The sequence below is a fragment of the Nocardioides marmorisolisilvae genome, from assembly GCF_003725775.1.
GTDB classification, from domain to species: Bacteria; Actinomycetota; Actinomycetes; order Propionibacteriales; family Nocardioidaceae; genus Marmoricola; species Marmoricola marmorisolisilvae.
The window spans coordinates 1,459,301-1,515,659 of sequence record NZ_RJSG01000002.1 but is presented as its reverse complement, the minus strand read 5'-3'; the positions used below and the strand labels follow the sequence as shown (position 1 = coordinate 1,515,659).

General features: G+C 68.7%; 54 protein-coding genes (1 of these 54 only partly in view). 42 read left to right on the top strand and 12 right to left on the bottom strand.

Annotation, left to right across the window (positions count from 1 at the left end; genetic code table 11):
* Nucleotides 1-727, top strand: partial view of an acyl-CoA thioesterase gene (locus EFL95_RS11445; RefSeq protein WP_123234084.1) — the 3' portion only. 134 nt of this gene lie to the left of the window's left edge; 727 of the gene's 861 nt are visible here — the last part of the coding sequence; the start codon falls outside the window, past its left edge; the stop codon is at nt 725-727.
* A 48-nt stretch (nt 728-775) separates the two neighbouring features.
* Here the strand turns inward: EFL95_RS11445 and EFL95_RS11440 are convergent, their stop codons facing one another.
* Both EFL95_RS11440 and EFL95_RS11435 read right to left on the bottom strand, forming a co-directional pair.
* Nucleotides 776-1,657 (bottom strand): MaoC family dehydratase, encoded by an 882-nt coding sequence (locus EFL95_RS11440; protein ID WP_221176370.1) that lies wholly within the window; start codon nt 1,655-1,657, stop codon nt 776-778.
* Nucleotides 1,657-2,988 carry a 3-oxoacyl-ACP reductase gene (locus EFL95_RS11435; protein ID WP_123234083.1) on the bottom strand — a complete coding sequence of 444 codons (1,332 nt, stop codon included), beginning with the start codon at nt 2,986-2,988 and terminating at the stop codon, nt 1,657-1,659. Before EFL95_RS11435 ends, EFL95_RS11440 begins: the two co-directional genes overlap by 1 nt.
* 214 nt (nt 2,989-3,202) lie before the next feature.
* Here EFL95_RS11435 and EFL95_RS11430 point away from each other — a divergent pair, with 214 nt between their 5' ends.
* Nucleotides 3,203-4,483 carry an acetyl-CoA C-acetyltransferase gene (locus EFL95_RS11430; RefSeq protein WP_183407131.1) on the top strand — a complete coding sequence of 427 codons (1,281 nt, stop codon included), beginning with the start codon at nt 3,203-3,205 and terminating at the stop codon, nt 4,481-4,483.
* Nucleotides 4,484-4,615: 132 nt separating this feature from the next.
* The gene (locus tag EFL95_RS11425) at nt 4,616-5,026 is read left to right on the top strand and encodes a VOC family protein (RefSeq protein ID WP_123234081.1); all 411 of its coding nucleotides are present in this window, start codon (nt 4,616-4,618) and stop codon (nt 5,024-5,026) included.
* Nucleotides 5,027-5,055: 29 nt separating this feature from the next.
* Here EFL95_RS11425 and EFL95_RS11420 read toward each other — a convergent pair whose 3' ends face one another.
* Nucleotides 5,056-5,730, bottom strand: coding sequence for a TetR/AcrR family transcriptional regulator (locus EFL95_RS11420; protein ID WP_123234080.1), 675 nt, complete (start codon nt 5,728-5,730; stop codon nt 5,056-5,058).
* Nucleotides 5,731-5,808: 78 nt separating this feature from the next.
* On the opposite strand from EFL95_RS11420, the gene EFL95_RS11415 reads away from it, so the two are divergent.
* The 3 genes from EFL95_RS11415 to EFL95_RS11405 all read left to right on the top strand — a co-directional run bounded on the left by EFL95_RS11415 (nt 5,809) and on the right by EFL95_RS11405 (nt 9,841).
* A complete protein-coding gene (locus tag EFL95_RS11415) occupies nt 5,809-6,306 on the top strand; it encodes a CYTH domain-containing protein (RefSeq protein WP_148045030.1) in 498 nt (165 codons plus the stop codon).
* Between the two features lie 122 nt (nt 6,307-6,428).
* Nucleotides 6,429-8,834, top strand: coding sequence for a cytochrome P450/oxidoreductase (locus EFL95_RS19915; RefSeq protein WP_123234078.1), 2,406 nt, complete (start codon nt 6,429-6,431; stop codon nt 8,832-8,834).
* On the top strand, nt 8,831-9,841 hold the full coding sequence (locus tag EFL95_RS11405; protein WP_123234077.1) for an aromatic ring-hydroxylating oxygenase subunit alpha: 1,011 nt from the start codon (nt 8,831-8,833) through the stop codon (nt 9,839-9,841). The genes EFL95_RS19915 and EFL95_RS11405 overlap by 4 nt, the downstream gene beginning before the upstream one ends.
* 13 nt (nt 9,842-9,854) lie before the next feature.
* Here the strand turns inward: EFL95_RS11405 and EFL95_RS11400 are convergent, their stop codons facing one another.
* Both EFL95_RS11400 and EFL95_RS11395 read right to left on the bottom strand, forming a co-directional pair.
* The gene (locus tag EFL95_RS11400; protein ID WP_123234076.1) at nt 9,855-10,415 is read right to left on the bottom strand and encodes a TetR/AcrR family transcriptional regulator; all 561 of its coding nucleotides are present in this window, start codon (nt 10,413-10,415) and stop codon (nt 9,855-9,857) included.
* Between the two features lie 65 nt (nt 10,416-10,480).
* The gene (locus EFL95_RS11395; protein ID WP_123234075.1) at nt 10,481-11,983 is read right to left on the bottom strand and encodes an ATP-dependent DNA ligase; all 1,503 of its coding nucleotides are present in this window, start codon (nt 11,981-11,983) and stop codon (nt 10,481-10,483) included.
* A gap of 69 nt (nt 11,984-12,052) precedes the next feature.
* Between EFL95_RS11395 and EFL95_RS11390 the strand changes: the two genes are divergently transcribed.
* Both EFL95_RS11390 and EFL95_RS11385 read left to right on the top strand, forming a co-directional pair.
* On the top strand, nt 12,053-12,754 hold the full coding sequence (locus EFL95_RS11390; RefSeq protein WP_123234074.1) for a L,D-transpeptidase family protein: 702 nt from the start codon (nt 12,053-12,055) through the stop codon (nt 12,752-12,754).
* A gap of 34 nt (nt 12,755-12,788) precedes the next feature.
* On the top strand, nt 12,789-13,718 hold the full coding sequence (locus EFL95_RS11385; protein WP_246004911.1) for a DNA-3-methyladenine glycosylase family protein: 930 nt from the start codon (nt 12,789-12,791) through the stop codon (nt 13,716-13,718).
* Between the two features lie 10 nt (nt 13,719-13,728).
* Here EFL95_RS11385 and EFL95_RS11380 read toward each other — a convergent pair whose 3' ends face one another.
* Nucleotides 13,729-15,027 (bottom strand): choice-of-anchor P family protein, encoded by a 1,299-nt coding sequence (locus EFL95_RS11380; protein WP_123234073.1) that lies wholly within the window; start codon nt 15,025-15,027, stop codon nt 13,729-13,731.
* A 225-nt stretch (nt 15,028-15,252) separates the two neighbouring features.
* Between EFL95_RS11380 and EFL95_RS11375 the strand changes: the two genes are divergently transcribed.
* From EFL95_RS11375 to EFL95_RS11320, 12 genes are all read left to right on the top strand, one after another.
* The gene (locus tag EFL95_RS11375) at nt 15,253-16,131 is read left to right on the top strand and encodes an SCP2 sterol-binding domain-containing protein (RefSeq protein WP_123234072.1); all 879 of its coding nucleotides are present in this window, start codon (nt 15,253-15,255) and stop codon (nt 16,129-16,131) included.
* 116 nt (nt 16,132-16,247) lie between these two features.
* The gene (locus EFL95_RS11370; protein WP_123234932.1) at nt 16,248-17,075 is read left to right on the top strand and encodes an MlaE family ABC transporter permease; all 828 of its coding nucleotides are present in this window, start codon (nt 16,248-16,250) and stop codon (nt 17,073-17,075) included.
* On the top strand, nt 17,072-17,938 hold the full coding sequence (locus EFL95_RS11365) for an MlaE family ABC transporter permease (protein WP_246004910.1): 867 nt from the start codon (nt 17,072-17,074) through the stop codon (nt 17,936-17,938). Before EFL95_RS11370 ends, EFL95_RS11365 begins: the two co-directional genes overlap by 4 nt.
* 5 nt (nt 17,939-17,943) lie before the next feature.
* Nucleotides 17,944-19,044 (top strand): MCE family protein, encoded by a 1,101-nt coding sequence (locus EFL95_RS11360; protein ID WP_123234071.1) that lies wholly within the window; start codon nt 17,944-17,946, stop codon nt 19,042-19,044.
* Complete coding sequence (locus tag EFL95_RS11355) at nt 19,041-20,057, top strand: MCE family protein (RefSeq protein WP_123234070.1); 1,017 nt, start codon at nt 19,041-19,043, stop codon at nt 20,055-20,057. The genes EFL95_RS11360 and EFL95_RS11355 overlap by 4 nt, the downstream gene beginning before the upstream one ends.
* Nucleotides 20,054-21,025 (top strand): MCE family protein, encoded by a 972-nt coding sequence (locus EFL95_RS11350; RefSeq protein ID WP_183407130.1) that lies wholly within the window; start codon nt 20,054-20,056, stop codon nt 21,023-21,025. The genes EFL95_RS11355 and EFL95_RS11350 overlap by 4 nt, the downstream gene beginning before the upstream one ends.
* Nucleotides 21,025-22,083 (top strand): MCE family protein, encoded by a 1,059-nt coding sequence (locus EFL95_RS11345; RefSeq protein ID WP_123234068.1) that lies wholly within the window; start codon nt 21,025-21,027, stop codon nt 22,081-22,083. The genes EFL95_RS11350 and EFL95_RS11345 overlap by 1 nt, the downstream gene beginning before the upstream one ends.
* On the top strand, nt 22,080-23,204 hold the full coding sequence (locus EFL95_RS11340; RefSeq protein ID WP_123234067.1) for an MCE family protein: 1,125 nt from the start codon (nt 22,080-22,082) through the stop codon (nt 23,202-23,204). The genes EFL95_RS11345 and EFL95_RS11340 overlap by 4 nt, the downstream gene beginning before the upstream one ends.
* On the top strand, nt 23,201-24,340 hold the full coding sequence (locus EFL95_RS11335; RefSeq protein WP_123234066.1) for an MlaD family protein: 1,140 nt from the start codon (nt 23,201-23,203) through the stop codon (nt 24,338-24,340). The genes EFL95_RS11340 and EFL95_RS11335 overlap by 4 nt, the downstream gene beginning before the upstream one ends.
* Nucleotides 24,333-24,884 (top strand): hypothetical protein, encoded by a 552-nt coding sequence (locus EFL95_RS11330; protein WP_123234065.1) that lies wholly within the window; start codon nt 24,333-24,335, stop codon nt 24,882-24,884. Before EFL95_RS11335 ends, EFL95_RS11330 begins: the two co-directional genes overlap by 8 nt.
* Before the next feature lie 20 nt (nt 24,885-24,904).
* Complete coding sequence (locus EFL95_RS11325) at nt 24,905-26,659, top strand: CocE/NonD family hydrolase (protein WP_123234064.1); 1,755 nt, start codon at nt 24,905-24,907, stop codon at nt 26,657-26,659.
* 40 nt (nt 26,660-26,699) lie between these two features.
* Entirely contained in the window at nt 26,700-27,668 is a 969-nt protein-coding gene (locus EFL95_RS11320; protein WP_123234063.1) for an aldo/keto reductase, read from the top strand.
* 28 nt (nt 27,669-27,696) lie between these two features.
* Here EFL95_RS11320 and EFL95_RS11315 read toward each other — a convergent pair whose 3' ends face one another.
* Genes EFL95_RS11315 through EFL95_RS11305 form a run of 3 tightly spaced genes read right to left on the bottom strand, consistent with a single transcriptional unit; the run spans nt 27,697 to nt 30,348 of the window.
* Complete coding sequence (locus tag EFL95_RS11315) at nt 27,697-28,233, bottom strand: carboxymuconolactone decarboxylase family protein (protein WP_123234062.1); 537 nt, start codon at nt 28,231-28,233, stop codon at nt 27,697-27,699.
* A complete protein-coding gene (locus EFL95_RS11310) occupies nt 28,230-29,123 on the bottom strand; it encodes an SDR family oxidoreductase (protein ID WP_123234061.1) in 894 nt (297 codons plus the stop codon). Before EFL95_RS11310 ends, EFL95_RS11315 begins: the two co-directional genes overlap by 4 nt.
* Nucleotides 29,124-29,163: 40 nt before the next feature.
* Nucleotides 29,164-30,348: a phospholipase D-like domain-containing protein gene (locus tag EFL95_RS11305; protein WP_221176448.1), complete on the bottom strand. Its 1,185-nt coding sequence runs from the start codon at nt 30,346-30,348 to the stop codon at nt 29,164-29,166.
* Nucleotides 30,349-30,471: 123 nt separating this feature from the next.
* Here EFL95_RS11305 and uvrB point away from each other — a divergent pair, with 123 nt between their 5' ends.
* The 17 genes from uvrB (at nt 30,472) to EFL95_RS11220 (ending at nt 46,711) form a co-directional block, all read left to right on the top strand.
* The gene (gene uvrB / locus EFL95_RS11300; RefSeq protein ID WP_123234060.1) at nt 30,472-32,580 is read left to right on the top strand and encodes an excinuclease ABC subunit UvrB; all 2,109 of its coding nucleotides are present in this window, start codon (nt 30,472-30,474) and stop codon (nt 32,578-32,580) included.
* A 180-nt stretch (nt 32,581-32,760) separates the two neighbouring features.
* A complete protein-coding gene (locus EFL95_RS11295; RefSeq protein ID WP_123234059.1) occupies nt 32,761-33,285 on the top strand; it encodes a DivIVA domain-containing protein in 525 nt (174 codons plus the stop codon).
* Between the two features lie 131 nt (nt 33,286-33,416).
* Entirely contained in the window at nt 33,417-34,190 is a 774-nt protein-coding gene (locus EFL95_RS11290) for an MlaE family ABC transporter permease (protein WP_123234058.1), read from the top strand.
* 3 nt (nt 34,191-34,193) lie between these two features.
* Nucleotides 34,194-35,033: an ABC transporter permease gene (locus EFL95_RS11285; protein ID WP_123234057.1), complete on the top strand. Its 840-nt coding sequence runs from the start codon at nt 34,194-34,196 to the stop codon at nt 35,031-35,033.
* Between the two features lie 6 nt (nt 35,034-35,039).
* The gene (locus EFL95_RS11280) at nt 35,040-36,161 is read left to right on the top strand and encodes an MCE family protein (RefSeq protein ID WP_123234056.1); all 1,122 of its coding nucleotides are present in this window, start codon (nt 35,040-35,042) and stop codon (nt 36,159-36,161) included.
* On the top strand, nt 36,158-37,255 hold the full coding sequence (locus tag EFL95_RS11275) for an MCE family protein (RefSeq protein WP_123234055.1): 1,098 nt from the start codon (nt 36,158-36,160) through the stop codon (nt 37,253-37,255). The genes EFL95_RS11280 and EFL95_RS11275 overlap by 4 nt, the downstream gene beginning before the upstream one ends.
* On the top strand, nt 37,255-38,253 hold the full coding sequence (locus EFL95_RS11270; RefSeq protein WP_123234054.1) for an MCE family protein: 999 nt from the start codon (nt 37,255-37,257) through the stop codon (nt 38,251-38,253). The genes EFL95_RS11275 and EFL95_RS11270 overlap by 1 nt, the downstream gene beginning before the upstream one ends.
* Nucleotides 38,250-39,425: an MCE family protein gene (locus tag EFL95_RS11265; protein ID WP_123234053.1), complete on the top strand. Its 1,176-nt coding sequence runs from the start codon at nt 38,250-38,252 to the stop codon at nt 39,423-39,425. Before EFL95_RS11270 ends, EFL95_RS11265 begins: the two co-directional genes overlap by 4 nt.
* Entirely contained in the window at nt 39,422-40,720 is a 1,299-nt protein-coding gene (locus EFL95_RS11260; RefSeq protein WP_123234052.1) for an MCE family protein, read from the top strand. The genes EFL95_RS11265 and EFL95_RS11260 overlap by 4 nt, the downstream gene beginning before the upstream one ends.
* A complete protein-coding gene (locus EFL95_RS11255; RefSeq protein ID WP_123234051.1) occupies nt 40,717-41,952 on the top strand; it encodes an MCE family protein in 1,236 nt (411 codons plus the stop codon). Before EFL95_RS11260 ends, EFL95_RS11255 begins: the two co-directional genes overlap by 4 nt.
* Nucleotides 41,949-42,536: a hypothetical protein gene (locus tag EFL95_RS11250; protein WP_123234050.1), complete on the top strand. Its 588-nt coding sequence runs from the start codon at nt 41,949-41,951 to the stop codon at nt 42,534-42,536. Before EFL95_RS11255 ends, EFL95_RS11250 begins: the two co-directional genes overlap by 4 nt.
* Nucleotides 42,533-43,288, top strand: coding sequence for a hypothetical protein (locus EFL95_RS11245; RefSeq protein ID WP_123234049.1), 756 nt, complete (start codon nt 42,533-42,535; stop codon nt 43,286-43,288). Before EFL95_RS11250 ends, EFL95_RS11245 begins: the two co-directional genes overlap by 4 nt.
* A gap of 40 nt (nt 43,289-43,328) precedes the next feature.
* Nucleotides 43,329-44,306 (top strand): NAD(P)/FAD-dependent oxidoreductase, encoded by a 978-nt coding sequence (locus tag EFL95_RS11240; protein ID WP_123234048.1) that lies wholly within the window; start codon nt 43,329-43,331, stop codon nt 44,304-44,306.
* A complete protein-coding gene (locus EFL95_RS11235; RefSeq protein ID WP_123234047.1) occupies nt 44,306-44,782 on the top strand; it encodes a pyridoxamine 5'-phosphate oxidase family protein in 477 nt (158 codons plus the stop codon). Before EFL95_RS11240 ends, EFL95_RS11235 begins: the two co-directional genes overlap by 1 nt.
* Before the next feature lie 2 nt (nt 44,783-44,784).
* Entirely contained in the window at nt 44,785-44,979 is a 195-nt protein-coding gene (locus EFL95_RS11230) for a ferredoxin (protein ID WP_123234046.1), read from the top strand.
* Nucleotides 44,980-45,033: 54 nt separating this feature from the next.
* Nucleotides 45,034-45,942: a 3-oxoacyl-ACP reductase gene (locus tag EFL95_RS11225; protein WP_123234045.1), complete on the top strand. Its 909-nt coding sequence runs from the start codon at nt 45,034-45,036 to the stop codon at nt 45,940-45,942.
* Between the two features lie 10 nt (nt 45,943-45,952).
* The gene (locus EFL95_RS11220; RefSeq protein ID WP_123234044.1) at nt 45,953-46,711 is read left to right on the top strand and encodes a glucose 1-dehydrogenase; all 759 of its coding nucleotides are present in this window, start codon (nt 45,953-45,955) and stop codon (nt 46,709-46,711) included.
* Nucleotides 46,712-46,714: 3 nt separating this feature from the next.
* Here the strand turns inward: EFL95_RS11220 and EFL95_RS11215 are convergent, their stop codons facing one another.
* A complete protein-coding gene (locus EFL95_RS11215; protein WP_246004909.1) occupies nt 46,715-47,326 on the bottom strand; it encodes a TetR family transcriptional regulator in 612 nt (203 codons plus the stop codon).
* Between the two features lie 167 nt (nt 47,327-47,493).
* Between EFL95_RS11215 and EFL95_RS11210 the strand changes: the two genes are divergently transcribed.
* From EFL95_RS11210 to EFL95_RS11200, 3 genes are read left to right on the top strand one after another with little or no spacing between them, the layout of a single operon-like run.
* Complete coding sequence (locus EFL95_RS11210; protein ID WP_123234042.1) at nt 47,494-48,768, top strand: glycosyltransferase family 4 protein; 1,275 nt, start codon at nt 47,494-47,496, stop codon at nt 48,766-48,768.
* Between the two features lie 11 nt (nt 48,769-48,779).
* On the top strand, nt 48,780-49,532 hold the full coding sequence (locus EFL95_RS11205) for a class I SAM-dependent methyltransferase (protein WP_123234041.1): 753 nt from the start codon (nt 48,780-48,782) through the stop codon (nt 49,530-49,532).
* A gap of 7 nt (nt 49,533-49,539) precedes the next feature.
* Nucleotides 49,540-50,664, top strand: coding sequence for a glucosidase family protein (locus EFL95_RS11200; RefSeq protein WP_123234040.1), 1,125 nt, complete (start codon nt 49,540-49,542; stop codon nt 50,662-50,664).
* Here the strand turns inward: EFL95_RS11200 and EFL95_RS11195 are convergent.
* Complete coding sequence (locus EFL95_RS11195) at nt 50,635-51,291, bottom strand: class I SAM-dependent methyltransferase (protein WP_246004908.1); 657 nt, start codon at nt 51,289-51,291, stop codon at nt 50,635-50,637. The genes EFL95_RS11200 and EFL95_RS11195 overlap by 30 nt on opposite strands.
* Before the next feature lie 57 nt (nt 51,292-51,348).
* Between EFL95_RS11195 and EFL95_RS11190 the strand changes: the two genes are divergently transcribed.
* Nucleotides 51,349-53,421 carry an acyl-CoA dehydrogenase family protein gene (locus EFL95_RS11190; protein WP_123234038.1) on the top strand — a complete coding sequence of 691 codons (2,073 nt, stop codon included), beginning with the start codon at nt 51,349-51,351 and terminating at the stop codon, nt 53,419-53,421.
* Between the two features lie 6 nt (nt 53,422-53,427).
* On the opposite strand, the gene EFL95_RS11185 is transcribed toward EFL95_RS11190, so the two are convergent.
* The gene (locus EFL95_RS11185) at nt 53,428-54,678 is read right to left on the bottom strand and encodes an alpha/beta hydrolase (RefSeq protein WP_123234037.1); all 1,251 of its coding nucleotides are present in this window, start codon (nt 54,676-54,678) and stop codon (nt 53,428-53,430) included.
* Nucleotides 54,679-54,771: 93 nt separating this feature from the next.
* On the opposite strand from EFL95_RS11185, the gene EFL95_RS11180 reads away from it, so the two are divergent.
* Complete coding sequence (locus tag EFL95_RS11180; RefSeq protein WP_123234036.1) at nt 54,772-56,169, top strand: WS/DGAT/MGAT family O-acyltransferase; 1,398 nt, start codon at nt 54,772-54,774, stop codon at nt 56,167-56,169.
* The last annotated feature ends 190 nt before the right edge of the window (nt 56,170-56,359 follow it).

The following is a 56,359-nucleotide window of genomic DNA, read 5'->3' as shown; positions in this document are numbered from 1 at the left end:
GGCCGCGACCCGCACCGTCGACCCGACGTACGAGGTGCACTCGCTGCACTCCTACTTCCTGCGGCCCGGCGACACCCAGGTCCCGATCGTGTACGACGTCGAGGACGTGCGTGACGGACGGTCCTTCGCGACCCGCCGCGTGCTCGCCCGGCAGCACGGTCGCCCGATCTTCGCGATGACCCTGAACTTCCAGGTGCCCGAGGACGGGCTCGAGCACCAGGACACCATGCCCGACGTCCCGGCACCCGAGGACTGCGTCGACCTGGCCGAGATCTTCCGCTCGCGCACCGGCAACGAGGACGACTGGCCCAAGGAGTGGGGTGCCCTCGAGGTCCGCTTCGCCGGCAACTCCCGTCCCGGCGGCGAGCTGAACGACCCGACCAGGCCCGCCGAGGCGCGGCTGTGGATCCGGGTCGCGGGCGACATGCCTGATGACCGGCTCGCGCACGTCGCGGCCTTCACCTACGCCAGCGACATGACCCTGCTGGGCTCGACGCTGATCCCGCACCAGGTCTTCATCGCCTCGCCGGGCATGCAGGCGGCGTCCCTGGACCACAGCATCTGGTTCCACCGGCCGTTCCGGGCCGACGAGTGGTGGCTCTACGACCAGCACAGCCCGTCCGCCTCCGGTGGGCGTGGCCTGGCGATCGCACGGATCTGGACCCAGGACGGCCGCCTCGTCGCGAGCGTCGCCCAGGAGGGCCTGATCCGCTACCACGCCCCGTAAACGGAAACGGGCCTGCCGAGAGATCTCGACAGGCCCGGAGTCCGCGGGTCAGCGGGTGCGACCCACCACGTGCGGCTTGCCGTTCTTCGGGTTGGTCATCGAGAAGTCGATGCCCTGGTTCGGGCCGTCGTCGACGATCCGGGACCCGAAAGCGACCTTGGTCGGCAGGATCACCGGCTTGCGGAACTCGACCTCGATCGTGACCGCGTCGGGCAGTCGGCTCTCCATCGCGGCCACGCAGCGGGCCTTGGTCCAGATGCCGTGGGCGATCTGGCTCGGGAACCCGAAGGCCTTGGCGGTCAGCGGGTAGAGGTGGATCGGGTTGTAGTCACCCGAGACCGCGGCGAAGCGACGGCCCAGGTCGGCGCCCAGCTTCCACTCGGTGCCGTTGCCGGCGATGACCTCGAACGGCGCACCCTCGGGCTTCGCGTCCTTGTCGCCGCGGCCGGGGCGCAGGTAGGTCGAGGTCGACTCCCACACCAGCTCACCGTCGCTGGTGACCGTGGTCAGGAAGTCGAACATCGTGCCCTTGGCGTGCATCCGCTTGTTGGTCGCCGTGGCCGAGACGTCGAGACGCTCGGTCGGGGCGATCGCGCGGTGCTGGGTGACCGAGTTGCGCAGGTGCACGCTGCCGATGGCGGCATACGGGAACGAGCTGTCGGTCATGATCCCCATGTGCAGCCGGAAGGCGAGCATGTGCGGATAGGTGACCGGCAGGGTCTGGCCGGGCTCGAACCCGCAGACGTCCCGGTACTGCGCGACGTGCGCTGGGTCGATCGCCACGTCCTTGCGGGTCAGCCGCAGGTCGGGCAGGTCGCCGCCCTTCTTGGCCACGCCCGGGATCAGGTTGACCCCGGGCACGACCGGCAGCGCAGCCTTCAGCATGCTCGGCAGGGCCGAAGCGCTGCCCTCCACGATGCGCTCGGTCATCAGGCGCCCAGCATCATCTGGCCGCAGACCCGCACGACGTTGCCGTTGACGGCGGACGAACCGGGGGAGGAGTACCAGGCGATCGCCTCGGCGACGTCGACCGGCAGGCCGCCCTGGGCCATCGCGTTCATCCGCTGGCCGACCTCGCGGGTGGCGAACGGCACGGCGGCGGTCATCGCGGTGATGATGAAGCCCGGCGCCACCGCGTTGATGGTGATGTCGTTCTTCAACGTCGGGGCGATCGCGTCGACGAAGCCGATCACGCCGGCCTTCGAGGCGGCGTAGTTGGTCTGACCGACGTTGCCCGCGATGCCGGCGATCGAGGAGACGCCGATGATCCGGCCGTTCTTGTTGATCAGGCCCTGCTCGAGCAGCTCGGCGGTGATCCGCTCCGGCGCCGACAGGTTCACGGCGATGACCGAGTTCCAGCGGTCCTCGGCCATGTTCGCGAGCTTCTTGTCGCGGGTGATGCCGGCGTTGTGGACGACGATGTCGACGCCGCCGAACTTCTCGCTCACGTGGTGGGCGATCCGCTGGGCCGCGTCCTTGGCGGTGATGTCGAGGGTCAGGAAGTCGCCGTCGAGCTCCTTGACGACCGCCTGCAGCTCGCTCGCCGCCTGCGGCACGTCGATGCCGAGGATGGTGGCACCGTCACGGTGCAGCACCCGAGCGATCTGCTCGCCGATGCCGCGTGAGGCGCCGGTGACGATCGCGACCTTGCCGGCCAGCGGCTTGGCGGCGTCGGCGACCTTGCCGGCCTTCTTGGTGCCGGTCAGGCCCAGGCGGGCGACCTGGCCGGAGACGTAGGCCGACTTGGGGGAGAGGAAGAACGCCAGCGTCGAGTCCAGGGTGCTCTCGGCGCCCGGGGCGACGTAGACGAGGTTGACGGTGCTGCCCTTGCCGATCTCCTTGCCGAGCGAGCGGGTGAAGCCCTCGAGCGCGCGCTGGGCGATCCGCTCGTCGGTCGACTCGGTCTGGGTCGGGTTGGTACCGATGACGACGACCCGGGCGCAACCCTTGAGGCTGCGCAGCAGCGGGGTGAAGAACTCCTGGAGCGCGACCAGCGACTCCGGGGTGGTCAGGCCGGTGGCGTCGAAGACCAGGCCCTTGTACTTCTCGCCCTCGGCGGCCTTGGTGGTGCTGGCGATGCCGAGGCCGTCCAGGACGCTGACCACGTCGACGCGGCCGGTGCCGCCCACGACGACGGTGCCGTCGACCAGCGGGGCGCCCTCGTGCCAGCGGTCGAGCTTCTCCGGGCTCGGCAGGCCGAGGTTCTTGACGAACATCTGGCCGATCGGGCTCGAGCTGAAGGACTGGTAACGGTCGTTCATCGGGATTCCTTGCTGATCTGGGGGCTGGATCCCACGCTGGGGGCGGGGGTCCGACGGGATGTTTTCAGGGGGTCCGAGCGTTGTACCGTCACGAAATGTAACTTCAGCTGTAACTCAGTGTCCAAGTTTCGTGACGTGGCACTCACTCCGTTCCAATCCCCGATGTTACGCGCCAGTATTGTTTCCACCTTCCGCAGATCAGGAGAGACCTCTCATGCAGGACAAGACTCGCCGCGTGGCGATCCTCGGTGGCAACCGGATCCCCTTCGCGCGCTCCAACTCTGTCTACGCCACGGCGTCCAACCAGGAGATGCTGACCGCGGCCCTCGACGGCCTGGTGGCCCGCTTCAACCTCGAGGGTGAGCGCCTCGGTGAGGTCGCCGCCGGCGCGGTGCTCAAGCACTCCCGCGACTTCAACCTCACCCGTGAGGCCGTGCTCTCCACCCGCCTCGCGGCCGAGACCCCGGCCGTCGACATCCAGCAGGCCTGTGGCACCGGTCTCCAGGCGATCATCTACGTCGCCAACAAGATCGCGCTGGGCCAGATCGATTCCGGCGTCGGCGGTGGCACCGACACCACCTCGGACGCCCCGATCGCGATCGGCGAGAAGCTCCGCAAGAAGCTGATCAAGCTGAACAACGCCAAGACCAACGCGGACCGGGTCAAGATCCTGGCCTCGATCCGCCCGGGCGACATCTCGCTGGCGATCCCGTCCAACGGCGAGCCGCGCACCGGCCTGTCGATGGGCGAGCACCAGGCGCTGACCGCCCTGGAGTGGCAGATCACCCGCGAGGCGCAGGACGAGCTCGCGGTGAACTCGCACCACAACCTGGCTGCCTCCTACGAGGCCGGCTGGCAGGACGACCTGATCACCCCGTTCAACGGGATCGACCGGGACAACAACCTGCGTGCCGACTCCAACATCGAGAAGCTCGCGACCCTGAAGCCGGTCTTCGGCAAGGGCGAAGCCGCCACCATGACGGCCGCCAACTCGACCCCGCTGACCGACGGCGCCTCGGTGGTGCTGCTCGGCTCGGAGGAGTGGGCCAAGGAGCACGGCCTCAAGCCGCTGGCCTACCTGGCCGACTACGAGACCGCGGCGGTCGACTTCGTGCACGGTGGCGAGGGCCTGCTGATGGCCCCCGCGTACGCCGTCCCGCGGATGCTCGCCCGTGCCGGCCTGACGCTGCAGGACTTCGACTTCTACGAGATCCACGAGGCCTTCGCCTCGCAGGTGCTCTCGACGCTGAAGGCCTGGGAGGACCCGATCTTCTGCAAGGAGCGCCTGGGTCTGGACGCGCCGCTCGGCTCGATCGACCGCAGCAAGCTCAACGTCAAGGGCTCCTCGCTGGCGGCCGGTCACCCGTTCGCCGCGACCGGCGGGCGCATCGTGGCCAACGCCGCGAAGCTGCTCGACGAGAAGGGCTCCGGCCGCGCGCTGATCTCGGTGTGTGCTGCTGGTGGCCAGGGCGTCGTCGCCATCCTGGAGCGCTGATACCGAGCGTGTGGAATGTGTGACGGGCGCGGGTGGGCAACCACCCGCGCCTTTCGCTTGAGTGGCTCTTCCCGGATGAGGGCGTAGCCTCTGGGCCCGTCGGCGCTGGAATGAGCCCTCTATCGTCGGTCCATGACCACTCGACTGAACCCCTACCTCAGCTTCGCGGGTGATGCCTCGGCCGCTCTGGCGTTCTACCAGGACGTCTTCGGTGGCGACCTCACGATCAACCACTTCGGCGACTTCGGCACCGACGACCACGGCGTGGGCGACCAGGTCATGCACGGCCGGCTGGAAACAGCGTCCGGCCTCACGCTGATGGCGGCCGACATGCTGCCGGGCGAGACGTTGCGGCCCGGGAACAATCTCGCGGTCAGCCTCGGCGGGGACGACACCGAGGAACTGCGTGGCTACTGGCAGGCGCTGTCGGACGGAGGGACCGTGACGGTCGAGCTGGCCCTTCAGCCGTGGGGCGACGAGTTCGGGATGTGCGTCGACCGGTTCGGGACCTCGTGGCTGGTCAACATCGCCGGGGGCGGCTGACCTACCCGCTCCGCGCTGCCCCCGGTCGGTTAGTGGCCGGCAGCGAGGGCGACCGCGGTGGTCGTCAGGAAGTCCCGGACCTGGTCGCCGGAGATGCGCGAGATCGTCGGGATGCCCGGCGAGCTCTCCTTGACCAGCATCCCGATCCGGGCGAGCTGGAGCGCTCCCAGCCCGGAGGCGTACATGTAGTTGGCGACCAGCACGCTGTCGCCGACTTTGAAGTCGCCGGACTCGGCACCCTCCTCGAGGGTCTCCTTCAGCGTGCGCAGGCAGGCGGAGATCGCACGGCCGAGGCGGAACAGCGCGCCCTCGCTGACCTGCTCGAGGAGCTCGGGCCCCGGGCGTCGCATCAGGGTCTGCGCGCACTCGACGAACGCCGGGTACTCCAGGCCGTAGTCGACGAACGCGCCGACCACGGCGCGCAGCTTGTCGGTGGGGGAGCCGGACGCATCAGCGGCCGCCTTCTCCAGGCGATCCTTCAGCTCCTCGAGGTAGCCCTCGACGGCGAGCGCGAACAGCTCTTCCTTGCCGCTGAAGTGCCGGTAGATGATCGCCCGGTTGATGCCGACGGCCTTGGCGATGTCGTCGATCTGGGCGTCACGGACGCCGTTCTCGTCGAAGAGCGCCCGCGTGGCAGCCAGGATCTGCTGCTCGCGCGCCTTGCGCCGGGCAGCAGCCGCGGACTGCCGGCTGGGGGTGCTCATGTCCGGAACTGTAGTGCAACTCCGGTTTACACACTTGTCGCACGAGGAACTCGTCCCGCGACGTGCATCATGGTCGCCGTGGGAACGGAGACGTGGCGCCGTACGCCGGGGCAGGGGAAGTACGCCAAGCCGGAGCGCGAGCGGCGCTTCCTGGTCACCGGTACGCCGGAGCCGCTCGAGCAGTCGCGCCTGATCGAGGACCGCTACCTGGACGGCGGCACGCTGCGGGTGCGGGCCGTCCGCGGCGAGGGGGAGCCGGTCTTCAAGCTCACCCAGAAGGTGAGGCCGGACGTGGACGATCCGTCGATCGTCGCGATCACCAACCTCTACCTGTCCGAGGACGAGTACCGGATGCTGGTGGCGCTGCCGGGCGCCGACCTGGTGAAGACCAGATCGCTCTGCGCCGGGTTCGCGGTGGACGTCTTCCACGGCCCGCTCGCAGGCCTGGTGCTCGCCGAGGTCGAGGTCGAGGACCTGGAGGCGGATCTCGTGCTGCCGGCCTGGCTCGGGGCGGAGGTCACCCGCGACGACCGCTACTCCGGGGGAGCGCTGGCCGCGGGTCGGGCGGTTATCTGACGAGCACACCGGCTGAGCACACAATCCAGGGGCTGCGACAAAAAACTAGATATTGTCATCACCCGCGACTTGTGGTTTAGTTTTGTCAGGAGACAGGAACTCACCCCAAGGCGGCTGAAGGCATGAGCGTTCTCGACCAAGTCATCACCAAGGCGCAGGCGACGATCCCGATGCAGCGCCAGGTCCAAGGGCTGCACCTGTTCCAGAAGGCCAAGAGGCTGGTGCTCGGCAGCAACCAGCCGGTCTTCGTCGAGGAGCAGATCCCTGACGTCGACCAGGTCGAGCTGACCGACATCGACCTGAGCAACCCGTTCCTCTACGGCCAAGGTCAGTGGCACTCCTACTTCAAACGGCTGCGGGACGAAGCGCCGGTGCACTTCCAGGCCAACAGTGCCTTCGGCCCGTTCTGGTCGGTCACCCGGTACGACGACATCATCACCGTCGACAAGGACTTCGAGCGGTTCTCCGCGGAGCCGCAGATCGTGATCGGCAGCCCGCCGGAGGGTCTGGACGTCGAGATGTTCATCGCCATGGACCCGCCGCGCCACGACCAGCAGCGCGCCTCGGTCCAGGGTGTCGTCGCTCCGCAGAACCTCGAGGAGATGGAGGGGCTGATCCGCTCCCGCGTGCAGGAGGTGCTGGACGACCTTCCGGTGCACGAGCCGTTCGACTGGGTCGACCACGTCAGCGTCGAGCTGACCTCGCGGATGCTCGCCACCCTGCTCGACTTCCCGTACGAGGAGCGCCGCAAGCTCGTCTACTGGACCGACCTCGCAGCCGGCAGCGCATCGGGCACCGGCGGCTCGAACGACCTGGACGAGATGTACCGGGGCATCGGCGACATGGCGAAGAGCTTCAGTGACCTGTGGCACGACAAGGCAGCCCGCCGCGCTGCAGGCGAGAAGCCCGGCTACGACCTGATCACCCTGATGCAGATGTCCGAGGACACCAAGGACCTGATCAACCGCCCGATGGAGTTCCTCGGCAACCTGATCCTGCTCGTCGTCGGCGGCAACGACACCACCCGCAACTCGATGTCGGGCGGCGTGTACGCGCTCAACCAGTTCCCGGACCAGTTCGACCGGCTCAAGGCGGACCACGGGCTCGTGACGAAGATGGTCCACGAGATCATCCGCTGGCAGACGCCCCTGGCCCACATGCGCCGCATCGCCACGCAGGACACGGTGCTGAACGGCCAGTTCATCCGCAAGGGCGACAAGGTCGTGATGTGGTACGCCTCGGCCAACCGAGACGAGCGCACCTTCGAGAACCCCGACGACTTCATCATCGACCGCCAGAACGCGCGCCACCACCTGTCGTTCGGCATCGGAACCCACCGCTGCATGGGCAGCCGCCTGGCCGAGATGCAGCTGCGGATCCTGTGGGAGGAGCTGCTGGCGCGGTTCGACGACATCGAGGTCGTCGAGGAGCCGGAGTACCTGCAGTCGAACTTCGTCCGCGGCTACACCAAGATGATGGTCACGCTCACGCCGATCGGCGAGGAGCGACGGTCCGGTCCTCGCAAGGCGGCCGCGCCGAAGACCGCGCGCATCCCGTCCCGCGAAGGCTGGGTCACGAGCACCGCCGAGAGCGAGGTCGACCTGCGGATCGAGGCCCGCCGCGAGGTCGCCGAGGGCATCGTCGAGCTCACCCTCGCCGACCCGACCGGCGGACAGCTCCCGTCCTGGACTGCCGGCGCCCACATCGACCTCGTCCTGAGCTCCTCGCTGACGCGGCAGTACTCGCTGTGCGGCAGCACGGCAGACGAGAGGTCGTGGAAGGTCGGGGTCCTCCGCGACCCGAACAGCCGCGGCGGGTCGGCGCACGTCCACGACAAGCTCGTCGAGGGTTCGACCATCCGCGTGCGGGGACCGCGCAACCACTTCCCGCTCGTTGCCTCACCGCGCTACCAGTTCATCGCCGGCGGCATCGGCATCACCCCGATCATCGCGATGATCGAGGCGGCCGAGGCGCGCGGTGCCGAGTGGAGCCTGCTGTACGGCGGTCGGACCCGGGCATCGATGGCGTTTCTCGATCGGCTCGAGGGTGACGACCGCGTGACGGTCTGGCCCCAGGACGAGAAGGGTCTGCTCGACCTCCCGGCGGTCCTCGGGACTCCGCGGTCGGACACGCTGGTCTACTGCTGCGGACCGGGCGTGCTGCTGGACGCGGTCGAGGAGAACTGCGAGGCCTGGCCCGAGGGCAGCCTGCACCTGGAGCGGTTCGCGGCCAAGAAGGTCGAGGCCTCCGCGGACGCGCTGGACACGTTCGAGGTGGAGTGCTCGCGCTCGGGCGTGACCGTGTCCGTGCCTGAGGGCATGTCGATCTTCGACGCCGTCGAGAAGGCGGGCGTCGACGTGATGGGCTCCTGCATGGAGGGCATCTGCGGCACCTGCGAGGCCGACGTGCTCGACGGCAAACCCGACCATCGCGACTCGGTGCTGTCCAAGTCCGAGCGTGAGCGTGGGGACACCGTCATGACCTGCGTCTCTCGCTCGCTGTCGAAGAAGCTGGTGCTGGACCTATGAGCTACCCCCAGGACTGCTGGTACGTCGCCGCGACCTCCGACGAGGTCGGCGACGGGTTCACTCCGCGACGCATCGTCGACACCTCCGTCGTGCTGTTCCGCCTCTCCGACGGTTCGGTGGCGGCGCTCGAGGACCGGTGCGCTCACCGCCCCTACCCGTTGTCGGCCGGCCACCGCGAGGGTGACCTGGTCGTCTGCGGGTACCACGGCTGCACCTACGACGCAGCGGGCCGCTGCGTGCGCGTGCCGTCCCAGGACAACCCGCCGTCGGGCGCCCAGGTGCGTTCCTTCCCGGTCGTCGAGCGCGGTCCCTTCATCTGGGTCTGGACCGGAACCCCGGGTGGCGAACGGCTTCGTCCTCCACCGTCGACGCCTTGGCTCCAGGGAGACGGATGGGGCAGCGTCGGGGAGCTGCGCACGGTGGCCGCCAACCTGCTGCTGCTGCACGAGCACTACCTCGACCTGACCAACGTCTTCGAGATGCACCCGGAGATGGTGCCGCCGGGCATCGAGGCGCTCCCTCCGATGGAGGAGGTCGAGATGTCCGAGGTCTCGGTGTCCTACACGCGTGAGCTGCCGAAGGCTCCGCTCGCGCCGTGGGAGGCGCAGGTCTCCGGGCTCACCAGTGCAGAGTCGTTCGGCCGCAAGGAGACCGGCACGTTCGTGACGCCGGGCCTGCACAAGCAGACCTACACGATCACCGGTTCCGACGGTCCCGAGCTCGAGCTGGTCCGGACCCACGGCTTCACCCCCGAGTCGGCAGGCACCACGCACGTGTTCGTCCAGATCTCCTGGCGCGGCGACGCGGTCTCGCCCGACGTGGGCACGCAGCTGGCCGACGTCTTCGCTGAGATGGCCGACCGCGACATCTCGGTGCTCGAGACCATGCAGCGCTGTCTCGACGAGGACACCGCGCCGCGCCGCTACGTCAACGTCAAGGCTGACCGCGCCGCCCTGCGGGCGCGCCGGATCATGCAGTCGATGATCGAGGAAGAGCGCGGTCGCTAGGGTTTCGACAAGCTCAACCAGCGATGAAGCCGTGGATCGTGCGCTTGATCCGGTCCACGGCCTCGTCGATGCCGACGGTCGGTTGCAGCACGTGGCTCATGGTCAACCGGACCATGGTGTCGACCATGGCCTCCGATGCGTCGCCGAGGGCTTCGCCGATCGCCTGGGTGGCCTGGGCCAGGACCGCCTCGGGCCGGACCGTGAGCAGCTCCAGGAGCTCGGGATCGTGACCGGGCCGCAGGATCGCCTTCAGCACGTCGTTGGTCTCGCCGTACTCCAGGGCGAACCGGGCGGCCGCGCCGAGACCCTCGACCGTGTCACCCGGGTGGGCAGCAAGCCCGTCGCGTACGCCGGCGAGGAAGCGGTCGACCTCGCGGTGGACGACGGCCTCGCCGAGCTCGGACTTGGTGCCGACCTCCTTGTAGAGGCTCTGGCGGGGGACACCCGAGCGCTGGGCCACCTTGGTCATGCTCAGCCGGTCCCACCCCTCCTCCGTGATGATCGCGACGGAGGCGTCGAGCACACGCTCGAGGCGCAGGGCCCGGAGCTCGTCGTAGAAGGCGGGAGTGCTCATGTGACCCAGTCTACGACATCTTGTGCGTTCATGTCGGAAACGGCGACACAGATAAATGGTTTGTCTCAGGCGAGGAATCTGCGCACGGCCTCGAGTGTGTCTGCTTCTGCCGGCGTCTTGTCGTCGCGGTACCGAAGGACCCGGGCGAACCGGAGGGCGACGCCGCCCGGGTAGCGCGTCGATCGCTGCACACCGTCGAAGGCGATCTCGACGACCTGCTCGGGGCGCACCGTCACGACCCAGCCGTCGTCGGACACCTTGAGCTCGGTGAACCGCTCGGTCTGCCAGGCCAGCATCTCGTCGGTCATGCCCTTGAAGGTCTTGCCGAGCATCACGAAGTCGCCGGTCTCGGGATCGCGGGCACCCAGGTGGATGTTCGACAGCGTCCCGCGCCGTCGGCCCGAGCCCCACTCGACGCCGAGCACGACCAGGTCCAGGGTGTGTCGCGGCTTCACCTTCACCCAGGCAGCGCCACGCCGCCCGGCTTCGTAGGGAGCCGTCGGGTCCTTGACGATGACGCCTTCCTGGCCGCCGGCCACCGCCTCGTCGAAGAACCGGGTCGCGGTCGCGGTGTCGTCCGTGGCGATCCGCTCGGTGCGGAACGCGGTCGGGACGATCTCGTCGAGCCGGGACCAGCGTTCGTGGCCAGGTCGTTCGATGAGTGCCTCGCCCCCGACGGCGAGCAGGTCGAAGAAGTACGGACGCGCGAGCGTGCCGCCCTGGGAGGCGGTCTCCGAGGCCGTCTCCTGGAACGGACGCGGGCGGCCGTCCTCGGCGACGAGCAGTGCTTCGCCGTCCAGGATCAGTCCATCGGCCGGCAGTGCGCGAACCACGGTCACGACGCCGGGCAGCCGTTCGGAGATCTCGTCGAGGCTGCGGGTGAAGACGAGGACCTCCTCGCCCTGCTTGTGCACCTGGATCCGGATGCCGTCGAGCTTGGTGTCCACGACGACCGCGTCGCCGAGTGCGGCGACGGCTTCAGGCACGGAGGGTGCCGAGGACGCCAGCATCGGTCGGACGGGCCGGCCGACCACCAGGTCGAAGGCGGCGAGCGCGTCGACCCCGCCGGTCATCGCTGCTACCGCGATCGGTCCGGTGGGAGCGCTGAACATCGCGGCCCGACGCACGACTGCCAGCGGGACGTCGGCAGCCGCGGCGATGGCGTCGAGCATCACCGAGTCGAGAGCCCCCTGGCGCACTCCGCCGGTCATCAACGCGCGCAGCAGGTCCTGCTCCGCGTCCGTCAGCGCGGCGAAGAGGTCGTGCACCGCTCGCTTGCGGGCCAGGGAGGAGCCCATGCCGGAGAAGGCGGCGATCTGCTCGAGGGCCGCGTCGATCTCGAGCAGGCCGACCGAGGCGACCCGGGCGGGCGGTGGCAGGTCGGCCAACCCGCGCCAGCCGACGCCGGTCCGCCGCTGCCGGAGTGTCCCGGAGAGATAGGTCGCGACCAGGTCGATCTCATCAGCAGGCGCAGCGCTCAGCAGGTCGGCGATCAACGCGCGCTTCTCCAGCCGGGAGCGCGTTGCCGCGACGGCGGTCGAGACGCGAGCGAGGTCGGCCAGGTGCATGAGTCCATCCTGCCGGTTCCCGCCGACAGCCACGGTTCCGTCGGGGAGGATCGGGGTAGGGAGGAACGCATGCGCATCAAGGCCGCGGTAGCGGCGCTCGTGGCAGCAGCAGTGCTCGCCCCGGCGCCGGGAGCCACGGCGTCGTCGACCAGGACGATCACCCTCGACGGGGTGTCGGTCGCGCTGCCGCAGGGCAGCAGCCAGGTGATCACCGTCCGGCACACCCACGGCACCTACGCGATGGTGACGCTGTGGACGCAGGTGAACGGTCGCTGGGAACGCATCGCCCGCACCGCGTCGGGGCGTACCGGCTACGGCGGTCTGGTCGACGGGACCAGCCGGAAGCAGGGCTCCGGGACCACGCCGCTCGGCACCTACAACCTGCCCTACACGTTCGGGAGCCAGTCCCCGCACGCCGGCTGGTCGATGCCGTACAAGAAGTTCGACGCCAACGACTACTGGGTCGAGGACAACACCTCGGCGTACTACAACCGCTACCGCAGCCGGGAGCTCGGCGGGTTCCGCTGGAACCTGGTCTCCCCGGTCAACGGGTCCGAACGCCTGGCGGCGTACCCGACGCAGTACCTGATGAGCGTCGTGGTCGCCTACAACTACTACAACCCGGTGCACTACCGCGGTGCCGGGATCTTCCTGCACGTCAACGGGAGGGGCGCGACCGCTGGCTGCGTCTCGGCGCCGAGCTGGTTCATGCTCGTCGTGATGCACGACCTCAGCCCGAACCGGAAGCCGGTCATCGCCATCAGTCGCTGACGATCCTGGGGGAGCGGTGGCCTAGGTTGGCCCGGTGACCGACCCCGCCCTGGAAGCCAGCCGCACCTGGACACCGGCGTGGCCGTGCCCGGTCGGCTCGGTGCTCGGGGTGCACCGTCGAGGCGCCGGCGATCCGACGTACCGGGTGCTTGCAGACGGTACCCACGCGCGGGCGCTGCGCACGCCCCAGGGTGCGGCGACGTTCCAGGTCCAGCCGCTCGACCTCAACGGCGAGATCCAGGCCAGGGCCTGGGGGCCGGGCGCGGACTGGGCGCTGGACGCGCTGCCGGCCATGCTCGGGGCGGACGACGACGTCTCCGGCTTCGACCCCCAGCACCCGGTCCTGGCGGCAGCCTGGCGGCGACTCCAGCACTGGCGGCTCGGACGGACCGGGCTGGTGATGGAGTCGCTGGTGCCGACGATCATCGAGCAGAAGGTCACGGGTCAGGAGGCGTTCGGGGCGTTCCGGAAGCTGGTGCGCCAGCACGGTGAGCACGCGCCCGGACCGCTCGGCCTGATGCTGCAGCCGACGCCCGAGCAGTTGCGCGCGATCCCGTCGTGGGAGTGGCTGCGCCTGCCGGTCGACGGCGGCCGGTCGCGTCCGCTGCTCGCCGCGTGCCGGGTGGCTGATGCTCTCGAGCGTGCCGGCGCGGGTTCACCCGAGGAGTTCGACCGCAGGGTCCGCACGTTGCCCGGCATCGGGGTGTGGAGCAGCGCCGAGGTGCGCGCGACCGCGCTCGGCGATGCGGATGCCGTCAGCTTCGGCGACTACCACGTCGCCAAGGACGTGGGCTGGGCGCTCACCGGCGAGGACGTCGACGACGACGCGCTCGCCGAGCTGCTCGAGCCGTACCGTCCGCACCGGCACCGGGTGCAGCACCTGGTGGCCGCCTCCGGAAACGGAAGACCCCGGCGGGGTCCGCGGATGGCTCCGCGGACACACCTGCCGGGGTCTACCCGTTAGTGCTGGTGGATCAGTCGCCCGGCAGCGAGATGTAGCTCGCCGCGACACCCAGCTGGATGTCAGCGCCGACCGGCAACCCGAACTTGGCGACGGACAGGATCACCCGGACGCCGACCACGGCCGCGTAACCCGGCGTGGTGATCTGCTGGTTGACCCAGACCTGGCCGATGCCGAACAGGTAGATCTGGGTGTTCGGCTTGACGTCGATCGGGATCTGCTTGCCGCCGATCACGAGGTGGACGAAGTTCGTCCGGGCCTCGGCGACGTCGCCACCAGCGGTGTGGTTGACGTGGGTCGCCACGTTGATCGCATCAGCCTTGATCGCGCCTCCGAGGAGGTTGATGTTGGCGATGTCGGCCCCGGTGTTCGCATCCGCGTAGCCCGGGATGGTCTTGCCGTTGACCAGCGTCTGCAGGACGCCGAGGGTGGCGACCTTCGGGACGTTCACCGCAGCGGTGGAGTTGGTGTACGGCGTGCCGTTGGTGCCCTGCGACGGGAGGCTGACCATGCCGGTCGGCTGCGAGAGGACCTTGATGTTGTCGCCGGCCTTGACCCCGATGAAGGTGCCGTAGGCGAAGCCACCCACCGGGAGCGCGTCACTGGTACCGGCCGGGGAGACACCCGCCTGGGTGCGGGCCAGCCAGATCTCGGCGCCGGCCGGGGCGTTGCCCTGGGCCTTGAGCAGCGTCAGGTGCAGCGCGGAGCCCTGCTCCTGGATCGCCTTCGGGCCCTTGGTCTCCTTGGTCTCGTTGATGACGATCGAGACCAGGCCGGGGATGGTGACCTTGGTGTTCGCCGGGATGTTCACCGGGTAGGACTTGCCGCCGATGGTCAGGTTCACGAACGTGGTGTTCGCGGTACCGGCGAGCTTGATGCCCGAGGTGGTGCTGTCCGCGGCGGCGGAGGTGGAGCCGTCGATCGCGTCGACCTTGATGGCACCGTTCAGCAGGTTGATGCCGGCGATCTTCACGCGGGAGGTGATCTTCACGCCGTTGCCGTCAGAGCCCGGGTTGGTCCAGCGCTCGGCGACCTGGCCGCTCTCCACGGCACCGACGTCGAGCAGGCTCGCGAGGTGCACGGAGGCGATGGTCGAGGTGTGCGAGTTCGGGACGGCGGAGTCGGCGAGGTTCGACGCGACGGTCGGACCGGAGCTGATCGTCGTACCCAGCGCATTGATCTGCGTGCCACCGGACGAGCCTTGGTAGACCCACAGCTGCGGGTCGGCCGCGCTGGCCGGTGCGACGGCGGCAGCGGCGCCAGCCGTCACGACGAGGGCGGCAGCGCTCAGGGCGGATACGAGTCGGCGCACGAAGCACCTCCAGGGGGATAGGGAATCGGGACGCCGAGACGCCCGAACGGGAGGGAGGACTTGAGTATGTCACGACTCCTGACACACGAAACCCAGGCGTATCGCTAATCAGCAACGAAGAACCGAAATTTGTGCTGTGTTCAGCCTTCCGTTCTGTAAACGGCTGTGACAGTCTCCGTTACACCCGGGGGAGCCTCCCGCCCCGGCAGGGAGAGGAGACAGCGCGTGCAGCACCTCGCCGCAGCCGTGGGCCGGTGGGATCCCGCCGTGCTCGCCGCCGCGGACGACGACACGCTGACCGCGCTGCTCGGGACCGCTGAGCTCCGGGCCGAGGCCGTTGCCGCTCTGGTGGCAACGTTGTCCAACCAACAGGGGCCGTGGACTGGACCACCTGGCGTCGTGCGTGTCGAGGTGGAGCTGCCCGCGGGTGGTCGCGAGTCGTGGTCCGTCCGCTTCGGCCCGACCGGGGTGTCGCTGGTCGACGCCGATCCGCAGGTCTGTCTCCGGCTGCCGCTGGCTCCGGCCGTCCGGCTGGTCACCGGCCAGGCCGACGGCGCCCTGCTCTACCTCTCCGGGCTCCTCGACGTCGTCGGCGACGAGGACCTGCTGCTCGCGATCGGCACCCGCGTCACGACGGCCAGCGGTCGACCGCTGATCGATGCTGCGGCTCTCGACCCCGTCGCCGTCTCCTCCGCGATCGAAGGTGCCCGCACCGAGCACCTCGCTGCGGTGATGGCCGGCGGCTTTCGCGAGCTGGTGCTGACCGAGGTCTTCCGGCGCGTCCCCGAGTTCGTCATCGCCGAGAAGGCGGAGCGGGTACGGGTCGGCGTCGGCTTCGAGATCGGCGGCAGGCCCGACGGCGACGTCGACCGGTACGTCGTCCGCATCACCGACGGCGCGTGCACCGTCCTGCCGGACGCCGGAGTCGACGAACCGGTCGACGCGACCCTGGTCCTCGAGGGGCACGAGTTCCTGCGCCTGGTGCTCGGACACCTCAACCCGGTCAGGGGAGTGGTCTCCGGCCAGCTCCAGGTCCGGGGCCAGGTTCTCAAGGCGCTGGGCTTCAACTCGGTGATGCGGATCCCGGGAAGCCAGGGTGCTTGATCGATGACAAGATCACTGGCACAGTACCGCTGCAATCCAACTGTGACCTGCGTAACTCCCGGCACCGGGCGACGTTTTGCAGGATGCAGGCGGCCATCGAGCAGTGGGAGGCAGAGATGAGCAGTATCGCCATCCCCGGCCGCACCCAACTCGACCACCTCCTGGACCGTGCGCGCAAGGGTGTGATCACCAGCGGTGAGCTGGTCGTCCTCGGGGTCGAGTCGATCCAGGCCATGGCCTCGGACATCGCCCGCCGCAAGTTCTCGTGGGAAGAGTTCATGCTGCAGGCCTGGTTCATGACCCGGGTCTCGCTGCTCCCGACGATCCTCGTCGCGATCCCGTTCGGCGTCATCACCTCGGTCCAGATCGGCGCGGTCGCCAATCAGATCGGCGCCACCTCGTTCTCCGGCGCGGTCAACGGCATCGGCGTGCTCCGTCAGGGCGCACCCTTGGTGACCTCGCTGATGATCGCCGGCGCCGTCGGCTCCGCGATCTGCTCGGACCTCGGCGCACGCACCGTGCGCGAGGAGATCGACGCCCTCAAGGTCATGGGCATCTCGCCGGTCCAACGTCTCGTCGCACCCCGCGTGCTGGCGGCCCTCGTCGTCGCCGAGCTGCTCACCGTCATCGTCTCGATGACCGCGATGACCACCGCCTACGTGATGAACGTCGGTGGCGGCTCGATCAGCTCCGGCGCCTACCTCGACTCCTTCATCTCCTTCAGCAACCCGATGGACTTCTTCCTCGCGGAGTTCAAGGCACTGCTGTTCGGCTTCATCGCGACCATCGTCGCCTCGCACAAGGGACTGCACGCCAAGGGCGGCCCGAAGGGCGTGGCTGATGCGGTCAACGAGGCCGTCGTCCTGTCCGTCATCATCCTGGCCGCGGTGAACGTCGCGATCACGCAGGCCTACGTGATGGTCTTCCCGGCGAGCATCACATGAGCGCCGCCGACAGCCCGACGCCGCGACCCAGCGTCGCCGACTACATCGTCAAGATGGTCGACGGGCTGATGACCGCTCTCGCCCAGATCGGTGACTTCGGCACCTTCTGCGCGCGCACCGTCGCCTCGATCCCGATCACGATCAACCGCTACCACCGCGAGGTGCTGCGCCAGCTCAAGGACATCGCCTGGGGTTCGGGCGCCCTGGTCGTCGGCGGCGGCACCATCGGCGTCATGGTGCTGCTGGCGCTCTCGGCCGGTACGTCGCTCGGCATCGAGGGCTTCAACGGCCTGGAGATCGTCGGCCTCGCGCCGCTCACCGGCTTCATCTCCGCCTCGGCCAACACCCGCGAGCTCGCCCCGATCATCGCGGCGCTGGCGCTCGGCTCCCAGGTGGGCTGCCGCTTCACCGCCCAGCTCGGCTCGATGAAGATCGCCGAGGAGGTGGACGCCCTCGAGGTGATGGCGATCCCGCCGATCCGCTTCCTGGTCACGACCCGCGTGATCGCCACCGGCATCGCGATCCTGCCGCTCTACCTGATCGGCCTGATCGGCTCCTACATCGCCTCGGCGCTCTCGGTCGTGGTCCTGTTCGGCCAGTCGCCGGGCCAGTACGACCACTACTTCTCCACGTTCATCCTGCCGCGCGACGTGTTCCTCTCGGTGGTGAAGATCCTGGTCTTCTCGACCGCGATCGCGCTGATCCACTGCTGGTACGGCATGCGCGCCAGCGGCGGTCCGCAGGCGGTGGGTGAGGCGACCGGCCGCGCGATCCGCGCGAGCATCGTCTCGGTCGTCCTGCTCGACATGGTCATGACGCTGCTCTTCTGGGGCAGCGCGTCCGGCTTCCGGGTCTCGGGGTGATCTGAGTGGCCCAGGCCGTCCGCAAGGAGCTGACCCGCCGCGATCTCGCAGTCCGCGGGTTGGCGGCTCTCGTCGTGCTCGCGATCGCCCTCACGCTCCTGTTCATGAAGTCGACCGGGAGCCTCGGCGGCCCCAAGCACGTCTCCGCGGAGCTTCGCGACGCCGGCGGTTCGCTCGCCAAGGGCGCCGACGTGAAGGTCCGTGGCGTCATCGTCGGCCGCGTCACCGGCATCGGGCCGGGTGCGGACGGCGGCGTTCGGGTGAACATCCTGATCTCGCAGAACGACCTGGACATGGTGCCGGCCAACGTGGTCGCCCGGATCCTCCCGGCCACGGTCTTCGGTACGTCGTTCGTCGACCTGGTGCCGCCGAAGGGGAGCGTGGCGGCCAAGAAGGGGTTGAGGGCCGGAGCGGTGATCCCGGCGGACAAGACCCAGGGGACCCTCGAGCTCCAGCAGGCCCTCGACGACATCGACTCGCTCGTCAAGGCCGTCGGCCCGGCCGAGCTTGCCTCGGCGATCGGCTCCGCCGCGCAGGCACTCGACGGTCGGGGCATCAAGCTCGGCAAGACGATCGACGTGGCCAACGCCTACCTGGCCAAGCTCAACCCGAAGATGCCGCTGATCCGCGACGACGTCCGCAAGCTCGCCGAGAACCTCGAGCTCGCCCAGCAGGTCGCGCCGGACCTCTTCCAGGCCACCAACGACGCGCTGGTGACGGCGCGCACGATCGTCGACGAGAAGGCCTCGCTCGCCACCCTGATCTCCGGAGGACTCACGCTGACCACGCAGGCGAACACCTTCGTGAAGGCGAACTCCGCCGACCTGATCCGGTTCATCGACAACTCGGCCCGGCTGCTCGACGTCGTGTACGCGAACCGGCACGCCGGCATCACCGAGGCGTTCCTGACGAACAAGCTCCTCGACGACAAGCTCAAGACAGTGCTGCACGACGGCTTCCTGAACTCGGTGACGACGTTCAACCTCGACGTGCCGCCGTACTACACCCGGGCCGACTGCCCGCGGTTCGGTGCGGCCCGTGGTGACAACTGCACCGGTGCGGGTCGGGTCGGCGTCAGCCGGATGCTCTCGGGAGGCTCCCGATGATCGCCGGGTTCAAGGCCATCCTGGTCAAGTTCAGCCTGTTCGCGCTGGTCGCCGTGCTGCTCGGCTACCTGCTGGTGAACACGATGCTGCACGGCCTGTCCGGCGAGACCGTCCACTACAAGGCCGAGTTCAGTGACGTCTCGGGCCTGCGCAGCGGCGACGACATCCGCGTCGCCGGCGTCCGCGTCGGCCGCGTCCAGAGCGTGAAGATCACCAAGGAAGGCGCTGAGGTCGACTTCAACCTGGTCAAGCGCCAGAAGCTGCTGACCACGACCACCCTCGTGATGCGCTACCAGAACCTGCTCGGCCAGCGGTACCTCGCGATGGTCCAGGGACCCAAGCACGGGCCGGCGATGACCGCGGGCTCGACGGTGCCGTTGAACCGCACGAACCCCGGGTTCGACCTGACCGAGCTGCTCAACGGCTTCCGCCCGCTGTTCGAGGCGCTGCGCCCCGACGACGTGAACCAGCTGGCCGAGTCCGTGGTCCGCGTCCTGCAGGGCGAGGGCGGCACGGTGGAGAGCCTGCTCCAACGCACGGCGAAGCTCACCAACTTCCTGGCCGACCGTGACCAGATCGTCGGCGAGGTCCTGGACAACCTGACCCCGGTGCTCACCGACATGGCCGGCCAGGGCACCGAGCTGCGCAGCAGCGTGGTCGAGCTGAAGGCGCTGATGACCGGCCTCGCCGCCGACCGCAAGTCGATCGGCGCCTCCATCGACGGGATGAGCGAGCTGATCCAGTCCACCGCCCAGCTGCTCACCGACGCCCGTACGCCGACCGTCGAGGCCGTGAAGAAGTTCAACGCGACCATGAAGCTGTTCCTCGCCAACCGGCAGCCGTTCGTCGACGCCCTCGGCTCCTTCGGTCAGGCGCTCGCCGCCCTCGGTCGCGCGTCGAGCTACCAGAACGCCGTGAACCTGTACTTCTGCTCGATCACCGTCGGGGTCGGCGCCGCGCAGCTGAACCTCAACGGGTCCAGCAACGGACCGTGGTCGGAGGTGTGCAAGTGAAGCCGCTCGCCGCCCGTGACCCGTTCAAGATCGGCCTCGTCGCCATCCTGATCGGCGCGCTCCTCGGCCTCGTCGTCGTCGGCATCTCGGTGATCCCGTTCGGCAAGAAGTCCTACACCGCGATCCTCGCCCAGACCGCCGGGCTGCGGGTCAGCGAGGACGTCAAGGTGCACGGCGTACCGGTCGGGCAGATCAAGGGCATCAAGCTCGACGGTGACCAGGTGAAGGTCACCTTCACCGTCAGCAAGGACGTGCGGCTGGGGAGCAAGACGACCGCCGCGGTGAAGGTCGCCACGCTCCTCGGCACCCACTACCTCGACGTGAAGCCGCTCGGCAGCGGCGAGATCTCCCGGATCCCGCTCTCGCGCACGTCGGTGCCCTACAACCTCCAGGACGTGCTGGAGAAGGGCACCGGAACGCTGCAGAAGCTCGACCCGCTGCTGCTCGCCAAGGCGCTGACCGAGGCCAGCAAGACCCTCGACGCCACCACCGAAGGACTCGGGCCGGCGCTGAACGGCGTGGCCCGGCTGTCCGAGGCGGTCACCGCGCGGAGCACCCAGACCGCCGAGCTGTTCAACGCAGCGCGCAAGATCACCGACCAGCTCGGCGCCAGCAGCGTCGACATCGTCGACCTGATGAAGCAGTCGACCCTGGTGCTGAACGAGATCAACAGCCGTCGCGCGGCGATCCACACGCTGCTCACCGAGACCACCGCGCTCGCGCAGAACCTGGCCGGCATCATCGACGACACCCAGGCAGACCTCGGCCCGGCGTTCCGGAAGCTCAACCAGGTCCTCTCCACCCTGCGCAGCCAGGACAAGGTGCTCAAGGACCTGCTCGACAACGTCGCGCCTGCTGTCCGCTACGTCGCCAACGCCACCGGCAACGGCCCCTGGGGCGACCTGTTCGTCAACGGTTCCGCGATCCCGCCGGACGACGTCCGCTGCCGCACCTCGGGAGACTGCTGATGAAGAAGATCCTCAGCGTCCTCCTGGTGCTCGCCGTGTTCTTCGGCGTGAGCGGCTGCACCGGCGTGCCGTCGCTCGGCGGCAAGATGAAGATCACCGCCCTGATGAAGGACTCCGCAGGTCTGTTCGTCGGCAACGACGTCGGCATCCTCGGCGTCCCGGTCGGCACGGTGACCTCGATCAAGCCCGACGGGGACCACGTCCGGGTCACGATGGAGATCGACAAGGGCCAGGCAGTCCCGGCGGACGCCGGCGCCGTCGTGGTCGCCCGGTCGGTCGCCACGGACCGGTACGTCGAGCTGACGCCGGTCTACCACTCCGGTCCGAAGATGCACGACGGCGCGGTCATCGACACCGAGAAGACCCGTACGCCGGTCGACTTCGACGACGTGCTCGCGGCGCTGAACACCTTCGCCACCGGCATCTCCGGCTCGAAGGAGACCAAGGACGCAATCAAGCGGATCCTGCTCTCCGGCTCGCGCGCGGTGAACGGCAAGGGCGAGGAGTTCAACGAGGCGATCACCTCGCTCGGCAGCGCCGTGGACACCATCTCCAACCAGCGCGAGAACATCTCCTCGACGGTGAAGTCGCTCGACGCGCTGACGACCGCGATCGCGGACAACCAGCAGCTGGTGAAGGACTTCATCGGCTCGGTCAGCCAGGCCAGCAAGCTGCTCGCCGATGAGCGGCAGAACTTCCGCTCGACGCTGGTCTCGCTGCAAGAGGCGATCACGCTGGTCGCCGACTTCGCCCACACCAACCGCCAGCAGCTGGTCCAGGCGCTCAACCAGAGCGTCTCGGTGATGAACACCCTGATGAGCAAGAAGGACCAGCTGACCGAGACCCTGCGAGTGATGCCGGTCGCGCTGCAGAACCTCGAGGGGATCCTGCACGGCGACAAGCTCGAGGTCCGGGTGGACCCGACGGTGATCCTGCCGGGTGTCGCGAGCATCGTGAACACGCTCTGCAGCACGCCGCAGTCGAACCAGATGTGTGCGGCCTTCGGACCGTCGCTGCTGAACCTGAACAACCTCCTCGCACTGCTGGGACTGGGATGAGCGCCCGGAAGCGGCTGCTCGCCGCACTCACGGGCCTGGTCGGGATCGCTCTGGTCACCGGCTGCGGACCGACCATGGCCGACCTGCCGCTGCCCGGCAACGGCGTCAGCGGCGACACCATCACGATCAAGGTGCGTTTCGACGAGGCCCTCAACCTCGCCCAGGGCGCCCAGGTGAAGGTCAACGGCGTCAACGAGGGCAAGGTCCGCTCGGTGACCACGGCTGACTTCAAGGCCATCGCCACACTCGAGGTCCGTCGGTCTGCCAAGGTCCGCCAGGACGCCTCGGCCCGGCTGCGCTACACGACCCCGCTCGGCGAGCTCTTCGTCGACGTCACCAACCCCGCCGACGGTGCCCTGGTCAAGGACGGCGGCAGCCTGGACCCGAAGAAGTCGACCACGGCGCCGACGGTCGAGGACGCGCTGTCGTCGGCGTCGCTGCTCGTCAACGGCGGCGGGCTCAACCAGCTCCAGACCGTGACCGACCAGCTCAACGAGGCGCTCGGGGGCCGCGAGGACACGGTGCGCGAGCTGCTGGTCCGGGCCAACACCTTCCTCGACGGTGCCGACGCGACCACCGGCGACATCGACCGGGCGCTGCGGGCACTGGCAGCGGTCTCCAAGATCGCGAACCAGAACCGCGCCATCATCCGCGAGGCGCTGAAGGACATCCAGCCGGCGGCTGCTGTCCTGCGGGAGAACACGCCCGACTTCACCGCGCTGCTGGCCAAGCTCGCCGAGTTCTCCGGCACCGCGAACGACGTCGTGGTCAAGACCCGGACGCAGATCCTGCAGATGGTCCGCGAGGTCTCGCCGGTCCTCCAGGAGTTCCTGAACAACACCGCGTTGCTCGGCCCGTCGCTGCGGGCGCTGGTCGACGTCAGCAACACCCTGAACGGCGTCACCCCCGGTGACTACCTGAGCCTCAAGCTCGGCATCAACTTCGCCGGCCTGAACCTGCCCAACCTGCTCGGACCGGGCGGCGGTGGCAGCACCGGGACCAACGGCAACGGCACCGGCGGTCTGCTCGGCGGCCTCACCGGCCTGGCCGGCAAGCCCAAGGCGCCGAGCGGATCGAGCTCACCGGTCAGTCTCACCGCACTGCTGGGAGGTGCCCGATGAGCTACGGAGGCGACTCGGTCGCATCGGTCCGGCCGCTGCACAACCTGCGCGGGATCCTCGCTGACCGGCTCTGGATGAGCCTCATCGGCGTCATCGTCGTGCTGATGGTGACGTTGGCGTACTTGTTCAACAACGTCCTGGACACCCCGATCCTGCGCGGCACCAAGACCATCCGGGTCGAGCTGACCTCGACCGGCGGCCTCTTCGAGGGCTCGTCGGTGACCTACCGTGGCGTGAAGGTCGGCAAGGTCCACCAGATCAAGCTGACCGACGACGGCGTCGAGGCGAAGGTCGTGATCACGTCCTCGGACAAGATCCCGGCAAACTCGGTGGTCAAGGTCCGCAGCCTCTCGCCGGTCGGTGAGCAGTACCTCGACTTCCAGCCGAAGACGTCGAAGGGCCCGTTCCTCCACGACGGTTCGGTCATCCCGGCCACGTCCACCGACCTGCCCAAGACGCTGGCCTCGACGGTCATCAGCGTGAACAAGCTCCTGGATCAGATCGATGCCCGCCAGCTGCACACTCTGCTCACCGAGCTCAGCACCGGTCTGGCCGGGACCGGCGAGGAGATCGGCAAGCTGGTCGACCAGGGTTCCCAGCTGCTCGCCCAGCTCGACGAGCTCTGGCCCGAGACGGAGCGGCTGATCAACAACGGCAACACCGTGCTCTCGATCGGGACCGAGAAGGCCGACGACATCCGGACGTTGGCGAGCTCGGCCAAGGAGTTCGCGGCGTTCCTGAAGAACTACGACCCTGAGCTGCGCACCACGCTCGAGACCGCTCCGCAGCACGTCGAGGAGCTCCAGCAGCTGCTCGACGACATGGACGGGTACCTGCCGAAGTTCCTGAGCACGGCGGTCCTGGTCTCGAACCTCTTCCGCAGCTACGCCCCGCACCTCGGCGTGATCCTGGCCGAGTACCCCGGAGGCCTGAGCGTGATCCCGCGGGCGATCAAGAACGGCATCGTGCAGATCGAGGGCATCCCGCAGCGACCGACCGTGTGCCGCTACAGCACCCCGATGCGCGAGCCGACCAACCCGCAGCGTCGTCCGCTGGTCACCACCGGGCACTGCCCGAGCAACGCGCCGAACCTGCAGCGCGGCGCGGCCCACGCGCCCGGACCCGTCGATGAGTGAGGCCGACCGCAAGGACCGGCTCCAGCTCGTCGTGACCGGACTCGGCTCGTTGCTGCTGATGAGTCTGGTCGCCCTGCTCGTCGTGACCCTGCTCTGGCAGACCGGCGGTTCGAAGGGGGAGGACCAGGCGGTCCGCCTGGCTGCGGCCGGCAAGGCCGCGAACAAGGCCGCCCGGGTCGCCGTGGTCGAGATGACCACCTACGACTACAAATCCGTGAACAAGGACTTCGCCTGGGTCGACGACGCAGGCACCGCGAAGTTCCGCAAGCAGTACGCCGAGGTCAGCGCGCCGATCAAGAAGCTGGTCGTCCAGCTCAAGGCGAAGGCCAACGGGACGGTGGTCGACTCCGCGCCCATCGTGAAGGACGCCGACCACGTGACCGTGCTGCTCTTCGTCGACCAGACGATCAGCAACCCCGGAAGCGGCTCGACCGGTCCGCAGAAGGGCCTGGACCAGCCGCGGGTGACCATGAAGATGGTGCGCCAGGGCGGTCGGTGGCTGGTCGACGAGGTCAACATCAGCAGTCTGTCGAACAACGGCTGACCGCAGCTCCTGGAGGCACCATGCTCAGCACCCGTCGTACGCTCGCCGGTCTTGTCGCCGCCGGGGTGAGCCTGACCGCCGCCCTGCTCCCGATGAGCTCGGGCAGCGCTGCCACCGGTGACCAGAAGCTCCGCGTCACCACCTCCGACGGCACCAGCCTGGCTGCGACCCTGACGACTGCCGGCGTCGACACCCCACGCCCGACGGTCGTCGAGTTCACCCCGTACGGCGAGTCCGGGGCGACGTACTCGTTCTCCTCGGACTACAACTTCCTGGCCGTCCAGGACCGCGGTACCGGCGACAGCGACGGCTCCTTCGACGTGCTCGGGCCGAAGGCTCAGCAGGACGTCGTCGACGTGCTGCGCTGGGCCTGCCAGCAGCCGTGGAGCAACGGCGCGCTGGCCATCGCCGGCTTCTCGGCGAGCTCGATCGTCATCTTCAACTCGATGCACCAGGAGCTGCCGTGCGTGAAGGCGGCGGTGCTGCGCTCGGGAACGTTCGAGCTCTACCGCGACCTGCTCGTCCCGGGCGGCATCCCGAACTCGGTGCCCGGCCTCGCCGTCCTCGGTGCGATCGGTGCACCGGCGCTCGCGCAGGGCCAGGAGCGCATGACCCGGAACCCGTCCTCGGCCCTCGACGTGATCATCGGGCTGGTGACCGCCGGGTTCGATGCCGGTCTGCTGAACCCGACACTCGACGACTACTGGGTCCAGCGCGGCTTCCGCGGCAACGTGAACCACTTCCCGGTGCTCATGCTCGACGGCACCTTCGACGTCGAACCGCGCGGTGACTACCAGGCGTTCCAGTACTTTCGCGACCAGGGCATCGACACCCGGTTGCTGGTTACCGGTGCCCACGACGGCGCCCCGCGCGGCACCGACTACGGCCTGGGCGCGATCAACCAGTGGTTCGACCACTACGTCCGCGGCATCGACAACGGCGTCCAGAACGAGCCCCGGGTCGAGATCCTGGCGGCGGACGGCAGCCGCGAGGCGCTGTCCGAGGGCCAGTTCGTGCACCTCACCGGGTCCGACTGGCCGCTGCCCGGGACGACCTGGACCTCGCTGAGCCTGTCGAAGACCAAGGCCAAGGGCGTCGCGTCCCTGAACAACGGCACGCTGACCCGCGGAGCTCCGGACCTGCTGCCCAGCCTCCAGGCCTACCCGGCAGCCACGTCGTTCCCGCTCGCGACCGACCCGAACACGATCGCGACCGTGGCCGGTGGCGACGGCGGGCCGCTGAACAAGCTCACCGACTTCATCCCGGCGCTCAGCGACATGAACCTGACCAACCTCACCGGACTGACCTACACGACCGGCGCGCTGCAGTCCGCCGTGACCGCGGTCGGCCCCGCGACGCTGGACCTCAAGCTGTCCAGCACATTGCCGTCGACGCAGATCTGGGCGGTGATCTCCGACGTCGCGCCGAACGGTGAGTCCAAGCCGATGGCCGTCGGTCGCCTCAACACCGCGTTCCCGGACATCATCCCGACCAAGTCGCTGTACGCCGGCGGCCAGCTCGTGCAGCCGTACGGCGACTACAGCCACACCTCGCTCGCACTCCCGCTCCAGGCACGGAACTACCACGTGGAGTTCTGGCCGATCGCGAACCGGTTCGAGGCCGGCCACCGGATCCAGCTCTCGCTGGTCGGGCAGTCCGCGCTGTCCTTCCCGACGCTGCCGTCGCTGAACACGGTCACCATCGGTGGGGGCAGCGGCTCCCGCCTGATGTTCCCGACCGCTCCGGGCTCCAGCCTGGCGGCCGCGCTGCCGTAAAGGTGTCGACCGGCAACCACGGGCGAGGCAGAGTGGCGTCATGGAGTACACCCGTCTCGGTAACTCAGGACTCAACGTCAGTCGCATCGCCCTCGGGTGCATGAGCTTCGGCGGACCGCCCCACAACGCGCCCTGGATGCTCGACGAGGACGCGGCGCAGCCGATCTTTCGGCAGGCGCTCGAGCTCGGCGTCACCTTCTGGGACACCGCGAACATCTACAGCCTGGGCTCCTCGGAGGAGATCGTCGGCCGCGCGCTGAAGGAGTACACCAAGCGCGACGAGATCGTCCTGGCCACCAAGGTGTTCTTCCCTATGCACGAGGGTCCCGGCGGTGGTGGCCTGTCGCGCAAGGCGATCATGGAGCAGATCGACGCCTCGCTGAAGCGCCTCGGTACTGACTACGTCGACCTGTACCAGATCCACCGCTTCGACCCGAACACCCCGGTCGAGGAGACGATGGAAGCGCTGCACGACGTGGTGAAGGCCGGCAAGGCCCGCTACCTGGGTGCCTCGTCGATGTGGGCCTGGCAGTTCGCCTCGATGCAGCACGCCGCTGACCTCAACGGCTGGACCCGGTTCATCTCGATGCAGGACCAGTACAGCCTGCTCCAGCGCGAGGAGGAGCGCGAGATGTTCGGGCTCCTCGCTGACCAGGGCGTCGGCTCGCTGCCGTGGAGCCCGCTGGCCAAGGGACGTCTCGCCCGGCCCTGGGGCACCGACACGCTCCGGTCGGAGAACGACGCGATGGGCCAGCGGTACGTCGGGGACGAGAACCAGCCGATCGTCGAAGCGGTCCAGAAGATCGCCGAGGGCAGGGGAGTCCCGATGGCCCAGGTCGCGTTGGCCTGGATGCTCCAGAACCCGGTGGTCGCAGCCCCGATCGTCGGTCCGACCAAGGAGCACCACCTGGCGGACGCGGTCGCTGCGGTCGAGCTCGAGCTGTCTGCTGACGAGATCGAGGCACTGGAGGCGCCGTACACGCCGCGCCTGCCGAGCGGCTTCAACTAGATCCAGCGCGGCGCATCACGTCGAGCGGTCAGCGGGAGACGTCGGGCTCCAACCGCAGCGTCATCAGCGTGGTGGCGAGCATGTCGTAGTGGCCGATGAGCAGCAGCAGCTCGATCGCGGTGCGCTCGTCGTACACGGCCCGTACGTCGGCCCAGGTGGCGTCGGTGAGGTCCTTGGTGCCGATCAGCTCCTCGGCGACGCGCATCAGCAGCTGCTCGTGGCCCTTCCAGCCCTCGGCGGTGGAGCCGATCTTGATGCGCTCGACGTCCTCAGCCGTGACGCCGGCCCGCCGGCCGAGACGCACGTGGTGGGTGAACTCGTAGTCGCACGCGCGCAGTGCGGCGACGCGGAGGATGACCATCTCGGTCTCGCGCCGCGGGAGCTTGCCGCCGGGCATCAGCTTTCCGGCGAAGTGCAACCATCCCCAGAACAGACCCTTGCCGCGGCCCAGCGTGGTGAAGATCGCCGGGGGATTCGTGCCGGTGGCGCGGCCGGCGATCCGGGAGAAGCCCCAGATGAACGGGCCGAGCTCGCGCACGCCGCCCGGCGCGATCCGGGCGCTCACGCGTCGTTCCGGACGGCGCGGCCGACGTCGGGCAGGGCCTTGTTCGCGACGGTGTTCATGATCTTCATCGCGGCGACGTAGCCCGGCGGGAAGTAGCGCTGGGCCAGGTGCGCGACCCGGATGTCGGGGGAGGTGTAGACCCAGTACTTGTTCTTGCGGATGCCCCACATGATCGAGGAGGCGGCCTGCTCCGGGGTGACTGCGCGCTTCTTGAACCGGGCCTGGAGCTTGCGGAACTGCGGGCTGTGGTTGTCGACGCCGGCGATGTTCACCGTCTCTGTCAGACCGGTGTCGACGCCTCCGGGGCAGACCAGGCTCACGCCGATCCCGTGTCGCGCGAGGTCGAAGCGGAGCACCTCGGAGACACCGCGCAGGCCGAACTTGCTGGCCGAGTAGGCAGCGTGCCAGGGCATCCCGATGATGCCGGCGGCCGAGGACACGTTGACGACGTGCCCGCCGCGACCGGCCTCGATCATCGGCGGGACCAGGTACTCCAGCACCGAGATCGGGCCCATCAGGTTGATGTCGACGACCTTCTGCCAGGTGCTGTGCGGCATCGCGGAGATCGTGCCCCACGAGGCGATGCCGGCGATGTTCATGACGACGTCCATCGAGCCGTGGTCGGCGGTGATCTCGGCGGCCATCGCGCGCACGGCGTCGTGGTCGGCGACGTCGACCGGGGCGGCGTACGCGACCTCGCCACCGGCCTCGGTGATCTCGTTGACGACCTCGATCAGGCCCGGCTGGTTCACGTCGGTGAGGAACAGCACGGCGCCCTCGCGCCCGGCGCGCACGGCGACGGCACGGCCGATGCCGCTCGCGGCGCCGGTGAGGAAGACGTTCTTGCCGCGCAGGTCGCGGACGGGGGCCCGGAATGGGTGACGGAACATGCGCCTGAATCTAGCGACTCGAGCGGGCCGGGGGATCCTCCTACAGGAGGTGGCGCAGCGGGTTCAGCACCGCCTCGGTGAAGCGCCGGTGCACACCGCGGGCGTTCCAGTCCCGCGGGGCCAGGGTCGAGCACTGCTCCAGGTCGGTGCGGAAGATGTCCTCCATCACCTCGGCCATCCCGGGGTCGATGAACTCGACGTTGATCTCGTAGTTGCCCTGCATGCTGAGCCGGTCGATGTTCGCGGTGCCGACGGTGGACCACTTGCCGTCGATGGTCGCGGTCTTGGCGTGCACCATCGCGCCCTCGAAGCGGTGGATGCGCACGCCGGCGTCGAGGAGCTGTCCGAAGTAGCCGCGGGAGATCCAGTCGGCGACGACGTGGTTGGAGGTGCGGGGAACCAGGATCTTCACGTCGACCCCGCGGCGGGCGGCTGCGATCAGCGCGTCGACGAAGTCCTGGTCGGGGATGAAGTACGCGTGCGTCATCCAGATGTTGCGGCGCGCGCGGTTGATGGCCTCGAGGTACATCGCGCGGATCGGGAACATCCACTGCCGCGGCAGGTTGCGGTGCAGCCGGATCCGGGGCTCCCACTCGGCGTCGGTGGTCTCCAGCAGCAGCGGGCGGCGGCCGTCGCGGTGGTCGTTCCAGAAGTCGGCGAAGGAACGCTTCAGGTCCCACACGGCCGGGCCGGTGATCCGCACGTGGGTGTCGCGCCACTCGGTGGCGTACGGGGTGCCGATGTTGTAGCCGCCGACGAAGGCGACGTCGTCGTCGACGACCAGCACCTTGCGGTGGTCGCGTCCGTAGCGGCGCAGGTCGAAGAACCGCCAGCCGGCGTTGTAGACGGGGTACTTCAGCACCCGCAGGACCCGGGAGAAGACCTTGAAGCGGGGGTCGACGACGATGTTCGCGAAGGCGTCGTAGATCGCGTAGACCTCGACGCCGCGGTCGGCCGCCTCGGTGAGCGCCTGCTTGAAGCGCTCGCCCATCTCGTCGCCCTTCCAGATGTAGGTCTCGAAGAGCACCATCTGACGGGCGTCGGCGATCGCGGCCAGCATGTCGTCGTACAGGTCCTGGCCGAACGTGTACGTCGTCACGGTGCCGTCACCGATCTTCACGTCCTGCGGGGGCAGCGTGGTGAACGGCTGCGGCTTCTTGCCGCGACGGCGCCAGGAGTCGACCAGGGTCAGGCTGAGGGCGAGGACGATCTGGACCCCGAGGATCGTGAGCAGGGTGCGTCGGACCACGGGCCAGATCTCCCGGCCCGCGAACAACGCGATGCTCGCTGGTCTCCTCACGGGAGAAACCTATCTGTCCTTGTCGGTGGGCCCCCGTAGGCTCGTCCTATGCGTCCCGTGACCGATCTCGAGCGCCGGGTGGCCCCGTTCCAGGTCATCTCGGACTACCAGCCTGCGGGCGACCAGCCGGCTGCCATCGACGAGATCGATGAGCGCATCACCGGGGGCGTGAAGGACGTCGTCCTGCTGGGAGCCACGGGTACCGGCAAGACCGCCACGGTGGCCTGGGTCGCCGAGCGGCTGCAGCGCCCGATCCTGGTGATGCAGCCCAACAAGACGCTGGCCGCGCAGTTCGCCAACGAGCTGCGGCAGCTGATGCCGAACAACGCGGTCGAGTACTTCGTCAGCTACTACGACTACTACCAGCCCGAGGCGTACGTCCCGCAGACGGACACCTACATCGAGAAGGACTCCTCGATCAACGAGGAGGTCGAGCGGCTGCGGCACTCGGCGACGAACTCGCTGCTGACCCGGCGCGACGTGATCGTGGTCTCGACGGTCTCCTGCATCTACGGCCTCGGCACCCCGCAGGAGTACGTCGATCGGATGCTGCGCCTGAAGGTCGGTGACGAGCTCGACCGCGACGGCGTGCTGCGCCGGCTCGTCGAGATCCAGTACACCCGCAACGACCTGTCGTTCACCCGGGGCACCTTCCGGGTCCGTGGTGACACCCTCGAGATCTTCCCGGTCTACGAGGAGCACGCGGTCCGGGTCGAGTTCTTCGGCGACGAGATCGAGCGGCTGATGACGCTGCACCCGGTGACCGGCGAGGTCATCACCGACGACCACGAGCTCTACGTCTTCCCGGCCACCCACTACGTCGCGGGTCCGGAGCGGATGGAGCGCGCGATCAAGGGCATAGAGGCCGAGCTCGAGGACCAGCTCGCGCAGTTCGAGCGCCAGGGCAAGCTGCTGGAAGCCCAGCGGCTCCGGATGCGCACCTCCTACGACGTGGAGATGATGCGCCAGGTCGGGTCCTGCGCCGGCATCGAGAACTACTCGATGCACATCGACGGCCGGACCAGAGGGAGTGCCCCGAACTGCCTGCTCGACTACTTCCCGGAGGACTTCGTCCTGGTCGTCGACGAGTCCCATGTCGCGGTGCCCCAGATCGGCGGCATGTACGAGGGCGACATGTCCCGCAAGCGGAACCTGGTCGACCACGGCTTCCGGCTGCCGAGCGCGATGGACAACCGACCGCTGCGCTGGGAGGAGTTCCTCGACCGGATCGGTCAGGCCATCTACCTCTCCGCGACCCCGGGCGACTACGAGCTGGCCAAGGGCGGCGGGGCCGAGAACGCGGTCCAGCAGATCATCCGTCCGACCGGTCTGGTCGACCCCGAGGTCATCATCCGCCCGACCAAGGGCCAGATCGACGACCTGATCGGGGAGATCAAGGCCCGCACCGAGAAGAACGAGCGGGTCCTGGTCACCACCCTGACCAAGAAGATGTCCGAGGACCTCACCGACTACCTGCTCGAGAACGGCATCCGGACCCGGTACCTGCACTCCGAGGTCGACACCCTCAAGCGGATCGAGCTGCTGCGCGACCTGCGACTCGGCCTGTACGACGTCCTCGTCGGCATCAACCTGCTGCGCGAGGGCCTCGACCTCCCCGAGGTGTCGCTCGTGGCGATCCTGGACGCCGACAAGGAAGGCTTCCTGCGCTCGGACAAGTCGCTGATCCAGACGATCGGGCGCGCCGCCCGCAACGTCTCTGGCCAGGTGTTCATGTACGCCGACAAGATCACGCCCTCGATGGAGAAGGCGATCGACGAGACCAACCGCCGCCGGGCGATCCAGGTCGCGTACAACACCGAGCACGGGATCGACCCGACGCCGCTGCGCAAGAAGATCGCCGACATCACCGAGATGCTCGCCCGCGAGGACGAGAACACCGAGGAGCTGCTCGCGACCTGGGGCGGGATGGACGCCAAGACCAAGAAGGCGCCGGTCCCGGGTCTGTCGAAGATGAAGGAGACCAACCGGGATCTGGCCGGCCTGCCGTCGGCTGATCTGGCCGAGCTGGTCCAGCAGCTGACCGAGCAGATGCACGCCGCTGCTGGCGAGCTCCAGTTCGAGGTCGCCGCCCGGCTGCGCGACGAGATCTCGGACCTGAAGAAGGAGTTGCGCCAGATGATGGAAGCAACCCGCTGAACTTCGCCGGCGGAGCGTCCGCCGCGTTGTCGTCGGTCGACGGCCGCTTCGCTGTCATGAACGGCAGCCTGCCCACGTCGCCGTGAGTGCCGGGGGTGGGGCCTTCTTCCCTCCTCCGCCTTGCGGCCGCACGCCCCGGCGAAGTTCAGTCATCGGCTCCGGAGATGAGAGCCTGACGCCATGGCCGACTCCGACGACGTCATCCGTCGCATCGATCGCATGCGGTTCACGCCGGTCCGGCTCCGCGAGGGCTACGACATGGGCGAGGTCGACGACCTGCTCGACCGCCTGGTCCAGGCTGCGCGCGAGGGCCACGCGTTCGCCCCGATCGTCGCCGGCGCGAAGTTCACGCCCGTGCGGATGCGGGAGGGCTACGACATGGGCGAGGTCGACGCGTTCCTGGCGAAGATGGCCGGCCTGACCCCGGTGGCGGGGGAGAGCGCTGCGCGTGAGGCAGCAGCCAGCCCGACCGCGCGCGAGCTGGTCGCGCGCATCCGGGACTCGAAGTTCCGGACCTCGACCTTCCGGGAGGGATATCCGATCACCGAGGTCGACGAGCTGTTCGACGAGCTCGTCCGCGCGGCGCTGGAGGAGCGTTCACTGCTGCCGCTGATCGACAGCGCCACGTTCTCGCGCAAGAAGTTCCAGCAGGTCTACCGCCCTGAGGACGTCGACCAGGCCCTGCGCAACCTCGCCGGGCGGTGAGCGTCACCAATTCTGGACAAACTCGTTGAAAAGACGACCTGTGGACGGGCATTTGCCACAGATGAGAACAAGTTCTAGATTTGATTCTCGTTGTCTGCAGGGACGGTTGAGGGACCAGGGAGGTGTAACGGGTGGCGCTTTCGGTTGCCTCCATCGTTCGCGGACCCGGTGAGATCGCCGCCATGGTCGTGGACGTCACCAAAGCCGTCTTCACCAGCAAGTTCCAGCTGCGCGAGTTCATCGAGCAGGCCTGGTTCATCACCAGCGTCACGCTGATGCCGACGATCCTGATCTCGATCCCGTTCGGCGCGGTCATCTCGCTCCAGGTCGGCAACTTGACCGGTCAGCTCGGCGCCCAGTCCTTCGCCGGCGCCAGCGCGGTCCTCGCGGTCGTCCGCGAGGCGGCCCCGATCGCTGCGGCCCTGATCATCGCCGGAGCCGCCGGTTCGGCCATCTGCTCGGACATGGGTGCCCGCAAGATCCGCGAGGAGATCGACGCCATGGAGGTCCTCGGCGTCGATCCGATCGAGCGCCTGGTGGTGCCGCGCGTGCTCGCGACGGTCTTCGTCGCCCTGATGATCAACGGCATCGTGATCGCGGCCGGCATCGGCGGCGGCTACTTCTTCACCGTGATCGTCCAGGGCGGCTCCGCCGGCGCGTTCCTGTCCTCGTTCACCGCGCTGGCCTCGCTCTCGGATCTCTGGATCGCGATGATCAAGGCGCTGCTGTTCGGCTACATGGCGGCGATCGTGGGCGCCTACAAGGGCCTCAACGCCGGCGGCGGCCCCAGCGGCGTCGGCCGTGCGGTCAACGAGTCGGTGATCATCGCGTTCATGATCCTGTTCTCGCTGAACTCGATCGTCACGGCCATCTCCTTCCAGCTGATCCCGCAGAACGGGGTCTGAGGCATGGCACAGGTGGCAGGGATCGCGGCAGCGATGCTCAAGGAGCAGCGCAGCCGGATCGAGGAGCGCGGCGACCAGCTGCTGTTCTACGCCAAGGCTCTGGCGTGGACGCCACGCGCGGTGCGGCGCTACAAGCGCGAGATCCTGAACACGCTGGCCGAGGTCGCCTTCGGCGCCGGCGGCCTCACCCTGATCGCGGGCTCGGCCGGCGTGATCGCGTTCCTCGCGTTCTTCGCGGGCACCGAGGTCGGCATGCAGGGCTACGCCTCGCTCAGCCAGCTCGGCGTCGCCAAGTTCACCGCCTTCATCTCGGCGTACTTCAACACCCGTGAGGTGGCGCCGCTGGTCTCCTCGATCGCGCTCGCCGCCACCGTCGGCTGCGGCTACACGGCCCGGCTGGGTGCGATGCGGATCTCGGAGGAGATCGACGCTCTCGAGGTGATGGGCATCCCGTCGCTGCCGTTCCTGGTGACGACCCGGATGATCGCCGCGTTCATCGCGGTGATCCCGCTCTACATCGTGGCGCTCTGCTCCTCGTACCTGTCACCACGGCTGATCACCACGCTCGTCTACCACCAGTCGGTCGGAACCTACGACCACTACTTCATCCAGTTCCTGCCGCCCATCGACATGCTCTGGTCGTTCCTGAAGCTGATCGTGCTGGCGATCGCGATCATCCTGATCCACTGCTACTACGGCTACACCGCCTCGGGCGGCCCGGCAGGTGTCGGCATGGCCGTGGGCCGCGCGATCCGTACGTCGATCGTGACCGTCGTCGTCGCTGACTTCTTCCTGAGCTTCGCGATCTGGGGCTCCACCACCACGGTCCGGATCACGGGGTAGCCGGGCATGTTGGTGAACATCGAGCACGACACCCCGGCCGAGCACCGTCGGCTGCTGGTCGCCGGCATCGCGTACATGACCGCGGTCGTGGTGCTCATCGGCCTGTCGATCGCGATCTACCAGAAGGTCTTCACGCCGGTGACGACCGTGACCGTCAAGGCGGACCGCGCCGGTCTGCAGCTGTCGAAGTTCGGGGACGTCCGGCTGCACGGCGTGCTGATCGGCCAGGTCCGCTCGATCAAGCAGGACGGCAAGGAAGCCGTCATCAAGATCGGCCTGAAGCCGAGCCAGGCCAAGAAGATCCCGAGCAACGTCTCGGTGGAGATCCGCCCGACCACGCTGTTCGGCCAGAAGTACGTGGCGCTGATCGACCCGAAGGAACCGTCCGGATCGACCCTCCACAACGGCTCGGTCATCCCGGCCTCGCGGGTGACCACGAACGTCGAGCTCCAGCAGATCCTCGCGACGCTGTTCCCGCTGCTGCGCTCCATCCGGCCCGCCGACCTGAACACCACGCTCTACGCGCTGTCGACCGCGCTCGAGGGCCGTGGCGAGAAGCTCGGCCAGACGATCAGCGACCTGAACACCTACCTCGCCGCGGTGAACGTGCACCTGCCGACCGTGCGCAAGGACCTCGAGCTGCTGGCCAGCGTGAGCAAGACGTACTCCCTTGCCGCGCCCGACATCGTCAGGCTGCTCACCAACGCGACCACGACGGCGCGCACCCTGGTCGACACGAAGGACGACCTGAAGGGCTTCATCACGGCGACCACCCAGCTCGCCATCACCGGGACCAACATCCTGGACACCAACGGCGACGCCATCGTCACCGAGTCGCACCTGGCCCGCCCGCTGGTGACGCTGCTGGACACCTACTCGCCGGAGTACACCTGCCTGTTCCAGGGCATCGACAGGTACACCGGCCGCCTCGCCCAGATCTTCCGCGGCAACCGGGTGCGCCAGAAGATGTCGTTCGACGCGATCCAGCGACCGGCGTACACGGCGGCCGACGCTCCCCAGTACGCCGGCACCGGCCACGGCCCGTGGTGCCTCGGCCTGCCGAACCCGCCCGTGCCCGCCGGCAACGTGAAGCTGCCCGACGGAAGCAACTCGGAGGACCTCCGATGAGCGCCCGGAACACCGCGACCACCGTCGCCGCGGTCAAGCTCGGGATCTTCACCCTGGTCTCGATCGTCGTCACGACGATGCTCGCGATGATCATGGGTCACTTCGGCTTCGGGTCGACGACCCAGTACAAGGCGGTTTTCAAGAGCGCCAGCCTGATCAGCAAGGGCGACGACGTCCGGATCGCCGGCGTCACGGTCGGCTCGGTCAAGAACGTGAAGATCTACGACCGCAGCCGGGCCATGGTCACGTTCGCGGTGAAGTCCGACGTGCCGCTCACCACCAAGAGCCACGCCGACATCCGGTTCCTCAACCTGGTCGGCGACCGGTACATGTCGATCTCGCAGGGCGACCCGGGAGCGCCGCGCCTGGCCAAGGGCGGCACCATCCCGATGGACCAGACGACGCCGGCGCTGGACCTGACCGCGCTCTTCAACGGGTTCCAGCCGCTGTTCAGCGCCCTGGACCCCGAGCAGATCAACGACCTCTCGATGAACCTGGTGAAGGTCCTCCAGGGCGAGGGCGGCACCATCAGCCAGCTGCTCTCGCGGACCGCGTCGCTGACCAACACCCTGGCCGACCGGGACGAGCTGATCGGTGACGTGATCACCAACCTCTCCCAGATGCTCGGCACGGTCGACGCCCACCACCAGCAGCTCGACGACCTGGTCGTCCAGCTGAAGGGCTGGCTGGGCAACCTGTCCGACGACCGGAAGACGATCGGCGCCTCGCTGACCAACTTCAGCAGTCTCACCCAGCAGCTCGCCGACCTGCTGGTCCAGGGCCGTCCGTACCTCAAGGAGGACGTGAAGCAGCTCGGCCGGGTCGCCAAGATCCTCGCCAAGCCGGAGAACCAGGCGATCGTCAACGAGGCGCTCGACCGGCTTCCCGAGCTGTTCCGCAAGCAGGCCCGGATCGGCACCTACGGGTCCTGGTACAACTACTACCTCTGCGACTTCAGCGGGAAGATCGTGCTGCCGAAGCTCGACCTCTCAACGCTGGGCATCCCGAACCTGACCCAGCCGCTGCTCGACCAGATCTCGGCCGAGCTGACCAAGACGTTGCAGTTCCACAGCACCGCGGAGAGGTGCTCGTAATGGCGCGCCACTCCAGCTCCTCGATCCTGCGGCTCGGATCGGTCTCCCTGATCGTGCTGCTGCTCGTGATGGCAGCCGCCTTCAACCTGCAGAAGTTCCCGGGCTTCCGCGGTACCGGGTACCACGCGAACTTCACCGACGCCTCCGGGCTGTCCCGCGGCGACATGGTGCAGATCGCGGGGGTCCGGGTGGGCCGGGTCAACAGCATCACCATCCACGGCGACCACGTGACGGTGAACTTCGACGTGCACGGGGCGAAGTTCGGCACCAGCACCAAGGCATCCGTGGAGGTGCTCAACCTGCTCGGCAGCAAGTTCCTCAACCTGACGCCCGACGGCACCGGGACGATGAAGGGCGGATCGACGATCCCGCTCAGCCGCACGCACGCGTCGTACGACATCGTCTCCACGCTGAGCCAGCTGACGACGACGACCGAGAAGCTCAACACCCAGCAGCTCGCCGCGGCTCTGAACACCCTCTCCGGCACCATCGACGCCGCCGCGCCGCAGGTGCACGAGTCCTTCACCGGGATCTCGCGGCTCTCCCAGACGATCGCGTCCCGGGACGACGACCTGGCGGCCCTGCTCAAGCACGCGGACTCGATCACCAAGCTGCTGGCCGACCGCAAGGGCGACCTCGTCACGCTGATGAAGCAGGGTGACCAGGTCTTCACCGAGCTCCGCGAGCGGAAGAACGCCATCCACACGCTGCTGGTCAACGCGCGCCGGCTCTCGGTGGCGCTGTCCGGGATCGTGAAGGACAACGAGAAGCAGATCGGGCCGGTGCTGGCCGACCTGACCCAGGTCACCACGCTGCTGAGGAAGCGCGAGGCCTCGCTGCAGAAGACGATCCACAACCTGGGGCCGTACGCCTCGATCCTGATCAACGTGATCGGTACGGGGCCGTGGTTCGACGCCTACGTGCCGAACCTGGTCGGCCTGGTCTCCGGGGAGTTCCAGCCGGGTGCCCGGCCTGAGTCGACGGGAGGTGCGCAGTGAATGCCAACGCGCTCCTCGACCGCCTGAGCGGGAAGGTCCTGGCCGTCACGGTGGCCGTCCTGCTCGTCGCGGCGACCTTCCTGATCTTCGTCGGCGGCAGCGACGACAAGAAGGTGACCGCGCACTTCTCCCGAGCCGTGGCCGTCTACAAGGGCTCCGAGGTCCGCCTGATGGGCGTTCGGATCGGCACCGTCACCGCGGTCGTCCCCGAGGGCGACAGCGTCCGGGTCGAGATGACCTACGACAGCCACTACCAGCTGCCCGCGTCCGCCAAGGCCGCGATCGTGACCCCGACCTTGGTCGCCGACCGGTTCGTCCAGCTCGCCCCGGCGTACACCGGGGGAGCGGTGATGAAGTCCGGTGCCGACATCCCGCTCGACAAGACCGGTACGCCGGTGGAGCTCGACCGGATCTACAAGAGCCTCGCGAACCTGTCCGAGGCTCTCGGCCCGAACGACGCCAACGTCCACGGCGCGCTCGCCTCGGTGCTGCACTCGGGGGCGAACGCGCTGCGCGGGCAGGGCGCACTGGCCAACAAGACGCTGCTGAGCATGTCCCAGGCGATCCAGGCCTTCGGCGACAACAGCGGGGCGCTGTTCAGCTCGGTGCGCCAGCTGTCCCAGCTGACCGAGGTGCTCGCCACCAACGACGCGTTCGTCCAGCAGTTCATCGGCGACCTGGCGGGCGTCTCCTCGCAGCTCGCGGGGGAGCGCGACGACCTGCGCCAGGCGCTGGCGTCGCTCGCCCGGGTGGTCACCACGGTCCGGACCTTCGTGCACGACAACAAGCAGGCGCTGACCACGAACGTGCGGAACCTGACCGGCGCGCTCGGCGCGCTGGCCAAGGAGAAGGACTCGCTCGCAACCGCGCTCCAGCTCGCGCCGCTCGGTCTGGGCAACCTCACGCTCGCGTACGACGTGAAGACCGGCTCGATCGGGTCGCGCGTCCAGTTCGGCCCGACGGCACAGAGCCTGGGCAACGTGCTCTGCGACGTGGTCGTCAACGCCGGTGTGAAGAACTCGCAGCTGGCCTGCCAGGTGCTGGAGAAGCTGCTGGCCCCGCTGGCCGCGCACGGCACCGACATCGGCGCCGGGATCCAGCTGCCGGGCTTCAACGTGTCCGCGAGTGCGCCGTCGAACGGCCTCCAGGGACTCCTGGGAGGCAGCAAATGAGCATCCGCAGGTTCCTGACCATCGTCGTTGCCGTTCTCGGACTGGCGCTCGCGCTGAGCTCCTGCCGGTTCGACGGCGCCTACGACCTGCCGCTGCCCGGGGGCAAGGCGGTCAGCAACGGTGACGCGATCACCGTGACGGCCGAGTTCACCGACGCGCTCAACGTGGTCCCGCGGACCGCGGTGATGGTCGACGACGTCCCGGTCGGTCAGGTCGACCAGGTCGATCGCGAGGGCTGGCACGCGAAGGTCACCCTCAAGATCCGCAAGAACCTCGACCTGCCCGCCAACACCGTCGCGGAGATCCGCCAGACCAGCCTGCTCGGTGAGAAGTACGTCGCGCTGCTGCCGCCGGAGAAGGGCGCCACCGGGCGGCTCGCCGACGGCGACAACATCCCGCTCTCGCGGACCGGCCGGAACCCGGAGGTCGAGGAGGTCCTCGGCGCGCTGTCCTTCGTGCTCTCCGGCGGCGGCGTCCAGCAGCTGCGGACCATCTCGGTCGAGATCAACAAGATGCTCAACGGCCGCACCGACGACGCCCGCGGCGTGCTCACCCAGATCACCAGCCTGGTCGGCGCGCTCGACGACCAGAAGGCCTCGATCCTCAACGCGATGCAGGCCGTCGACCACCTCGCGGTCACCCTGAACAAGGAGAGCAAGGCGGTCGGCGCGGCCATCGACGCGCTCGGTCCCGCGCTGAAGGTGCTCAACGGCCAGCACGCCTCGCTGGTGAAGATGCTGCGCGAGCTCGACAAGCTCGGCGTGGTCGGCACCAAGGTGCTCAAGAACAGCAAGGACGACGTCGTCGCCACGCTGCGACACCTCGCGCCGCCGCTGCGCGAGCTGGCGGACGCTGGCAACTCGCTGCCGCGGGGGCTGAGCCTGATGGCCAGCTTCCCGTTCCCGAAGGAGGCAGCTGACCTTGCCCAGGGTGACTACGCGAACGCCCTCTTCGCGGTCGACTTCGACCTGTCCAAGCTGCTCGGCAGCGGCGGGGTGGGGGACAGCTCGAACATCCCGAACCCGGTCCAGATCTGCATGGCCACCCCGGCCGCGGCGATCTGCAAGACGCTGAACGACTCGCTGCTGACCCAGCTGTGCTCGCTGCTCCCGACCAGCCCGCTGTGCCCGGGCACCGGTCCCGGTGCGACCGGCAACAAGAACAACGCGATCGGCAAGCTGCTCAACGGCATCCTGGGTGGCCCGAGCTCCTCGGGCTCGAAGCCGAAGTCCGGCTCGGGCTCCGGCGGACTGCTGGGCGGTCTGGCGAGCCTGCTGGGAGGTGGTCGGGGATGACCCGCGGCATCAAGACCCGGCTGATCGCCTTCCTGGTGCTCAGCGCGGTCGGCATCGTCTACGTGGCGGCCAACTACCTCGGGCTGGTCGACAAGGTCACCGGCCGGGGCCTGAGCGTGCACGCGGACCTGCCGACCTCAGGCGGTCTCTTCGTCGGCAGCGAGGTGACCTACCGCGGGGTGAAGGTCGGCCAGGTGTCCGGCATGGACGTGACTCCCTCCGGCGTACGGGTCGCCCTTGCGCTCAAGGAGGGCACCAAGATCCCGGTGGGCTCGCCGTTCTACGTGCACAACCTCTCGGCCGTCGGGGAGCAGTACCTGGACTTCGAGCCGAGGACGAAGTCCGGGCCGTACGCCACGACGTCGACGGTGTTCCACGGCACCGACGCGAGCCTGCCGCAGTCGACCGACGACCTGCTGGTCAAGATCAACGGCCTGGTCTCCTCCCTCAACCAGACCGACCTGGCCACGGTGACCTCCGAGCTCGGCACGATGTTCGACGGCACCGCCGACCCGCTGCGCCGGATGGTCGACTCGGGCTCGAAGCTGGTCGCGGCCGCCAAGGCGAACCAGGCCGAGACCATCCAGCTGCTCGAGTCCGGTCGGACGGTGTTGGCGACCCAACAGGCCAACGCCGGCAACATTCGCTCGATCGCGACCAACCTGGCCGACCTGACCGGCACGCTCAAGGACTCCGACAAGGACCTGCGCACGATCATCCAGGGCGGGACCCCGGCGGTGCAGGAGATCAACTCGCTGCTCCAGGGGCTCCAGCCGACGCTGCCGGCCTTCATCGGCAACCTGGTCACCGTCAACCAGGTGGTCACCGCCCGGTTGAACGCGCTCGAGCAGACCCTGGTCACCTTCCCGGCAGTCATCTCCTCGGGCTTCACCGGTACGCCGGGGGACGGGTACGGGCACATCAACCTGCAGCTCAACTACGACGTCCCCGCCTGCACGGACGGCTACCTGCCGCCGAAGGACTGGCGTCCCGCGACCGACCTGGCCGACACCCCGACGTACAACGCCAAGTGCCTGTCCGGTGCGCCGTACAACATGCGCGGCTCGAAGTACGCGCCGCAGCCCTCGAGTGTCATCGGGAACGCCAACAGGGTCGCCCCGTACGATGCGAGCACAGGTCGGGTGAACGAGAACCTGACCATGGGGAGGCACACGGTGTTCGGCGACAACTCCTGGCAGTCGATGCTGCTGGGTACCTACGGGAACCCATGACAGACACGGACCAGTCAGCCGCGGCTCCGAACCGCGGCCGCACCGCGCTGGGCGCGGTGAGCACGCGGCTCGTGGTGGCCGTGCTCACCGGTGTGCTCGCGATCGCGTTCCTCACCGTCGCCGGCCTGCGCATCGTGCACCCCGAGTCGCTGAACCACGGTCGCGCCGAGGCGACCCGCGCGGCGGATCGCGAGGACGCTGTCACCGCGGCGGCCCGCAAGGCGACGCTCGCGTTCCTCGACGTGGACTACCGGGACATGGACCCGCGGGTGAAGAAGGTGCTCGACCTGTCGACCGGCACGTTCAAGAAGCAGTACAGCGACACCAGCGTGAACCTGACGGCCGCGGCGCGCCAGGGCCAGGCCGTGTCCTCCGGATCGATCAAGTACATCGGCATCACCGACCAGGACGCCGACGCGGCCGTGGTCTTCGTCGCTGCCGACAGCACGGTCACCAACCTGGCGATGCAGAAGGCGAAGGCCAAGCACCAGAAGGTCGACGACAAGCGCTACTACCGCTTCCAGCTCAACTTCACCAAGGTCGGCGGACGCTGGCTCCTCAACGATCTGCAGTTCGTGTCATGAGCGAGACGCTGGGACCCGACGAGAAGGTCTGCCCGTTCTGCGCCGAGGTGATCCGCGCGGCGGCGGTCAAGTGTCGCTACTGCCACTCCGACCTGCCCGTGGACCCGGAGGTCGAGAACGAGGCTCCGGCAGCGTTCCCCGCGGCCGGGAGCGCTCATGACATCCGGGAGAACCCGCCCGCTCCGGAGGCCGAACCGGAACCGATCACGCTGCTGCCGGCGCCGACCCTCGAGATCGAGCCGGACGGCCCGGTGCTGGACCGGGTGACCCAGGTCCTGCTCGCGGTGTGCCTGGTGCTCGCGCTGGGGATCGCCGGGCTGGTCTGGAGCGCCCGCACGGACGACCTCCAGACGGCCGGCAACGGACAGGTGACCTCGACGACGTACCGGAGCGCCGCGATGAGCGCGGCGGCCGCGAACGCCAAGGCGGTCCTCTCCTACGGGTACAAGACCCTGGCGGAGGACGAGAAGGCCGCGCGCGAGGTGCTGACCCCGTCCTTCGCCGCGAAGTACGCCGCGGTGATGAAGGACGCCGGCCCGAAGGCCACCAGCGCCAAGCTGACGTTGAAGGCCTCGGTCGAGGCGACCTCGCTGATCTCGCTCAAGAAGGGCTCTGCGCGGGTGCTGCTCTTCGTCAACACGATCACCACGAAGGCCGGCTCGAAGAACCAGCAGCTGAACCAGAACCGTGTGCTGATGGAGATGACGCGCAAGGATGGCGATTGGGTCGTGTCCAAGCTGACCCCGTTCTGATAAATTAGAACAAGTTCCAGTTTCCCGGAAGGACGATGCGGTGCCCCAGACCCACGAGACGGATGTCCTCATCGTCGGTGCCGGGCCTGCGGGCCTCTTCGGGGCGTACTACGCCGGCTTCCGCGGGATGTCGGTGACGCTGGTCGACTCGCTGCCCGAGATCGGCGGCCAGGTCTCGGCGCTCTACCCCGAGAAGGCGATCCTGGACGTCGCGGGCTTCCCGAACGTCAAGGGCCGTGAGCTGGTCAACGCGCTGGTCGAGCAAGCCGCGAGCGCGAACCCGACGTACCTGCTGGACCGGACCGCCAACGCGCTCACCCTGGGGGACGAGACCGTCACGATGGGCTTGGACGACGGCTCCGAGGTCGTCGCCAAGGTCGTGGTGATCACCGCGGGCATCGGCAAGTTCACCCCGCGCCCGTTGCCCGCCGGCGACGGCTGGGAGAACAAGGGCCTGGTCTTCTTCGTGCCCTCATTCGAGGAGTACACCGGCAAGGACGTGGTCATCGTCGGCGGTGGCGACAGCGCCTTCGACTGGGCCCACCAGCTCACCGGGATCGCGAACTCGATCACCCTGGTGCACCGGCGCGACCAGTTCCGCGCCCACCAGGCCACCGTCGACGCCGTGCTCGCCGGACCGACCGACGTGATCACCAAGGCGCAGGTGACCGCGCTGGTCGGCGACGGTCATGTCGAAAAGGTCGAGATCACCAAGGACGACGGCGAGATCGTCGTGAAGCCGGCCCAGGCCGTGGTCGCCGCGCTCGGGTTCGTCGCGGACCTGACCGCGATGAAGGACTGGGGCCTGGAGTTCGACAAGCGGCACATCCGGGTCGACACCACCACCCGGACCAACCTGCCGCGGGTCTTCGCCGCCGGTGACATCACCGAGTACGAGGGCAAGGTCCGTCTGATCGCCGTCGGGTTCGGCGAGGTCGCCACCGCGATCAACAACGCTGCGCCGCTGGTCTTCCCGGACCAGGGCGTCTTCCCCGGACACTCGAGCGAAGGATCCTGATGGCTGCCGGACGCGACGCGGTCAAGCTGACCGACGAGGAGCTCACCGAGTTCCTCGACACCAACATGAAGGTGCAGGTGGCCACCAACGGCCCCGACGGGTTCCCGCACCTGACCACGCTGTTCTACGTGATGGTCGACGGCCAGATGTTCTTCTGGACCTACGGCAAGAGCCAGAAGATCCTCAACCTGCGCCGCGACCCGCGGATCACCTGCCTGGTCGAGGACGGCACCGACTACTTCGAGCTCCGTGGCGCCACCATCTTCGGCAAGGCCCGCCTGATCGAGGACTTCGACACCCTGGTCGACCTCGGCGGCCGCGTGGCCACCCTGATGGCCGGTGGAGCGGATCTCGGAGAGTTCGGGGACCAGATCGTCCAGGGGCAGGCGCGCAAGCGCGTCGGGGTCATCGTCGAGCCCGAGAAGATCGCCAGCTGGGACCACCGCAAGATGACCGCACCCCCAGGAGGGAACTGACCATGAAGATCAAGGTTGACTTCGACCTCTGCGAGTCCAACGCGCTGTGCGAGGCGCTGGCTCCGCAGAACTTCGAGATCGATGACGACGACTTCCTCCAGATCCTCGACGAGAACGTCACCGACGAGAACCGCGACGCCGTCCAGCAGGCCATCGCGGCCTGCCCCAAGTCCGCGATCAGCCTCGTCGAGGGCTGAGCGCACCACACCACTTCTCGGGCGCCACCCACCGCAGCAAGGAGCAGTACCCCCATGCCTGAAATCAACGACGGCCTGTCCCTGGACGGCCGCGTCGCCATCGTCACCGGCGCCGGAGCCGGCCTCGGTCGCGCCGAGGCGGTCGCCCTGGCCAAGGCCGGTGCCGCGGTCGTCATCAACGACCTCCCCGGTGCTGGCGACGAGGCCGTGGACGAGATCAAGGCCCTCGGGGGCACTGCGGTCGTGGTGGCCGGCGACGTCGGCGAGCGTGCCACCGCGGACGCGATGGTCGAGGCGGCGGAGAAGCTCGGCGGCCTCGACGTCGTCGTGAACAACGCCGGCATCACCCGCGACAAGATGATCTTCAACATGACCGACGACGAGTTCGACCTGGTCACCAAGATCCACCTGCGCGGTCACTTCCTGCTCTCCCGCAACGCGGCGTCGTACTGGCGTGCGAAGCACAAGGAGTCCGGCGAGCAGGTCTACGGCAGCATCATCAACACCGCCTCCGAGGCGTCCCTGAGCGGCTCGCCCGGCCAGCCGAACTACGCCGCCGCCAAGGCCGGCATCACCGCGCTGACGCTCTCCACCGCCCGCAGCCTGGGCCGGATGGGTGTGCGGGCCAACGCGATCGCCCCGCGCGCCCGCACCGCGATGACCGCGGCGGTCTTCGGCGAGGACGAGTCGGGCAAGACCGTCGACCCGTACTCGGCCGAGCACGTCGCGCCGCTGGTGGCCTACCTGGCCTCGCCGGCCGCGGCCAACATCACCGGCCAGCTGTTCGTCGTGTACGGCGGCATGGTGGCCCTGATCGGCGCCCCGGTCGTCGAGCAGCGCTTCGACACCACCGGCGACGTCTTCGACCTCGCCGAGCTCGACCAGCAGCTCGGGGGCTACTTCGAGGGTCGCGACCCGTCCGTCGGCTTCGCCGCCGACTCCGTCATGCAGCTGAAGGTCTGAGGAGAACACCATGAGCAACCGTCTTGAGGGCAAGGTCGCCATCGTCACCGGTGGCGCCCAGGGCCAGGGCGCCGAGATCGCCCGCCAGTTCGTCGCCCAGGGCGCGAAGGTCTTCATCGCCGACATCGCCGAGGACCTCGGCAAGGCGCTCGCCGACGAGCTGGGCGAGAACGCCCGCTTCAAGCAGCACGACGTCTCCGACGAGGACTCCTGGACCGCGCTGGTCGAAGAGGCCAACGCCACCTTCGGCCCGGTCAACGTGCTGGCCAACAACGCCGGCGTCCTGCGCTTCGCCGAGATCGAGAAGATGACCAAGGACGAGTACCTGTTCCTGGTCAACGTGAACCAGGTCGGCACCTTCCTGGGCATGAAGGCGGTCGCCCGCACCATGCGCAAGAACGGTGGCGGTTCGATCATCAACTCCTCGAGCGTCGAGGGTCTGGCCGGAATGGCCTCGCTGACCGGGTACGTCGCCACCAAGTGGGCGATCCGCGGCATGACCAAGGCCGCGGCGATGGAGCTCGGCCCGAAGGGGATCCGGGTCAACTCGATCCACCCGGGCATGATCGACACCCCGATGACCCGTCCGCACGGCGGCGACGCCGCGATGGAGTTCGGCGCCTCCCGGGTGCCGCTGCGCCGGGTGGGCTACCCCGAGGACATCGCGCCGCTGTACGTGTTCCTGGCCAGCGACGAGTCGTCGTACATCAACGGCGCCGAGATCGCGATCGACGGCGGCGTGACCGCCACCCACGCGTTCGGGGGCTGAGCCCTACCGAAGGACGAGGCGGACCGCGGTCTCGATGTGCTCCGCGGTCTCCTCGGCCGTCGCCCGGCCGGTGACCCAGGAGACGAGGGCGGAGAGCCACACGTCGCTGATCACCCGGGCGATGGCGACGTCCTCGTCGGAGGGCTGCTCGCCCTCGACGTAGGCCTCGCCCTTGATGGCGCGGGTCAGCATCGAGGTCATCTGCATGCCGACGACGTGGATCTCGGTGGCCACCGAGGCGTCGGCGAACATGAACGCCCGCGTCAGCGCCTCGGTCAGGTTCGCGTCGCCCTGCATGCCCCGAGTGGCCCGGCGCAGCACGTAGATGACCCGGTCGGAGGTGGTCTCGCCGGGGACCGGCTTGCGGCCGACCATGCTCTGGGTGTCCTCGAACTGGCGGGCCAGGGCCGAGACCAGGAGGTGGATCTTGGAGGGGAAGTACCGGTAGAGCGTGCCCAGGGCCACGTCCGCCTGCTCGGCCACCGCGCGCATCTGGACGGCGTCGAACCCGCCCTTGGAGGCGAGTGCGATGGTGGCGTCGAGGATCCGCCGGCGGCGGTCGCGCTGGGCCGCGGAGCCGAGATCCTCGGCGGTCAGCGAGTTCGTGGTGGTCAAGATCTCCTGCCCTTCCGCTGAAATCGGCCGATAGGCCCTGCAGAATTGCCCCCGCGAGAACCGTTCTGGCAAGGCTAGCGCAGCCAGAGGGCATAATAGAAACACGTTGCAGTTCAGAAACATGGCAGAAACACCCCGGGTCAGCCCGGAAAAGAAAGGGCGGGCCCTTGCGCATCGCACTCGTGTCCTACCGCAGCAAGCCCCATTGCGGAGGACAGGGCGTCTACGTCCGTCACCTCTCCCGTGAGCTCGTCGAGCTCGGCCACACCGTCGAGGTCTTCTCCGGTCAGCCGTACCCGGAGCTCGACGAGGGTGTCGGCCTGACCAAGGTGCCGAGCCTGGACCTCTACCGCGAGCCTGACCCGTTCCGGATGGTCTGGCCGTGGGAGTTCCGCGACCTGATCGACGTCCAGGAGTTCGCGATCATGTGCACCGCCGGTTTCCCGGAGCCGCGGACCTTCGGCAAGCGCGTCCTGCGGGTGCTGCGCGGCCGCAAGGACGACTTCGACATCGTGCACGACAACCAGGTGCTCGCCCACGGCGTGATGGACATCGAGAAGGAGCTCGACATCCCGGTGCTCACGACCGTGCACCACCCGATCACCTTCGACCGCCGCGTGGACATCGCCGCAGCGCCCCTGCGCAAGAAGCTCAGCCTGCGCCGCTGGTACGGGTTCCTGAAGATGCAGGGGGCCGTCGTACGCCGTGCCCGCTGGATCCTGCTGCCCTCGGAGTCCTCCAAGGTCGACGCCGCCAACGACTTCGGCGCGGACCTGGAGAAGATGCAGGTCATCCCGCTCGGCGTCGACGACTGCTTCGTGCCGCCGACCGAGCCGCGGGTCAAGGGCCGCCTGGTCGCGATGGCCAGCGCGGACGCGCCGATGAAGGGCATCGCGACCCTGCTGGAGGCGTTCGCCAAGCTGCTCACCGAGCGCGACCTCGAGCTGCTGCTGGTCACCAAGCCGACCCCGGGCGGCCGCACCGAGAAGCTCATCGAGGAGCTCGGCATCGGCGACCACATCAAGTTCGTCAACGGCATCTCCGACTCCGAGCTCGTCCAGGTGATGGGCTCGGCCGAGATCGCCGTCGTCCCGTCGCTCTACGAGGGCTTCTCGCTGCCGACCGCCGAGCTGATGGCCTGCGAGACCCCGCTGGTGGTCAGCCGCACCGGAGCCATCCCCGAGGTCGTCGGCCCCGACGGTCTCTGCGCCGAGCTGGTCACCCCGGGTGACGTCGGCGAGCTGGCGACCACCATCGCCGACCTGCTCGACGACCCCGAGCGCCGCGAGCGTCTGGGCAAGGCCGGCCGGGTGCGCGCCCAGGAGCTGTTCAGCTGGGCGGCGGTGGCCAAGACCACCGCCGAGGCCTACGAGCGGGTCCTCGCCGACTACGCGGCGAACCCGACCAGCACGCACAAGCGCGTCAAGAAGATCAAGAAGTAAGGAACACCCAGATGCTGACCGTCGACTTCGACCGACTCGGCCTGAAGCCCGGTGACCGGGTCATCGACATGGGCTGCGGCGCCGGTCGCCACGCCTTCGAGATGTACCGCCGCGGCGCCGACGTGGTCGCCTTCGACCAGGACGCCGACGAGCTCGCGAACGTGCTCGAGCTGTTCGGCGCGATGAAGGAGGCCGGCGAGGTGCCTGCGGGCGCTGCCGCCGACATCAAGGAGGGCACTGCCCTCGCGCTGCCGTTCGCCGACGGCGAGTTCGACCGGGTCGTGTGCTCCGAGGTCCTCGAGCACATCTGGGAGGACGTCACCGCGATCAAGGAGCTCATCCGGGTGCTCCGCCCGGGCGGCACCATGGCGATCACCGTCCCGCGGTGGCTGCCTGAGGTCATCAACTGGCGCCTCTCGCCCGAGTACCACAACGCCGAGGGCGGACACATCCGGATCTACACCGACCACGAGCTGGTCGACAAGGTCACCAAGGGTGGTCGGGCCAACGACGGCACTCCCGGCACGGCGATGATCTTCGAGGGCAAGGCCCACGCGCACGGCCTGCACGCGCCGTACTGGTGGGTGAAGTCGGCGGTCGGTGTCGAGAACAACGACCACCCGGTGGTGAAGGCGTTCCACCAGGTCCTGGTCTGGGACATCATGAAGACGCCGGGGTACTCCACCGTCACGCGGCTGGCCGAGAAGGCGCTGAACCCCTTCATCGGCAAGAGCATGGTCCTCTACTTCCGGAAGCCGGAGTGACCCAAGAATGTCTCTGAGCCCTGCTCGGACCTGGAACCTTCCTGCCGTCGACGGCGTGCTCACCTCCGAGCAGGTCGCCGACACGGCTGCGTCCATCGCGGCGATGCAGGAGCCCAGCGGCGCCGTTCCGTGGACGCCGGGGGAGAAGACCGACGTCTGGAACCACGTCGAGGGCGCGATGGCGATGCTGGTCGGCGGCCAGGTCGAGGCTGCTGAGCGCGCCTACGACTGGTGTGCCCGCACGCAGCGCTCCGACGGCTCCTGGCCGATGGAGATCGTGGTCGGCGAGATCAAGGACGCCTCCGGCGAGACCAACATGTCGGCCTACCTGGCGGTCGGGGTCTGGCACCACTGGCTGCTGCGCCAGGACCGGGCCTTCGTGAACCGGATGTGGCCAGTCGTGCGCAAGGCGCTCGACTTCGTCGTCGGTCTCCAGCTGCCGTTCGGCGGCATCGCCTGGTCCCAGGAGTGGGACGAGCGCGGGCCGGCGAAGGTGAACGAGCAGGCGCTGCTGGCCGGCTCCTCGAGCATCTACCAGGCACTTCGTGCCGGAGTGGCCCTGGCCGAGCTGGTCGGTGACCCGCAGCTCGACTGGGAGCTCGCCGGCGGCCGCCTCGGGCACGCGCTGCGGCGCCACCGCGACCAATTCCTGGACAAGTCCGAGTTCTCGATGGACTGGTACTACCCGGTGCTCGGCGGCGCTGTCCGCGGCACCGCTGCGGTGGAGCTCCTCGAAGGCAAGTGGGACGAGTTCGTCGTGGACGGGCTCGGCATCCGCTGCGTGAACAACCGTCCCTGGGTGACCGGCGCGGAGACCTGCGAGCTGGTGATGTCGCTGGACGCGATCGGCGACCACGAGCGCGCCCTGGAGCAGTTCGTCGCGATGCAGCACCTGCGCGAGGACGACGGCCGCTACTGGACCGGCTGGGTGTGGCCCGACCAGGTCAACTGGCCGCACGAGCACACGACCTACACCGCGGCTGCGGTGGTCCTCGCCGCCGACGAGCTGTCCCGCACGACCCCGGGCTCGGGGATCATGCGCGGCGACACCCTGGCGGCGCACTTCGACGAGATCGCGCTCGAGTGCGGCTGCCCGGACCGTTCAGCCGACCGGGTCTCCAGCCACTCCTGAGGTCCGCACCAGGGTCCGCATCGACCCGACGACCTCGGCCGGCGTGAACGCGCCCGAAGCCACGGCGCGCTGCCAGACGTGGAACGGCGCCTGGCCACCGTCCTCGGGGCGCTCGAAGACGTCGTGGATGACCAGGACGCCACCTGGCTGGATCCAGCGGGCGAAGCCTGAGTAGTCGGCCTGGGCCGGCTCCTCGGAGTGCCCGCCGTCGATGAACAGCAGCGCCAGCGGGGTCCGCCAGTGCCGGGCGACGGTCACGGACTTGCCGATGACCGCGATCACCTCGTCCTCGAGGCCAGCCCGGGCGATCGTGCGCCGGAACGTCGGCAGGGTGTCCATCAGGCCGAATTCGGGATCGACCACCGTCGTGTCGTGGTGCTCCCAGCCCGCCTGGTTCTCCTCGGAGCCCCGGTGGTGGTCCAGGGTGTAGACGGTGCTGCCGGTGACCCGGGCGGCCGCGCCGAGATAGACGGCCGACTTCCCGCAGTAGGTCCCGATCTCCAGCGCCGGACCTGCGCCCAGGTGGGCGACCGCGGTGGCGTGGAGGAGCTCGCCCTCGTCGGTGGGCATGAAGCCCTTGGCGCTCAGGGCGTGCTCGAGCAGGGCGGGGTCCATCGGTGCACTCACGCCCGGGATCCTTTCATGGCAGAATATGAAACCTGTTCTAGTTTCAGGAGAAGCCGCATGCCCATCGGAATCAGTGACGAGCACGCCGAGCTCGCGGCCTCGGTCCGCAAGTGGGCCGAGAGCCAGGGGTCGATCGCTGCGACGCGCGCTGCCGAGACCGACCCCGAGGCGCTGGCCCCGTGGGGCGCGCTCCCGGCCGAGATGGGTCTGACGGCGATCGCCCTGCCCGAGTCGGTCGGCGGTGGCGGCGGCACGCTCCTCGACCAGGCCGTGGTCGTCGAGGCGGCCGGCTACGCGCTGGTCCCCGGTCCGTTCCTGCCGACCGTGGTCGCGGGTCTCCTGTACGACGACGCCGAGCTGCGCGCCGGTATCGCCGCCGGTGAGGTCACCGTCGGCCTCGGCATCGACGGGCGGGCCGTGCTCGGAGCGGGCACCACGACCCACCTCTCGGTCCCGGTCGGCGACGGCCGCCACGTGCTGGTCCACGCCGACGCTGCCGAGGTCCGCCCCGGCGAGGCGATCGACCCGACCCGGACCGTTGCCGAGGTGGTCCTCGGCGCAGGCGCTGCCTCCGGCGCTCCGACGTACGAGGCTTCCGGGGTGCCGCTGCCGCTGGTCGTGCTGGCCGCGGCCGAGGCGTCCGGCATCGCCCGGTGGTGCCTGGACACCGCGGTCGAGTACGCGAAGGTCCGCGAGCAGTTCGGCAAGAAGATCGGCGCCTTCCAGGCGGTCAAGCACCTGTGCGCGGAGATGCTCGAGGTCAGCGAGAGCGTGACCGCGGCCGCGTGGGACGCCGCCGAGGCCGTCGAGAGCGACGCCGACCAGGCCGCCTTCGCGGCGGGGGTCGCCGCGACCATCTGCTTCGACGGAGCCGTCGAGGTGGCGAAGGCCTGCATCCAGGTGCTCGGCGGGATCGGGTTCACCTACGAGCACGACGCCCACCTGTACCTGCGCCGCGCCATCGCGCTGCGGGCGGCGCTGGGCGACACCGGTGCCCACGCCGCCGGCCTCGCCGCGACGGCCGCGACCGGCGTACGCCGCTCCGGCGAGATCGACTTCGGTGGCCTGGACGCCCAGTTCCGCGACGAGGCCCGCACCGAGGCGCAGCGCATCGGTGCGCTCGCCGAGTCCGACCGGCGTGCCGCGCTCGCCGACACCGGTTTCCTGACGCCGCACTGGCCCGCTCCGTTCGGGCTCGGAGCCGGCCCGGTCCAGCAGCTGGTCGTCGACCAGGAGCTCCAGAACGCGGGCGTCGAGCGTCCGGACCTGGTCATCGGGGCCTGGGCGGCGCCGACCATCCTCGAGGGCGGCACCGACGAGCAGCGCGACCGGTTCGTCCGGCCGACGCTGACCGGCGAGATCGTCTGGTGCCAGCTGTTCAGCGAGCCCGGTGCCGGCTCCGACCTGGCGTCGCTGCGGATGAAGGCCGAGCGGACCGAGGGTGGCTGGGTGCTCAACGGCCAGAAGGTCTGGAACTCCATGGCCGAGCGCGCGGACTTCGGCGTCTGCCTGGCGCGCACCGATGCCGAGGCCAAGCCGCACGCTGGGATCAGCTACTTCGTGGTCGACATGAAGAGCGAGGGCATCGACGTCCGGCCGCTGCGCGAGCTCACCGGCGAGGCTCTGTTCAACGAGGTCTTCTTCGACAACGTCTTCGTGCCCGACGACTGCCTGGTCGGCGAGGTCAACGGTGGCTGGCGCCTGGCCGTGACGACGCTCGCCAACGAGCGCGTCGCGATGGCCGGGTCCAAGCTGGGCGACAGCGTCGAGCTCGCGATCGACCTGCTCGCCGAGCTGGACAGCCCGAGCGCGCCGGAGAAGGTCGGGCGGGCGATCGCGCTGGCCCAGGTCGTGAAGCTGCTCGCCACCCGAGCGACCCTGCGCTCCATCGCGGGCCAGGGGCCGGGCGCGGAGTCGAGCGTCGCGAAGCTGGTCGGCGTGCGCAGCCGTCAGGACTCCGCCGAGCTGGCGATGGAGCTGCTCGGAGCCGAGATGTTCACCGGGAGCGAGCGCTCGCTGGCCGCGAACGACCTGTTCCTGCGCAACCGCTGCCTGTCGATCGCGGGCGGCACGACGCAGATCCTGCGCAACGTCGCCGGCGAGCGGCTGCTCGGACTCCCGCGGGGCTGAAACTGCTCAGGCGTCGACGAGCTCGGTGTCGAGCTCGGTAGCGCCGCGGCGGTTGGCCCGGTGCCACTCGAGCCAGCGCTCGACCGCCCGGATCACGTGCTGGCTGCGGATCGAGGAGAACACCTCGAATCCGTGCTGGGTGCTCGGCAGCTCCAGGTAGGTGACCAGGTTCTTCGAGACCTCACGTAGCCGCGACACGAACGCGCGACCCTGGGCGACCGAGGCGAGCCCGTCGCTGTCCCCGTGCACGACGAAGAAGTCGGGGGCGTCCGGGGTGATGTGCGTGATCGGCGAGGCGAGCACGAACGGCTCCGGCTCGGTCCGCGGGTTCTTCTTGAAGATCAGCGGGCCGAGGAAGCGGTCGCGCATCTCGACGTCGTACTTGGTCCCGGACAGTCCGGCCATGTCGTAGATCCCGTAGAACGGGACGCAGGCCGAGACGCGGGTGTCGGCGTCCTCGAAGCCGGGCTGGTACTCCTTCACGTCCGGGGTGAGCGCCGCGAGGGAGGACAGGTGCCCGCCGGCCGAGCCGCCGGTGATGACGACGTACGACGGGTCACCGCCGTACGAGGCGATGTTCTCCTTCGTCCAGGCGATGGCCTTCTTCACGTCAATGATCTGCGCCGGGAACGGGTGCTTGGGAGCCAGCCGGTAGTTCAGCGCCACGCAGACCCAGCCGCGCTGGGCGAGCCGGTTCATCAGGATCAGGCCCTGCTGGCTCTTGTCGCCGATCGTCCAGCCGCCGCCGTGCACCTGCACCAGGACCGGCGCGTCGCCGAGGTCGACGCCCTTCGGCCGGTAGATGTCCAGGCGGGCGCGGCTGCCCCCGTCGCGGTAGTTGATGTCCCGGATGACCTCGACGTCCGGCTTGGCCATGGTGAACGGGCGGGCCAGGTCGCGCAGGGGAGTCTTCAGGTCGGCGTCGACCGCCCGGTCGGGGATCTGGTCGAGGTAGCCGTCGCCGAGGGAGGCGGCCAGCTGCGCCTCGGCGAGGTCGCCCGAACGTCGCGCCTGCTGGATCAGGTAGCCCAGCCCGGCGGCGCTGGCGCCGGCCAGCAGCAGTCCGGCCTTCGAGGCCTTGCCGCGCAGGATCGCCTGGGCCGTGTCGAGTGCGGTCAGCGTGAGGAGCTGGGGAGCGAGCTCACCGGCGGGCCAGCCGAAGGCGAAGCCGAGCGGGCCGAAGTTCCCCGGCGGCGGCGGCTTGACGGCGTTGGCGGTCAGCAGTGCGGTGATCGCCTGGCGGCGCAGGTAACCCATGGCCGCGAGCCTAACCGAGCGGTAAGGAGCGGCCGGGGAGTGGCCCAGAACACGAAACTAGAACGAGTTTCAGTTTTCGCGTACCATCCCTGCATGGAACGCCTGTCCGGCCTCGACGCGAGCTTTCTCTACCTGGAGAGCTCTGCGCAGCTGATGCACGTCTGCGGCATCATCCTGCTGGACCCCTCGACCATCCCGGGCGGTTACTCCTTCGCGGACATGAAGGCCGTCCTGGAGGCCCGGGTCGCGACCATCCCGAACTTCCGCCGGAAGCTCAAGGAGGTCCCGCTCGAGATCGACCACCCGCTGTGGGTCGACGACGAGGACTTCGACATCGACCGGCACGTGCACCGGCTCGGCGTACCGGCTCCTGGTGGCGAGGAGGAGCTCCGCGAGGTCTGCGGCCACCTGGCCGGCATCCCGCTGGACCGCTCCCGCCCGCTGTGGGAGATGTGGGTCATCGAGGGCCTCAAGAGCGGCCAGATCGCGGTGTTCACCAAGATGCACCACGCCTCGGTCGACGGCGTCTCGGGCGCGAACCTGATCTCCTACCTGTGCAGCCTGGAGCCGAACGCGCCGCTGCTCGACCTCGCCCCGAAGGGCGAGACCCCGCCGCCTCCGCCGGGCGACTGGGAGCTGTTCGGCCGCGGGCTGGTCAACAACCTGGCCAAGCCGGTGAAGTTCTTCCGGCTGCTGCCGGCCACGACGTCCCTGGTGACCAAGACTGTCGGCCGGGCACGCAGCGGTACGGCGATGGCCGCGCCGCTCACTGCACCGCGCACGTCGTTCAACGGCAACATCGGCGGCCGGCGCACGGTCGGGTACGCCGACATCTCGCTGGACACGATCAAGGAGATCCGCCACCACGTCGAGGGCGCCACCGTGAACGACGTGGTGCTCGCGATCAGCGGGGGAGCGCTGCGCCGCTACCTGGCCGATCGCGGTGAGCTGCCCGAGAGCTCGCTCCTGGCCAGCGTGCCGGTCTCGGTGCACCAGACCTCGACCAAGGCACGGGGCACCAACAAGGTCTCCTCGCTGTTCGCGAAGCTCGGGACCGACATTGAGGACCCGGTCGAGCGGCTGCACCAGCTCGCCGAGGACAACGCGCACGCCAAGGACCACCACAACGCGATCTCGGCCGACACGCTCCAGGACTGGGCCGAGTTCGCCGCGCCCCGCACCTTCGGGCTCGCCGTCCGTGCCGTCGCCAAGTTGCGCCTGGCCGAGAAGGGCCCGGTGATCCACAACCTGGTCATCTCGAACGTGCCCGGGCCGCCGGTGCCGCTGTACTTCGTCGGCGCGCGCATTGAGGGCTTCTACCCGCTCGGGCCGATCTTCCACGGCGCCGGGCTCAACGTGACGGTCATGTCGAACAACGGCCGGATGCACGTCGGTCTCCTCGGGGACCGGGACGCGATGCCGGACATCCAGGACCTGGCCGACGACTTCCCCAAGGAGCTCGAGGCGCTCCGCGCCGCTGTGCTCGGCTGACCCGTTCCCGGTCACAGGCGGCCGCCTGAAGAAAGTTCTCCACAGATCTCGGATCCACCTTGTATCGAACGTGTGTTCGATCGAGGATTGATGCATGACCTCGCTCCTGGCGCCGCCGTTCGCTGACCCGACCTTGGGTCTGCACGTGTGCCTGGACGAGCTGGGCGGGTTGGACCTGGGCGGCTCGACT

Excerpts from the sequence above, each read along its gene's own strand:
- EFL95_RS11440 (WP_221176370.1), bottom strand. The coding sequence starts at position 1,657 with ATGACCGAGCGCATCGTGGAGGGCAGCGCTTCGGCCCTGCCGAGCATG.
- EFL95_RS11435 (WP_123234083.1), bottom strand. The coding sequence starts at position 2,988 with ATGAACGACCGTTACCAGTCCTTCAGCTCGAGCCCGATCGGCCAGATG.
- EFL95_RS11430 (WP_183407131.1), top strand. The coding sequence starts at position 3,203 with ATGCAGGACAAGACTCGCCGCGTGGCGATCCTCGGTGGCAACCGGATC.
- EFL95_RS11425 (WP_123234081.1), top strand. The coding sequence starts at position 4,616 with ATGACCACTCGACTGAACCCCTACCTCAGCTTCGCGGGTGATGCCTCG.
- EFL95_RS11420 (WP_123234080.1), bottom strand. The coding sequence starts at position 5,730 with ATGAGCACCCCCAGCCGGCAGTCCGCGGCTGCTGCCCGGCGCAAGGCG.
- EFL95_RS19915 (WP_123234078.1), top strand. The coding sequence starts at position 6,429 with ATGAGCGTTCTCGACCAAGTCATCACCAAGGCGCAGGCGACGATCCCG.
- EFL95_RS11405 (WP_123234077.1), top strand. The coding sequence starts at position 8,831 with ATGAGCTACCCCCAGGACTGCTGGTACGTCGCCGCGACCTCCGACGAG.
- EFL95_RS11400 (WP_123234076.1), bottom strand. The coding sequence starts at position 10,415 with ATGAGCACTCCCGCCTTCTACGACGAGCTCCGGGCCCTGCGCCTCGAG.
- EFL95_RS11395 (WP_123234075.1), bottom strand. The coding sequence starts at position 11,983 with ATGCACCTGGCCGACCTCGCTCGCGTCTCGACCGCCGTCGCGGCAACG.
- EFL95_RS11390 (WP_123234074.1), top strand. The coding sequence starts at position 12,053 with ATGCGCATCAAGGCCGCGGTAGCGGCGCTCGTGGCAGCAGCAGTGCTC.
- EFL95_RS11370 (WP_123234932.1), top strand. The coding sequence starts at position 16,248 with ATGAGCAGTATCGCCATCCCCGGCCGCACCCAACTCGACCACCTCCTG.
- EFL95_RS11365 (WP_246004910.1), top strand. The coding sequence starts at position 17,072 with ATGAGCGCCGCCGACAGCCCGACGCCGCGACCCAGCGTCGCCGACTAC.
- EFL95_RS11355 (WP_123234070.1), top strand. The coding sequence starts at position 19,041 with ATGATCGCCGGGTTCAAGGCCATCCTGGTCAAGTTCAGCCTGTTCGCG.
- EFL95_RS11345 (WP_123234068.1), top strand. The coding sequence starts at position 21,025 with ATGAAGAAGATCCTCAGCGTCCTCCTGGTGCTCGCCGTGTTCTTCGGC.
- EFL95_RS11340 (WP_123234067.1), top strand. The coding sequence starts at position 22,080 with ATGAGCGCCCGGAAGCGGCTGCTCGCCGCACTCACGGGCCTGGTCGGG.
- EFL95_RS11335 (WP_123234066.1), top strand. The coding sequence starts at position 23,201 with ATGAGCTACGGAGGCGACTCGGTCGCATCGGTCCGGCCGCTGCACAAC.
- EFL95_RS11330 (WP_123234065.1), top strand. The coding sequence starts at position 24,333 with ATGAGTGAGGCCGACCGCAAGGACCGGCTCCAGCTCGTCGTGACCGGA.
- EFL95_RS11325 (WP_123234064.1), top strand. The coding sequence starts at position 24,905 with ATGCTCAGCACCCGTCGTACGCTCGCCGGTCTTGTCGCCGCCGGGGTG.
- EFL95_RS11320 (WP_123234063.1), top strand. The coding sequence starts at position 26,700 with ATGGAGTACACCCGTCTCGGTAACTCAGGACTCAACGTCAGTCGCATC.
- EFL95_RS11310 (WP_123234061.1), bottom strand. The coding sequence starts at position 29,123 with ATGTTCCGTCACCCATTCCGGGCCCCCGTCCGCGACCTGCGCGGCAAG.
- uvrB (WP_123234060.1), top strand. The coding sequence starts at position 30,472 with ATGCGTCCCGTGACCGATCTCGAGCGCCGGGTGGCCCCGTTCCAGGTC.
- EFL95_RS11295 (WP_123234059.1), top strand. The coding sequence starts at position 32,761 with ATGGCCGACTCCGACGACGTCATCCGTCGCATCGATCGCATGCGGTTC.
- EFL95_RS11285 (WP_123234057.1), top strand. The coding sequence starts at position 34,194 with ATGGCACAGGTGGCAGGGATCGCGGCAGCGATGCTCAAGGAGCAGCGC.
- EFL95_RS11280 (WP_123234056.1), top strand. The coding sequence starts at position 35,040 with ATGTTGGTGAACATCGAGCACGACACCCCGGCCGAGCACCGTCGGCTG.
- EFL95_RS11275 (WP_123234055.1), top strand. The coding sequence starts at position 36,158 with ATGAGCGCCCGGAACACCGCGACCACCGTCGCCGCGGTCAAGCTCGGG.
- EFL95_RS11270 (WP_123234054.1), top strand. The coding sequence starts at position 37,255 with ATGGCGCGCCACTCCAGCTCCTCGATCCTGCGGCTCGGATCGGTCTCC.
- EFL95_RS11260 (WP_123234052.1), top strand. The coding sequence starts at position 39,422 with ATGAGCATCCGCAGGTTCCTGACCATCGTCGTTGCCGTTCTCGGACTG.
- EFL95_RS11255 (WP_123234051.1), top strand. The coding sequence starts at position 40,717 with ATGACCCGCGGCATCAAGACCCGGCTGATCGCCTTCCTGGTGCTCAGC.
- EFL95_RS11250 (WP_123234050.1), top strand. The coding sequence starts at position 41,949 with ATGACAGACACGGACCAGTCAGCCGCGGCTCCGAACCGCGGCCGCACC.
- EFL95_RS11245 (WP_123234049.1), top strand. The coding sequence starts at position 42,533 with ATGAGCGAGACGCTGGGACCCGACGAGAAGGTCTGCCCGTTCTGCGCC.
- EFL95_RS11235 (WP_123234047.1), top strand. The coding sequence starts at position 44,306 with ATGGCTGCCGGACGCGACGCGGTCAAGCTGACCGACGAGGAGCTCACC.
- EFL95_RS11230 (WP_123234046.1), top strand. The coding sequence starts at position 44,785 with ATGAAGATCAAGGTTGACTTCGACCTCTGCGAGTCCAACGCGCTGTGC.
- EFL95_RS11225 (WP_123234045.1), top strand. The coding sequence starts at position 45,034 with ATGCCTGAAATCAACGACGGCCTGTCCCTGGACGGCCGCGTCGCCATC.
- EFL95_RS11220 (WP_123234044.1), top strand. The coding sequence starts at position 45,953 with ATGAGCAACCGTCTTGAGGGCAAGGTCGCCATCGTCACCGGTGGCGCC.
- EFL95_RS11205 (WP_123234041.1), top strand. The coding sequence starts at position 48,780 with ATGCTGACCGTCGACTTCGACCGACTCGGCCTGAAGCCCGGTGACCGG.
- EFL95_RS11200 (WP_123234040.1), top strand. The coding sequence starts at position 49,540 with ATGTCTCTGAGCCCTGCTCGGACCTGGAACCTTCCTGCCGTCGACGGC.
- EFL95_RS11190 (WP_123234038.1), top strand. The coding sequence starts at position 51,349 with ATGCCCATCGGAATCAGTGACGAGCACGCCGAGCTCGCGGCCTCGGTC.
- EFL95_RS11185 (WP_123234037.1), bottom strand. The coding sequence starts at position 54,678 with ATGGGTTACCTGCGCCGCCAGGCGATCACCGCACTGCTGACCGCCAAC.
- EFL95_RS11180 (WP_123234036.1), top strand. The coding sequence starts at position 54,772 with ATGGAACGCCTGTCCGGCCTCGACGCGAGCTTTCTCTACCTGGAGAGC.